This window comes from Pedobacter sp. JCM 36344 (assembly GCF_046546555.1).
Taxonomy (GTDB): domain Bacteria; phylum Bacteroidota; class Bacteroidia; order Sphingobacteriales; family Sphingobacteriaceae; genus Pedobacter.
The window spans coordinates 1-57,671 of the sequence record NZ_JBKHKK010000010.1 but is presented as its reverse complement, the minus strand read 5'-3'; the positions used below and the strand labels follow the sequence as shown (position 1 = coordinate 57,671).

The 57,671-nt window shown below is 40.3% G+C and carries 49 protein-coding genes, 2 tRNA genes and 1 pseudogene (1 of these 52 running past the window's edge); 30 read left to right on the top strand and 22 right to left on the bottom strand.

Annotated elements, in window-relative coordinates; genetic code table 11:
* The 6 genes from ACHFIZ_RS11225 to ACHFIZ_RS11200 form a co-directional block, all read right to left on the bottom strand.
* Nucleotides 1–394: the 5' end (the start) of a DUF2723 domain-containing protein gene (locus ACHFIZ_RS11225; RefSeq protein ID WP_410885829.1), read on the bottom strand. 2,606 nt of this gene lie to the left of the window's left edge; 394 of the gene's 3,000 nt are visible here — the first part of the coding sequence; the start codon lies at nucleotides 392–394; its stop codon lies beyond the left edge, outside the window.
* A 128-nt stretch (nucleotides 395–522) separates the two neighbouring features.
* The gene (locus tag ACHFIZ_RS11220) at nucleotides 523–1,701 is read right to left on the bottom strand and encodes a hypothetical protein (RefSeq protein ID WP_410885827.1); all 1,179 of its coding nucleotides are present in this window, start codon (nucleotides 1,699–1,701) and stop codon (nucleotides 523–525) included.
* Nucleotides 1,702–1,709: 8 nt separating this feature from the next.
* On the bottom strand, nucleotides 1,710–2,984 hold the full coding sequence (locus ACHFIZ_RS11215; protein WP_410885825.1) for an aspartate kinase: 1,275 nt from the start codon (nucleotides 2,982–2,984) through the stop codon (nucleotides 1,710–1,712).
* Entirely contained in the window at nucleotides 2,984–3,799 is an 816-nt protein-coding gene (locus tag ACHFIZ_RS11210; protein WP_410885823.1) for a DUF3298 domain-containing protein, read from the bottom strand. Before ACHFIZ_RS11210 ends, ACHFIZ_RS11215 begins: the two co-directional genes overlap by 1 nt.
* The gene (locus ACHFIZ_RS11205; RefSeq protein WP_410885821.1) at nucleotides 3,796–4,257 is read right to left on the bottom strand and encodes a GNAT family N-acetyltransferase; all 462 of its coding nucleotides are present in this window, start codon (nucleotides 4,255–4,257) and stop codon (nucleotides 3,796–3,798) included. The genes ACHFIZ_RS11210 and ACHFIZ_RS11205 overlap by 4 nt, the downstream gene beginning before the upstream one ends.
* A 1-nt stretch (nucleotide 4,258) precedes the next feature.
* A complete protein-coding gene (locus ACHFIZ_RS11200) occupies nucleotides 4,259–4,948 on the bottom strand; it encodes a YggS family pyridoxal phosphate-dependent enzyme (RefSeq protein ID WP_410885819.1) in 690 nt (229 codons plus the stop codon).
* 71 nt (nucleotides 4,949–5,019) lie between these two features.
* Here ACHFIZ_RS11200 and ACHFIZ_RS11195 point away from each other — a divergent pair, with 71 nt between their 5' ends.
* Genes ACHFIZ_RS11195 through ACHFIZ_RS11180 form a run of 4 tightly spaced genes read left to right on the top strand, consistent with a single transcriptional unit; the run spans nucleotide 5,020 to nucleotide 9,335 of the window.
* Complete coding sequence (locus ACHFIZ_RS11195; protein ID WP_410885817.1) at nucleotides 5,020–5,580, top strand: DUF4296 domain-containing protein; 561 nt, start codon at nucleotides 5,020–5,022, stop codon at nucleotides 5,578–5,580.
* 2 nt (nucleotides 5,581–5,582) lie between these two features.
* Nucleotides 5,583–7,958, top strand: a complete 2,376-nt coding sequence (locus ACHFIZ_RS11190) for an endonuclease MutS2 (protein ID WP_410885816.1) — start codon at nucleotides 5,583–5,585, stop codon at nucleotides 7,956–7,958.
* Between the two features lie 10 nt (nucleotides 7,959–7,968).
* Entirely contained in the window at nucleotides 7,969–8,670 is a 702-nt protein-coding gene (locus ACHFIZ_RS11185; RefSeq protein ID WP_410885814.1) for a CoA transferase subunit A, read from the top strand.
* 5 nt (nucleotides 8,671–8,675) lie between these two features.
* Complete coding sequence (locus ACHFIZ_RS11180) at nucleotides 8,676–9,335, top strand: 3-oxoacid CoA-transferase subunit B (protein WP_410885812.1); 660 nt, start codon at nucleotides 8,676–8,678, stop codon at nucleotides 9,333–9,335.
* Here ACHFIZ_RS11180 and ACHFIZ_RS11175 read toward each other — a convergent pair.
* Together ACHFIZ_RS11175 and ACHFIZ_RS11170 are read right to left on the bottom strand one after the other, a co-directional pair.
* Nucleotides 9,332–9,982 carry a uridine kinase gene (locus ACHFIZ_RS11175; RefSeq protein WP_410885810.1) on the bottom strand — a complete coding sequence of 217 codons (651 nt, stop codon included), beginning with the start codon at nucleotides 9,980–9,982 and terminating at the stop codon, nucleotides 9,332–9,334. The genes ACHFIZ_RS11180 and ACHFIZ_RS11175 overlap by 4 nt on opposite strands.
* A complete protein-coding gene (locus ACHFIZ_RS11170) occupies nucleotides 9,969–11,105 on the bottom strand; it encodes a LysM peptidoglycan-binding domain-containing protein (protein WP_410885808.1) in 1,137 nt (378 codons plus the stop codon). The genes ACHFIZ_RS11175 and ACHFIZ_RS11170 overlap by 14 nt, the downstream gene beginning before the upstream one ends.
* A gap of 255 nt (nucleotides 11,106–11,360) precedes the next feature.
* Between ACHFIZ_RS11170 and ACHFIZ_RS11165 the strand changes: the two genes are divergently transcribed.
* Together ACHFIZ_RS11165 and ACHFIZ_RS11160 are read left to right on the top strand one after the other, a co-directional pair.
* Nucleotides 11,361–11,840: a Dps family protein gene (locus tag ACHFIZ_RS11165; protein ID WP_410885806.1), complete on the top strand. Its 480-nt coding sequence runs from the start codon at nucleotides 11,361–11,363 to the stop codon at nucleotides 11,838–11,840.
* Between the two features lie 75 nt (nucleotides 11,841–11,915).
* On the top strand, nucleotides 11,916–13,748 hold the full coding sequence (locus ACHFIZ_RS11160; protein ID WP_410885805.1) for a UbiD family decarboxylase: 1,833 nt from the start codon (nucleotides 11,916–11,918) through the stop codon (nucleotides 13,746–13,748).
* Here the strand turns inward: ACHFIZ_RS11160 and ACHFIZ_RS11155 are convergent, their stop codons facing one another.
* Together ACHFIZ_RS11155 and ACHFIZ_RS11150 are read right to left on the bottom strand one after the other, a co-directional pair.
* Nucleotides 13,749–15,266 (bottom strand): OmpP1/FadL family transporter, encoded by a 1,518-nt coding sequence (locus tag ACHFIZ_RS11155; protein ID WP_410885803.1) that lies wholly within the window; start codon nucleotides 15,264–15,266, stop codon nucleotides 13,749–13,751.
* Between the two features lie 24 nt (nucleotides 15,267–15,290).
* Complete coding sequence (locus ACHFIZ_RS11150) at nucleotides 15,291–16,154, bottom strand: hypothetical protein (RefSeq protein ID WP_410885801.1); 864 nt, start codon at nucleotides 16,152–16,154, stop codon at nucleotides 15,291–15,293.
* 103 nt (nucleotides 16,155–16,257) lie between these two features.
* Here ACHFIZ_RS11150 and proS point away from each other — a divergent pair, with 103 nt between their 5' ends.
* Genes proS through ACHFIZ_RS11130 form a run of 4 tightly spaced genes read left to right on the top strand, consistent with a single transcriptional unit; the run spans nucleotide 16,258 to nucleotide 20,225 of the window.
* Nucleotides 16,258–17,730 carry a proline--tRNA ligase gene (gene proS, locus ACHFIZ_RS11145; RefSeq protein ID WP_410885799.1) on the top strand — a complete coding sequence of 491 codons (1,473 nt, stop codon included), beginning with the start codon at nucleotides 16,258–16,260 and terminating at the stop codon, nucleotides 17,728–17,730.
* 56 nt (nucleotides 17,731–17,786) lie between these two features.
* Nucleotides 17,787–18,926: a cystathionine gamma-synthase gene (locus ACHFIZ_RS11140; RefSeq protein ID WP_410885797.1), complete on the top strand. Its 1,140-nt coding sequence runs from the start codon at nucleotides 17,787–17,789 to the stop codon at nucleotides 18,924–18,926.
* 1 nt (nucleotide 18,927) lies between these two features.
* Entirely contained in the window at nucleotides 18,928–19,701 is a 774-nt protein-coding gene (locus ACHFIZ_RS11135) for a TIGR02757 family protein (protein WP_410885795.1), read from the top strand.
* A gap of 11 nt (nucleotides 19,702–19,712) precedes the next feature.
* On the top strand, nucleotides 19,713–20,225 hold the full coding sequence (locus ACHFIZ_RS11130; protein ID WP_410885793.1) for a DUF1905 domain-containing protein: 513 nt from the start codon (nucleotides 19,713–19,715) through the stop codon (nucleotides 20,223–20,225).
* Here the strand turns inward: ACHFIZ_RS11130 and ACHFIZ_RS11125 are convergent.
* The 7 genes from ACHFIZ_RS11125 to ACHFIZ_RS11095 all read right to left on the bottom strand — a co-directional run bounded on the left by ACHFIZ_RS11125 (nucleotide 20,222) and on the right by ACHFIZ_RS11095 (nucleotide 27,589).
* Nucleotides 20,222–20,962, bottom strand: coding sequence for a polyprenol monophosphomannose synthase (locus ACHFIZ_RS11125; protein ID WP_410885791.1), 741 nt, complete (start codon nucleotides 20,960–20,962; stop codon nucleotides 20,222–20,224). The genes ACHFIZ_RS11130 and ACHFIZ_RS11125 overlap by 4 nt on opposite strands.
* Before the next feature lie 32 nt (nucleotides 20,963–20,994).
* Entirely contained in the window at nucleotides 20,995–22,548 is a 1,554-nt protein-coding gene (locus ACHFIZ_RS11120; protein ID WP_410885789.1) for a peptide MFS transporter, read from the bottom strand.
* A gap of 9 nt (nucleotides 22,549–22,557) precedes the next feature.
* Nucleotides 22,558–24,327 carry a peptide MFS transporter gene (locus ACHFIZ_RS11115; RefSeq protein ID WP_410885787.1) on the bottom strand — a complete coding sequence of 590 codons (1,770 nt, stop codon included), beginning with the start codon at nucleotides 24,325–24,327 and terminating at the stop codon, nucleotides 22,558–22,560.
* A 76-nt stretch (nucleotides 24,328–24,403) separates the two neighbouring features.
* Nucleotides 24,404–25,225, bottom strand: a complete 822-nt coding sequence (locus ACHFIZ_RS11110) for a hypothetical protein (RefSeq protein ID WP_410885785.1) — start codon at nucleotides 25,223–25,225, stop codon at nucleotides 24,404–24,406.
* Between the two features lie 101 nt (nucleotides 25,226–25,326).
* The gene (locus ACHFIZ_RS11105) at nucleotides 25,327–26,505 is read right to left on the bottom strand and encodes an acetyl-CoA C-acyltransferase (protein WP_410885784.1); all 1,179 of its coding nucleotides are present in this window, start codon (nucleotides 26,503–26,505) and stop codon (nucleotides 25,327–25,329) included.
* 33 nt (nucleotides 26,506–26,538) lie between these two features.
* Nucleotides 26,539–26,715 (bottom strand): Arc family DNA binding domain-containing protein, encoded by a 177-nt coding sequence (locus ACHFIZ_RS11100; RefSeq protein ID WP_410885782.1) that lies wholly within the window; start codon nucleotides 26,713–26,715, stop codon nucleotides 26,539–26,541.
* A gap of 16 nt (nucleotides 26,716–26,731) precedes the next feature.
* A complete protein-coding gene (locus ACHFIZ_RS11095; protein ID WP_410885780.1) occupies nucleotides 26,732–27,589 on the bottom strand; it encodes an SPFH domain-containing protein in 858 nt (285 codons plus the stop codon).
* A gap of 205 nt (nucleotides 27,590–27,794) precedes the next feature.
* On the opposite strand from ACHFIZ_RS11095, the gene ACHFIZ_RS11090 reads away from it, so the two are divergent.
* The 4 genes from ACHFIZ_RS11090 (at nucleotide 27,795) to ACHFIZ_RS11075 (ending at nucleotide 34,769) form a co-directional block, all read left to right on the top strand.
* Nucleotides 27,795–29,801: an HD family phosphohydrolase gene (locus tag ACHFIZ_RS11090; protein ID WP_410886031.1), complete on the top strand. Its 2,007-nt coding sequence runs from the start codon at nucleotides 27,795–27,797 to the stop codon at nucleotides 29,799–29,801.
* 66 nt (nucleotides 29,802–29,867) lie between these two features.
* Nucleotides 29,868–29,954, top strand: a tRNA-Ser gene (locus ACHFIZ_RS11085).
* A 579-nt stretch (nucleotides 29,955–30,533) separates the two neighbouring features.
* Complete coding sequence (locus tag ACHFIZ_RS11080) at nucleotides 30,534–33,329, top strand: DUF1549 domain-containing protein (RefSeq protein ID WP_410885778.1); 2,796 nt, start codon at nucleotides 30,534–30,536, stop codon at nucleotides 33,327–33,329.
* Nucleotides 33,330–33,350: 21 nt separating this feature from the next.
* The gene (locus ACHFIZ_RS11075) at nucleotides 33,351–34,769 is read left to right on the top strand and encodes a DUF1501 domain-containing protein (protein ID WP_410885776.1); all 1,419 of its coding nucleotides are present in this window, start codon (nucleotides 33,351–33,353) and stop codon (nucleotides 34,767–34,769) included.
* Between the two features lie 121 nt (nucleotides 34,770–34,890).
* Here the strand turns inward: ACHFIZ_RS11075 and ACHFIZ_RS11070 are convergent, their stop codons facing one another.
* Genes ACHFIZ_RS11070 through ACHFIZ_RS11055 form a run of 4 tightly spaced genes read right to left on the bottom strand, consistent with a single transcriptional unit; the run spans nucleotide 34,891 to nucleotide 38,183 of the window.
* Nucleotides 34,891–35,184 (bottom strand): hypothetical protein, encoded by a 294-nt coding sequence (locus ACHFIZ_RS11070; protein WP_410885773.1) that lies wholly within the window; start codon nucleotides 35,182–35,184, stop codon nucleotides 34,891–34,893.
* Nucleotides 35,185–35,232: 48 nt separating this feature from the next.
* Nucleotides 35,233–36,105 (bottom strand): AraC family transcriptional regulator, encoded by an 873-nt coding sequence (locus ACHFIZ_RS11065; RefSeq protein WP_410885771.1) that lies wholly within the window; start codon nucleotides 36,103–36,105, stop codon nucleotides 35,233–35,235.
* 13 nt (nucleotides 36,106–36,118) lie between these two features.
* Nucleotides 36,119–37,132, bottom strand: a complete 1,014-nt coding sequence (locus tag ACHFIZ_RS11060) for a zinc-binding alcohol dehydrogenase family protein (protein WP_410885770.1) — start codon at nucleotides 37,130–37,132, stop codon at nucleotides 36,119–36,121.
* Nucleotides 37,113–38,183 (bottom strand): aldo/keto reductase, encoded by a 1,071-nt coding sequence (locus tag ACHFIZ_RS11055; RefSeq protein ID WP_410885768.1) that lies wholly within the window; start codon nucleotides 38,181–38,183, stop codon nucleotides 37,113–37,115. The genes ACHFIZ_RS11060 and ACHFIZ_RS11055 overlap by 20 nt, the downstream gene beginning before the upstream one ends.
* Nucleotides 38,184–38,374: 191 nt before the next feature.
* Here ACHFIZ_RS11055 and ACHFIZ_RS11050 point away from each other — a divergent pair.
* From ACHFIZ_RS11050 to ACHFIZ_RS10980, 15 genes and pseudogenes are all read left to right on the top strand, one after another.
* Nucleotides 38,375–39,463 (top strand): annotated as a pseudogene (locus ACHFIZ_RS11050) (alpha-L-fucosidase); the annotation flags it as partial.
* Nucleotides 39,458–39,838: an alpha-L-fucosidase C-terminal domain-containing protein gene (locus ACHFIZ_RS11045; RefSeq protein WP_410886029.1), complete on the top strand. Its 381-nt coding sequence runs from the start codon at nucleotides 39,458–39,460 to the stop codon at nucleotides 39,836–39,838. The pseudogene ACHFIZ_RS11050 and the gene ACHFIZ_RS11045, both read left to right, overlap by 6 nt.
* A 357-nt stretch (nucleotides 39,839–40,195) precedes the next feature.
* A complete protein-coding gene (locus ACHFIZ_RS11040; RefSeq protein WP_410885766.1) occupies nucleotides 40,196–41,038 on the top strand; it encodes an NAD(P)-dependent oxidoreductase in 843 nt (280 codons plus the stop codon).
* A gap of 47 nt (nucleotides 41,039–41,085) precedes the next feature.
* The gene (locus ACHFIZ_RS11035) at nucleotides 41,086–41,490 is read left to right on the top strand and encodes a hypothetical protein (RefSeq protein WP_410885764.1); all 405 of its coding nucleotides are present in this window, start codon (nucleotides 41,086–41,088) and stop codon (nucleotides 41,488–41,490) included.
* A 567-nt stretch (nucleotides 41,491–42,057) separates the two neighbouring features.
* Nucleotides 42,058–43,254 carry a glycoside hydrolase family 99-like domain-containing protein gene (locus ACHFIZ_RS11030; RefSeq protein WP_410885763.1) on the top strand — a complete coding sequence of 399 codons (1,197 nt, stop codon included), beginning with the start codon at nucleotides 42,058–42,060 and terminating at the stop codon, nucleotides 43,252–43,254.
* Between the two features lie 89 nt (nucleotides 43,255–43,343).
* A complete protein-coding gene (locus tag ACHFIZ_RS11025; RefSeq protein WP_410885761.1) occupies nucleotides 43,344–43,808 on the top strand; it encodes a hypothetical protein in 465 nt (154 codons plus the stop codon).
* A gap of 465 nt (nucleotides 43,809–44,273) precedes the next feature.
* Complete coding sequence (locus ACHFIZ_RS11020; RefSeq protein ID WP_410885759.1) at nucleotides 44,274–44,597, top strand: phage holin family protein; 324 nt, start codon at nucleotides 44,274–44,276, stop codon at nucleotides 44,595–44,597.
* A gap of 107 nt (nucleotides 44,598–44,704) precedes the next feature.
* Nucleotides 44,705–47,719, top strand: a complete 3,015-nt coding sequence (locus tag ACHFIZ_RS11015) for a SusC/RagA family TonB-linked outer membrane protein (RefSeq protein ID WP_410885757.1) — start codon at nucleotides 44,705–44,707, stop codon at nucleotides 47,717–47,719.
* A gap of 18 nt (nucleotides 47,720–47,737) precedes the next feature.
* On the top strand, nucleotides 47,738–49,411 hold the full coding sequence (locus tag ACHFIZ_RS11010; RefSeq protein WP_410885755.1) for a RagB/SusD family nutrient uptake outer membrane protein: 1,674 nt from the start codon (nucleotides 47,738–47,740) through the stop codon (nucleotides 49,409–49,411).
* 294 nt (nucleotides 49,412–49,705) lie between these two features.
* Nucleotides 49,706–49,779: transfer RNA gene (locus tag ACHFIZ_RS11005), tRNA-Pro, on the top strand.
* A gap of 284 nt (nucleotides 49,780–50,063) precedes the next feature.
* Entirely contained in the window at nucleotides 50,064–50,510 is a 447-nt protein-coding gene (locus ACHFIZ_RS11000; protein ID WP_410885753.1) for a DUF6934 family protein, read from the top strand.
* A gap of 34 nt (nucleotides 50,511–50,544) precedes the next feature.
* Entirely contained in the window at nucleotides 50,545–50,715 is a 171-nt protein-coding gene (locus tag ACHFIZ_RS10995; RefSeq protein ID WP_410885751.1) for a hypothetical protein, read from the top strand.
* A gap of 1,352 nt (nucleotides 50,716–52,067) precedes the next feature.
* Nucleotides 52,068–53,627: a hypothetical protein gene (locus ACHFIZ_RS10990; protein ID WP_410885749.1), complete on the top strand. Its 1,560-nt coding sequence runs from the start codon at nucleotides 52,068–52,070 to the stop codon at nucleotides 53,625–53,627.
* Between the two features lie 376 nt (nucleotides 53,628–54,003).
* Complete coding sequence (locus tag ACHFIZ_RS10985) at nucleotides 54,004–55,065, top strand: nucleoid-associated protein (RefSeq protein ID WP_410885748.1); 1,062 nt, start codon at nucleotides 54,004–54,006, stop codon at nucleotides 55,063–55,065.
* A gap of 3 nt (nucleotides 55,066–55,068) precedes the next feature.
* Nucleotides 55,069–56,646, top strand: a complete 1,578-nt coding sequence (locus ACHFIZ_RS10980; protein WP_410885746.1) for a hypothetical protein — start codon at nucleotides 55,069–55,071, stop codon at nucleotides 56,644–56,646.
* A gap of 64 nt (nucleotides 56,647–56,710) precedes the next feature.
* On the opposite strand, the gene ACHFIZ_RS10975 is transcribed toward ACHFIZ_RS10980, so the two are convergent.
* Nucleotides 56,711–57,163 (bottom strand): hypothetical protein, encoded by a 453-nt coding sequence (locus ACHFIZ_RS10975; RefSeq protein ID WP_410885745.1) that lies wholly within the window; start codon nucleotides 57,161–57,163, stop codon nucleotides 56,711–56,713.
* 317 nt (nucleotides 57,164–57,480) lie between these two features.
* Here ACHFIZ_RS10975 and ACHFIZ_RS10970 point away from each other — a divergent pair.
* Nucleotides 57,481–57,671: type I restriction-modification system subunit M N-terminal domain-containing protein (locus ACHFIZ_RS10970; RefSeq protein ID WP_410885744.1), on the top strand; the 191-nt coding region annotated here is incomplete at its 3' end.

The following is a 57,671-nucleotide window of genomic DNA, read 5'->3' as shown; positions in this document are numbered from 1 at the left end:
ATGTAAAAGCCAATGCTCCAATAACCCCCGCAGAAATAACCGAAAGGGTACTAGAGGTCGTTCCTTTGTACTGAATCACTTTTGAAGCGAGCATGGTAATTGACCAATAGAGGAAGGTCACCGTGGCAGCACTGAACAAAACTGAGCTAAAGTTCATCCAGTATGCGATTTTAGCTGTGTTGCCAATTGCCAGCATTGAAAACAATTTGCCGATCATTAAAAATAACGGTGCTCCAGGCTGGTGACCTACTTGAAGCTTGTAAGATGCTGCGATGAATTCGCCGCAATCCCAGAAGCTGACGGTTGGCTCCATGGTTAAAAAGTAGACCGACGCAGCAACTATAAATAGCACTAGACCGACAATGTTATTTAGTTTCTGGTAATTTTTTATCATGTTGAGTTTATTAGAGGTAACTCAAACATAACTAAAACATTGAAAATTAGGTTTTTGTGAAATGTTAAAGAATGTTAAAATAGAAATTTTAACATTTAATTTTTATGTAAACCCTTAGAGGAAAGTAGTTAATAGTGTTGAATAATGTCAGCTTCCAGTATGACGAAGCCTGACTGCTTAGTTTCTGTAAAGATCAGGAATCTTTTGTCATCTGATTTGATCTTGTATTTTTTTATCAGATTTTCAGGCGTATCGCGGTAGTTTCTTACAATCACATTCCCAAAAAGTTGTCTTTCCTTTTTAAGTTCTCCAGGCGAAATGATTCTATTGATTTGGAAAATACGACCAGGGAAGACTGGATTGATTACATCGGATGCATATAACTGGGTTTGTGAATGTAATTTTTTAAGACCATACCTTTTGGCAATCAGGTTGAAAGCGCCACTTTTCAATAACGCTGCATCAGGTTCATACAGAAATTTGTTTGGCTCAGAATCAAGAAGAATAAGCTCTTGTTCCTCATCTTTGTCGAATGAAAAAGTCTTGAGTTGATCATTTATCGTTACTGCGATAATCTTGACCGATGGATGATTACCTTTTTCTAAAATCCAAAGCAGCTCTTTCACTTCGTTACGAACACTCACAATATGGACTTCTGAAACATTCTTAAGCTCGTTAAGTCCCGCAGTAATATCCAGCATTGGCGCCGTTTTAACAATTACACGATTGGATTTCTCCAGGAGTAAATCTGCATTATCCACTACATTAGGACTGCAATCTCTTAGCATAAAAACTTTTCCTGTTGCACCACGTCTTACAGGATCTATATAGATCGTATCAAAATGAGTGTCGTTTTCTCTAAGAAATGTCAGTCCATCTATGTTTTCGAACTCTGTGTTTTTCTGACCTAATATTCCGGCATTATAGGCTGCTATCTGAAGTAATTCTTCATTGATCTCGCAATGCACGGTACTTTTCATCGTTTTAGAGAAATAGTAACTATCCACACCAAAGCCAGCTGTTACATCAATAAGTGTGTTTCCGACTGTCAGTTTAGCCTTATAGGCTGCCGTGACTTCTGATGAGGTCTGTTCTATTGACAGCACATTCGGAAAGTAGACAAGAGGAGTATTGAACCATGTAGGAAGTTTTCTCTGAGATTTTTTCTTAGCGGCTATCTGATTTGCAAGTTCTTTAGCATTAATACCACTAATGGAGCTTTTAGACAAAGCAATCTTATGCACATCATCATTGAGGTGTTTAGTAATAAAGTCTTGAGCCTCAGCTTTTAATATATGATAATTCAAAGTCTATATCAGTTTGAAAGAATCTTATCACGCATCACAATCTGACAGGTATTTCTACTTTTGACTTCCAGGATGATGTTTTTGTTTGCTGTCACCCGATCAATTGTTTGCTGGTTATAATATCTGATGGTCACTAATTCCATTCCAGTGTTATATTTCACTTTATAATCTTGAGAAAGATCCGCAATTAATGATTCCAGTTTCTGCGCATCGTGATCAAAACTAACGGAAAAACTTATGGCCGAATTAAGCATTGTGTTGATCTTTGCTTTGTGCTTATGAAAAAGATTAAAGATTTCACTAAGATTTTCTTCAATAATAAAGGAGAAATCTTTTGGAAATATAGAGATTAGTACCTGGTTAACTTTGAATATAAACGAAGGGATCGGAATATGATTCTTGATGGTAGTTATATTTGTACCCTCAGCATTGGGGTCTAGAAAAGACCTGACAAATAGTGGTATATTCTTGTTTTGCAAGGGTTTGATCGTCTTAGGATGGATGATGGTTGCCCCATAGTAAGCTAGCTCAATGGCATCGTGATAGGAGAGTTGAGGAATTCTTTCTGTTTGATCAAACCACTTTGGATCTGCATTCAAAACGCCTGAAACATCTTTCCAGATCGTCAGGCTTTCGGCATTGAGGCAAGCGCTAAAGATTGCGGCTGAGTAATCTGAGCCATCTCTGCCTAATGTTGTAGTAAAGTTTTCACTGGTACTTCCAATAAATCCCTGGGTTACTCCAATGCTATCCTCAATCAGGGGGATCAAACGCTTTTGAATCTCCAGCTCTGTTTTCTCCCAGTTAACTTTCCCTTCCTTATGGGTATTGTCTGTATGAATAAAATTGCGTGCATCAAGCCATTTAGCCTCCAATCCTGATGCTATCAAAAAAGCGCAAACGATCTTTGTAGATATGATTTCTCCTATTGATACGATCTGATCATAGATATAATCTGGCGCATCTGTTGCCTCTTCTTCCAACAGCCACTCTATTTCTACAAATGAATTGGCAACATCATTGTAAATTGGGTGGTTATTGTTTGAAAATAACTCATTAATGATGTTAAAATGAAATTCTTTAATTTCGTCGAAGATATCATGGGCGTTCGGTTGTCCGAACAAGTAAGCTTTGGTAAGCTCCTCGAGCTTGTCTGTTATTTTACCCATTGCAGAAATCACAACAAGCAGTTTTTTGTCCCTGGCATTTCCTACGATACCGGCTAAATTTCTCACTCCTTCGGCATCTTTCACAGATGCCCCGCCAAACTTATATACTTCCATTAGTTGTTAAGGCTGATTAACGATTTAGGCTTTGCGATATCTTTCAGCTCGCTAAACGGGATAAGCAATTTGGTGATGCCAAAGGCATAAGCTTTGATCTCATAAGGGTTATACAAAAAAAGTAAACCTTCGTCAGTAACTGTAAAATTGTCGTTTAATTTGAAGGTGTCATTCTCAAAAAAATAACTGTTCTTAAGACTTTGATCGGGTGTTAGCTTTTCATTTTTTCTGAAGATATTTTCGGCGATTGCGTTCAGCTTAGCATTTGATCCAGGTAATAATAAAGAATCAAGGATTATTTTCTGATGGGTTACAGGGTTGTAATTCTGGTAAGTAAATGAACTATTCGGGTGCGCACCTCCAGAAAAGTTAATGTAAGTAGTGTAAAAGGCAATATATTGCGGATTTTGTTTGATAACTTTTGTATTAATGGTTAGGAACCAAGTCTGTATGCGATCTGGATTCTCTTTTTGAAAACTATCAAAGTCTTTTATAAAGCCTTTTGCATAGCTGTCATACGAACTGTATGTTTTTTCAGCATCAACAGTTCCCGTAATTTTCTTTAGCACAAAATCATTCAATTTACTATCAGTGAAGACCGGGTACGATATCACCGCCTTCGCTGTATCTGTAACACGGGCATCGGCAGAAACAGGATTTGTACTGTATACCTTGACTGAATCGTATTTGAAACTGATAGAATCAGTTGATGGTTGTAAAGCGTTGGTAGCTGAATCAATAGTTTGGTCAGTTTTTTTCTCGCTCTGACAAGCGATAATTGTTGCAATAGCCAATGCCATTCCTAATCTCTTCATAATTCTGATATTTGTGCCTTAGAAAATGATGCGTTTAGCCAACCCTCCTCAATCTGTGCGGCATATTTGTTATAGAAATTTATTGCAGGTTCGTTCCAGTCCAGGACTTGCCATACCATCCCGTTGTAGTTTTTATCTTTTGCTTCCTGCATCACACGCTCAAACAAAAGCTTACCAACTCCTCTGCCCCGGTATTCTTTAGTTACTATGAAATCTTCGAGATAGAGCCTACAACCTTTCCAGGTAGAGTATCGGGTATAGTATAATGCGAATCCAACTATTTTTTCATCGGCTTCAACAACGAAGGCAGTCCATACCTTATCAGCTCCAAACCCTGCGTCAACAAATTCTTCCAGTGTAACGGTTACTTCCTCAGGCGCCTTCTCATAATCCGCAAGCTCTTGAATGAGCTCAAGCAAACGAGGACAATCGCTCTGTTCTGCAATCCTTAATTCCATTTTACTCTGCTTTATAATGCTTTATTATACGCTTACCGAATATATTACTCCCAATTCTAACCATCGTGCTCCCGGCCCCGACAGCTAATTTGTAATCACCAGACATACCCATGGAGATTTCTTTGAATGACTCCTCCTTCCTAAAGAAGCTGACTTTTATACCATCAAAGAGCACTTTTAACTCCATGAATTCATCTAAAGTTTGCTTTTCCAGAGCATTATTACTGGCGATACCCATCAAACCTACTATCCTAATATTTTGCATTTCTGAGTATTCCTGGGACCTCAACAATTCAATAGCCTCATCATATTCTAGTCCAAATTTTGTATCCTCATCGGCAACATAGATCTGCAAAAGACAGTCTATTATCCTTTTATTCTTTGTTGCCTGTTTGTTTATTTCAATTAGAAGCTTTAAGCTATCTACCGATTCGATCAGCCTGACAAAAGGGGCAATATATTTGATTTTGTTGGTTTGCAGATGCCCAATTAAGTGCCAATCAATATCTTTTGGTAATAGTGATTCCTTTTCCACCATTTCCTGAACAATGTTTTCACCAAATACACGCTGACCTGCATCATAAGCTTCCTGAATGGCACTCGCTTGATGATATTTCGATACCGCAATTAGCTTAACGCCACTTTCGTCGAGCTCTGTTTTATATTTCAATAAGTTATCTGCTATACTCATTTATCAGTATTTTTGGTAAAATTAACAACCTTCGCGAACTTTGGCTAAGAAATAATCAACTTTTAAATACAATGAAAGGCTTCAAATATATAGTTTTCTGCTTCCTATTAGGTGCTGCCTGTAAGCCAGGAATTCCAGGTGACATTATTCAGCCGGACGATATGGCTTTGGTATTGAATGATATACACATCGTTGACGGTTACATTACAACTGTCCGACCGGATTCCTCCAAAATTATTGCCGCGTCACTTTACAAGGGTATCTATAAAAAGTTTGGTGTCGATTCGGCGAAATTTTACAAAAGCATGGAATATTATTATAAAAATCCAACGGTTATGGATGGTATCTATAAAAGGGTTAATGCTGGATTATTAAAACAAAAATTGAAGCTCATCAAGATAGATTCACTAAGTACCGTTAAAGTTCAAGCACAAGCTAAGCGGAAAGCAAAAAGGGATTCCATTATGTCTGCCGACTCTGTTAAAAAGGTAATTTTAAAGAAGAAAACGGATTCAGTAAACAAGGTCAAATCAAAGAAACGAATTGACTCTTTAAAGAAATCAAAATTAATAATGAAGGTGAAGGCCATAAGCTCTAAGCGTGCATTGGCAATAAAGCCTGCAAAAGTATAAATATGCTATATCCGGAGAATTGTTTAGAGCGGTTGGGGTTTAATGAGGTTAGACAACATATCCATAAGCATTGCCTGAGCGTAATGGGACAACAAATGGTTGCCAAAATGCAGGTAATGAACAAGTTTGATCAAATAAATAAATTCTTACGTCAAACTTATGAGTTCAAAAGTATTCTTGTAAACCAGGAGACTTTGCAGATCAGTACTTTCTTTGACATCAAATCGCTAGCTAATAAAATAACGGTAGAAGGGACTTATCTTATAGAAGATGAACTTCATCAAATCTATGCATCACTGCAAACGGTATTCTCAGTTTTGCGTTTCTTTGAAGAACGCAAAGAAGTTTACCCAAGTTTGGAAGCCCTTTTTGAACACCTACCTGTAGAAAAAAATATCCTTAAAAAAATCGAGACCGTACTGGACCCTAAAGGCAAAATAAAACCTAATGCTTCGCCTACTTTACAGCAGATCATCGGGGATATTTCCAAAGCAGAACAAGATGTCCGGAAGAGAATGGATTCTATATATAAACAAGCCCTAAGCAATAACTGGGCTGCTGATGGAAGCTTGACGATTCGTGATGGTAGAATGTGTATTCCTGTATTGGCGGAAAATAAAAGAAAGCTTAAAGGATTTATTCATGATGAATCCGCAAGTGGACAAACGGTTTACATAGAACCTGAGGAGGTTTTTACTTTGAATAATAGGTTGCGTGACCTTGAATTTGATAAGAGAAGAGAAATCATCAAGATTTTAATAGCGTTAACTTCCGAGCTTAGGCCTTATACGCCTTTGTTATTGTCTTACCATGGCTTTTTGACTAAGTTGGATTTTGTAAGGGCTAAGGCTTTATTTGCAATTGATGTTGAAGCAGAAATGCCAGTCTTGATTAGGGAATCCAAGTTGAAGTTGATCAATGCTACTCATCCTCTTCTCTATTTATCATTCCGGGAGGACAAGAAAATAGTAGTACCACTCAACATCCATATTAACGATAATTTGAGAATTGTAGTTGTGTCCGGACCCAATGCAGGAGGAAAATCAGTCTGTATGAAAACAGTTGGTTTACTCCAAATTATGGTTCAATCCGGGTTGCTTATACCCGTTCATGAGTCAAGTGAAGTTGGTATTTTTGACCAGATCTTTGCTGATATTGGAGATGACCAGTCCATAGAGAGCGACTTAAGTACCTACAGCGCACACTTAATTAAAATGAAGTACTTTGTGGCACATTCGACTCCGAAATCACTCTTTTTAATAGATGAGTTTGGAACTGGAACTGATCCGCAGTTCGGCGGTCCTATGGCCGAAGCCGTTTTAGAAGTATTGAACAACAAAAAAGTAAGAGGAGTTATTACAACGCATTATTCAAATTTAAAGCTATTTGCAGGTAACACGCCTGGCTTGGAGAATGCCTCGATGTTGTTCGACAATGACAAGATGAAACCAATGTACATTTTAGAGATTGGTAATCCCGGAAGTTCATATGCATTCGAGATCGCCCAAAATATTGGCCTCCAACCTGAGGTATTAAAATTAGCTAGGGAAAAGACAGGAACAAATCAAAATAGAATAGATAGTTTGCTGGTAGATTTAGAGAGGGAGAAGAAGCAAATTTATGATACAAAACTGCACTTATCGAATCAGCAAAACAAAGTAAAAAATCTTGTTACCGAGAATGAAAAGTTAAAGGAGTTTTTGGATGAGAATAAGAAAGTTCTTATTAAGGCGGCAAAGTTAGAAGCTCAATCCATTATTAAGAATGCCAATAAATTGGTTGAGAATACTATTGCAGAAATTAAAGACAAGCAGGCTGATAAGACAGTGACCAAGCAACTAAGACAAAACCTACAAAAAGAACTCATCGATAATCAAGTGTGGGAAGAAAAAAAAGTAGTTGAGAAGATTAATCCCATTAATAGTCCAATTGAGGTTGGAGATTGGGTTCAATTGAATAGCAGTGAGACTACAGGTCAAGTCCTGGAGATTAATAGAGATAATCTGGTAATAGCCCTTGGCGATTTACGGTCTGTGTTAAAGAAGAATCGTGTATATAAAATTAGTAATAAGCAGGCAAAAAAAGTAGTTCAAAATAATTCTTATTCTGGAAGCATATCTGAGGCGATTTCGAGCTTTAATGCAGAGTTGGATTTAAGAGGAATGCGAGGCGATGATGCTTTGCATGAAGTTGAAAGATATCTCGATAAGTCAATTATGCTCGGCTTTCCCTTTATTAAATTGATTCATGGTAAGGGTGATGGTATTCTTCGCAAGTTGATACGTGAGTATTTGAAAAAATATCGTCAGGTGAATAGAGTTGAAGATGAGCATGCCGATAGAGGTGGAGATGGAATAACTTATGTGTATTTTAATTAAAAGAACAGCTATGATAAACAAAGTAGTTTCAAACGTGAAAGTTGCTATTCAAGATATAAAAGATGGAGATACCCTAATGCTGGGGGGATTTGGTTTGTGTGGAATACCTGAAAATTGTATTGCCGCACTGGTTGAAAAGGGTGTTATGAAATTAACATGTATTTCAAATAATGCCGGCGTTGACGATTTTGGAATTGGTTTAATGCTTCAAAAGCGTCAAGTTAAGAAAATGATTTCCTCTTATGTAGGTGAAAATGCTGAGTTTGAACGTCAGCTTTTAAGCGGGGAGTTAGAAGTGGATTTGATACCTCAGGGAACATTAGCAACTAGGTGTATGGCCGCCGGATACGGAATGCCCGCAATCTTTACTCCAGCAGGCGTAGGTACGGAAGTCGCTGAAGGAAAAGAGGTTAGAAATTTTGATGGTAAAGATTATTTGATGGAGTACGCTTTTAATGCAGACTTTGCTATTGTCAAAGCATGGAAAGGCGATACTGCAGGCAACCTTATCTACCGGTCTACAAGCCGAAACTTTAATCCCGTTATGGCTATGGCTGGAAAGGTAACTATTGCGGAGGTAGAAATATTAGTCGAAGTAGGTGAACTTGATCCAGATCATATTCATACTCCGGGAGTATATGTACATCGCATATTTCAAGGTTCCAATTACGAAAAACGAATAGAACAAAAAACATTAAGTAATAAATCCTAAAAGATATGCTGGATAAGAATGGAATAGCTAAACGTATAGCAAAAGAGATTAAAGATGGGTATTACGTAAATCTCGGAATTGGGATACCAACTTTAGTTGCTAACTACATACCATCCGGAATAAACATTGTATTGCAATCCGAAAACGGGCTTTTGGGTATGGGCCCTTTTCCTTATGATGGAGAGGAAGATGCCGACTTAATCAATGCTGGTAAACAAACCATTACTACTGTGCCTGGGTCATCAATATTTGATTCTGCCATGAGTTTTGGAATGATACGTAGTCAAAAAATAGACTTAACCATTCTTGGAGCAATGGAAGTATCTGAAAACGGAGATATTGCGAACTGGAAGATTCCTGGGAAGATGGTAAAGGGCATGGGAGGCGCCATGGACCTTGTTGCTTCGGCTAAAAATATTATTGTAGCTATGCAACACATTAATAAAGCGGGTGAAAGCAAACTACTTCCAAGCTGTACATTACCTCTTACCGGAGTCAGATGCATTAAAAAAGTTGTCACAGAACTAGCTGTATTAGATATCCTACCCGGTGGAGGCTTTAAGCTAATTGAACGTGCTCCAGGAGTGTCTGTTGATTTTATCAGAGCGTCGACCCTCGGAAAGCTTTTTTCAGAGAATTCAGTTCCAGAAATGAACCTCGACTAACCAATTTCATTTGCCCCAAGCCGTTCTTTAAAACCAACTGATATCTCATCTGTGATTTTAATAATGTCCTCTGGGGTATCAAAATTATTGATAATTACTTGGTGGCAATCATATTTATAAGGTAATAGGAACTCTTTGTATGCTGGAACTACATGATTGTCCCATTTGTAGATGACATCGTCTTCTGGATAACCCCGTTCCATTCCATCACGTCTAATTCTTCTGGCGAGAGCTACTGGTTCATCAGCTTCTATAAAAACCTTGTGATCTAAAAGGACAGCGATATCTTTAAAATGTAGAATAAAAAGACCTTCAACAATTATGATTGGAGCTGGATTTATCTCCAAAATCTTTACAACTGCTAGTGGGTTATTAAAATTGTACTCTTTCTTATAGACAACTTCTCCTTTTACTAGTTGTTTAATGTCATGTAAAAACTGTTCATCGTCTATCGTAGAAGGCAAATCAAAATTGTAAAGCTTATTCTCCTCCTGCGTCATTTCTCCGGCAGGAATATAATAATCATCCTGGGAAACCAAAGTCACCTCATCATTTTTGAAGTGATGAAGAAAACAGTTTAAAAAGAAGGTTTTTCCGGATCCACTTCCTCCCGCTATGCCGATAATGAAAGGCTTATTTTTGTTCATTTTCTTGTCCGCCGTATGTTAAATTGCAATAAAATCTTTTGTCTAAAGCTCCGAGAGCATCAGCAACAGCTTTTGTCATTACAATTATAATATCTTTTGTGGATTCGTTTTCAGTAAATTTACCAACAACCTTGGCGAAAGTTGTACGGTTGCTCATTGGATTAGTTATTTTCATTACAGTTCCAATTGGTGCGGAACGGTGCAGAACAAGCATTTTAGTCGGGTCGAGATCCTGATCAGCAATCCAGGTCGCAGTTCCCTTTTCATCAACTTGGTTTAAACCATATCGGCTAGGTGGATATCTTAGAGACGGGTCTTTTAAAGAATTTATACTGTCAATAGCCAGAGTTGAAACAGGAGGTATAAATGCAGGTTTAACGGCATATTGACCCTTGATGAGCAATTTCTGACCTACACGCAGGGAATTATCATTAAGATGATTTTTTGCTTTAAGCTGATCCATTGTCATTTTATAACTGGTAGCAATGGAGTACATGGTCTCATTTCCGGCAACGATATGCTCTATGAAATCATCTTTAGCCGCAAATTTTGGATCAGAAGTCACGGCTGGTTTACTCTGCTCGATAGGTTTTGGATAACTTGTGATAATGGTTGCCAAAGGCTTTTCAGGATTGGTAGCGATAATATTGGAAACTTCTTCTGCGGCATTTTTTGTAGGTATTTTCAAAATCTGTCCGATCTGAAGGTTTATAGACTTTAGATTATTAATTCGCTTAATCTCATCAACTGTTGTTCCAAATTTCTCGGCAAGCATATTAAGATTTTCCTTTTTAGCGACAGCGTGCTCGATCAAAGGCTCCTTAATAATTGGTAGGGGGGAAGAAGTAGATGCTGGAACTTTAACGGTTTGCGAAATACCAGACGATCTTAAAAATGGAATATTTGTAGGGACTTTGATAATAACTCCAATCTTAAGAAACTTGCTGTCATTGAAGCTCATTATATCTTTTGGGTTCGAGCCATATCTTCTTGCGACTGAATAATAAGTATCCTTGGCATCTATTTGATGAATGATAACTTTTTTTCCGTTGTTGTTTTCTACGCCAATAGAATCTCTTGTAATCTTTTTGATCAGATATGGACTGGCCTTTATTGAACTCATATTAATGATGATAGCAAAAGCTGATAGACTAAGATATTTATACATTAATGTTTAATAAAATTATCAATGGGCAATTATACGAATAATATAAATAACGCATGTTTGTTGGTGGCTGCAAACTGAATGCTCTTTTTAAACGAACTTTCCTTTTTACTATTGTTCCTTGCTGCTATAACATTTTTCAAACCAATAGTGATTCCTGTTGTTTACCTTATAATTTCGCTCGCTACGAGGGACAAAATAACACATATTATTATGGACGCAAAAGAAATAAGCTTAAGTGAAAAAGCTGTCAAGCCAGTTGTAGATTTACTAAATGAATATTTGGCGAACTACCACATTCATTATCAGAAGTTGAGAGGATGCCATTGGAACATCAAGGGTCAAAACTTCTTTACTCTACATATCAAGTTTGAAGAACTTTACACAAATGCTCAATTAACAATTGACGAGATTGCAGAACGTGTGCTAACTCTCGGAAAACCACCACATAGTCGCTTCGCTGACTATATTAAAGAAAGTGCGATCAAGGAAATTAATACTATCGGAATGAATGATCTCGCAATGGTAGATGCGTTACTAGAAGATATGGCTCAGCTAATTCAACTTGAACGCGATATTATGGAGGCTTCAGAAACTGCTGGCGACGACGGTACAAATGATATGGTGAACAAATTCATGCAGTTTAAAGAAAAAACTACGTGGATGTTAAGGTCATTCGCAGGCAAAAAATAATCTTAAATTCATATTTTTTCCATACGTCATGCTAGGTCGGCATGACGTTTTCTTTTTTAATACCTTTGATAAACCATGGGATATAAGAGCTTAGCCGAATGCGTTTCTGATCTCGAGAAACACGGCCATCTGATTAGAATTAAAGAAGAAGTAGATCCTTACCTAGAGATGGCCGCGATACATATGCGGGTATATGACCAGCAAGGTCCAGCAGTATTTTTTGAAAAGGTTAAAGGGAGCAAGTTTCCAGCAGTCTCCAATCTTTTCGGAACACTTGAACGGTCTAAATTTATGTTTAGAGATAGCCTTGAGCAAGTTGAACAATTAGTGAACTTACGTTCTGATCCAATTAAGGCCCTTAAAAATCCTTTTAAACTACCTAAAATTGCCTTTACAGCACTCACAGCATTACCTTTAAAACAAAGATTTAATAAGTCTTTATTCCAGAAGACTACAATTGATGCCATACCGAAGATAGTTAACTGGCCTATGGATGGCGGTCCATTCATCACTATGCCTCAGGTTTATACTGAAGATCCTGACAAGGCTGGAATACTGAGTGCTAATCTTGGGATGTATCGAATTCAACTCTCTGGAAATGATTATGAAATAAATAAGGAGATTGGATTGCATTATCAGATTCATAGGGGTATAGGTGTGCATCAATCAAAAGCGAATGCCAAAGGCCAACCTTTGAAAGTAAGTATTTTTGTTGGCGGTCCACCTTCTCATCCGCTTGCAGCGGTAATGCCATTACCTGAGGGTTTGTCTGAAATGACATTTGCAGGCGCTATAGGAAATAGAAGATTCAGGTACTTTTATGACGACGAAGGATTCTGTATTTCTGCTGACGCCGATTTCGTTATAACTGGAACAGTCTATCCAAATGAGACCAAGCCAGAAGGTCCATTTGGCGACCATTTAGGCTACTACAGCCTAACACACCCTTTTCCTTTAATGAAAGTGCACAACGTTTACCACCGCAAAGACGCAATTTGGTCTTTTACGGTTGTTGGTCGCCCACCTCAAGAAGATACCAGCTTTGGTGCTCTTATTCATGAGATTGCTGGCTCAACACTACCAAAAGAAATCCATGGATTGAAAGAAGTAAATGCAGTTGATGCGGCAGGCGTACACCCACTTTTGTTTGCAATAGGAAGTGAGCGCTACACACCATATCTTAAAGAACGTAAACCTCAGGAGATTTTAACCATCGCCAATCACATTCTAGGGAAGAATCAATTGAGCCTCGCAAAGTATCTTTTCATCGCTGCACAAGAGGATGATGCAAATCTGGATACTCATCACTTATCTGAGTTTCTGCAACATGTTTTGTGTAGAATGGATTTTAGAAAAGATCTGCACTTTCATACTCAAACCACTATGGATACCCTTGACTATAGTGCTGAAGGACTAAATAGCGGATCTAAAGTAGTTTTTGCGGCGGCAGGAGAGGTCAAGCGAAAGTTATTTACAGACCTTGGGTTCGTAGCAGAGCTACCTCCTGATTTTTCGGATCTAAGAATCGCTGTTCCCGGAATTGCAACAATTACAGCTAGTCCGTACCTGGATGCTAAAACAACGCAAACGCGAGTGTTAACCTTATCTCACGCACTTGAGAAACACGATTTATCTGGATTGACCATTATTGTGATTTGTGATGATTCTGAGTTTACATCGGCAACTATCAATAATTTAATTTGGATCACCTTTACCAGAAGTAATCCAGCTACAGACATTTACGGCGTGTCTGAGTCAACCATTAATAAACATTGGGGCTGTGATGGTCCTATCATAATAGACGCACGTAAAAAACCACATCATGCTCCTGAATTAATAAAAGATTTAAACGTCGAAAACAGAGTGGATAGAATATTGGCTAGGAATGGATTCCGTATAAATCATTAATTAAAATCTTACTCCAAATGTTAAAAATACGTTATTTCTGGTTGTCTTGATTTTAGCAACCGGTTCTGAGAAGTCATTTAACTCATAAGGCGCCAACTCTGTATTTGTTTGAAAACGCTGATAGGCGACGTCAAAATAATAATTGTCTATTCTATATCCTAATCCACCTGAGTAAATGTTGGTATCAAAATAACCACTGTCGTCACCTTTTATTGCACTACCATTTAATCCATAACCACCTCTCAAACTAAAAGCATTATCTAGCTTATACTCTATTCCTAAACGGTAATTGAAGGCCTCTTTATAGTTAGCTCTAACATTAGCGTTTTCTGTTCTGATTCTATTTGGATCACTGCTGTTTATGTCATTAGAAAACTGAATGGTTGAGTAATCAGTATAGTCAACATCAGCCGTAAGCAAAGCTTTTCCTGCAACTATATAGCTAGCTCCAAGGGAACCTTTTAGAGGCGTGCGAAGTTTATATCTAAATGAACTGTTTTCAGGATCACTAACATAATTTCCTGCTGCTGCACCAGTGGCTATTCGGGTATCAAGTGTAATGGTATAATTGTCCTCAATTAATAACCATGTTGGCGTCTGGAATGTAGCACCGACTCTGAAATTGCTTACTGGTCTAAAAATAATGCCCAACCTACCGTTTATTCCCGAACCTGTTGTTTCCTGATTTTGTCTCATGGATAAGCTGTAATTGGAGTTTTCAGTCACATTAAAACCTCCTTCACTATATTCACTGTCATTCACATATCGAATGTTTACGAGGCCTACACTTGCGCCAAGATAGATTTGATTTGATATGTTTAGTGCACCAGCAGCAGTTAGCTCAGAAGTTGATCCAGATCTGATTTCGCTTTTCCTCTGCATGTTATTTATGTCTGTTTCAGGAAAATAAATATTAGGAGAACCTGGAGCCGAAGGTTTCGCTGGCCCATAGCCGATTAAATAGCCATCATAAGCCATTCTTGCTAAAGAACCAGTACTCAAATTATCTGGCGCTTGTCCAGATGCATTTGCACGTTCCGCATAAAAGTCTGCGATAGAATTTGTTGGGTTAGTTCCCCCATAGCTAAAGTCGGCGCTAAAATCGTTGTTTCTGGCATATCCAAATCCGAATACAGAACTTATCAATCCCGTTTGTGTATCCTGACCCTTAGCTCTGTATGTAGGACTATACAATACCACTCCAAGGTTATTAAGATTTAAACTTTCCTTCGATGATGAGGTATTGGTATTCAAATAATTTGCAGAACCCTTCATGCTATCGAATTCGGGAGTTAGACTAAATTCAGATTTAGTAAAAAGGCCTAAACCTGCGGGATTCGATGTTATTGAACCCATATCTCCACCAACTCCAATTTGAGCACCTGCCATGCCTTTAAACCTGGCTGAACTTCCAAAATTGGTTTGTGAAAATCTAAGCGCGTCAGGTGCATAACTCTGCGCATATGTGGTTCCTGAAGCAACTACTATAGCTGCCAAGGAAAATAAAAGTTTTTTCATGTATGTCGATCGCTAATTTACAAACTATCCTCTACCCGCCCTGGTAGGTCTTGCGCCGCCGCCACTACTGCCACTACTACTTCCTGAAGATGACGAGCCACTGCCCCGTGAACTCTCTGACCTCGTTGGTGGAGAATATGTTGGTGCTGGTCTTGCAGGTGCTGACTCCGTTCTTGTAGGCCGTTGTGCAGGAGCATTAGAACGATCCGATCTGCTCGGTACTGTTGCAGCTCTATCGTTTGGATTATATCTCTCAGATCTACTTCTTTCCAATGTAGGGTTACCGTTAACATCCGATCTTCTAGTAGTTGACTTGGCCATGCCACGATTTGTCCCAACTCCATTTTCCCTTCCAACATACGGCCTTGCTTTGTAATCGGGAACATTAGTCGTTCTTCCAGTGTAATAACCGCCACCGTAATAACCGCCTCCTAGAAAACCTCCGCCATAGTAACCGCCGAGCCCGCCACCAAAATAGCTACCGTATCCCCAGTTGTTGAAGCCCCAATTGTTATATCCATAAAAGGGAGAATACAAGCTTCCCCAGCCAAATCCGCCGCCAAATCCTCCATAAAAGTCATTATAACCGTAAAAATATGGATCGTAGTAAGATCTCCAAGCTGAACCGTAAGAAAATCTGTTGATTCTGGAAGAGTAATCCATATCGTAGTAAGGATCACTTGTTCCATAGTAATCATCTTCCTGATATTCCTGTGTAGCCGGTTGAACGGTTCTAACGGGCGCCGGCACATAAACTTTTGCTTGTGCATTACTATTGTAAACATCATCGGTAACCGCTCCCTGCTGGGCAACCCTCGGTGTAGAACAAGAAGTTACAACTAACGCTGTGACGACAAGCATCCCGGTGAATAAATGATTTAGTTTCATATGTATATGGCTTTTGTGTGTTCCAATTTTTTTGTAGGTATAAATTTATAAATTTGCAACGTACAATACAAACGATTTAACACAAAAAACGTTCCAGACAGCTATGAGCAAAGGCATTACAAGTAAAAACGAAGACTATTCCCAGTGGTATAACGACATTGTTATAAAAGCTGACCTGGCAGAACATTCCTCAGTTAAAGGTTGCATGGTCATTAAACCTTATGGATATTCCATTTGGGAGAAAATACAGGCGGTTTTAGATCAAAAGTTCAAAGATACTGGGCATAGTAATGCTTATTTTCCATTATTCATTCCTAAGTCATTTTTCTCTAAGGAAGCTTCCCATGTGGAAGGATTTGCGACAGAATGTGCCGTAGTGACACATTATCGTCTCAAAAATGATGGAAATGGAAACATCATTGTAGATGAGACCGCGAAACTCGAGGAAGAACTAATCGTTCGTCCCACTTCTGAAACGATAATCTGGAACACTTATAAAGGTTGGATACAATCCTATAGAGATCTTCCACTCTTGATCAATCAATGGGCAAATGTGGTGAGATGGGAAATGCGTACCAGACTTTTTTTACGCACGACTGAATTCTTGTGGCAAGAAGGCCATACTGCTCATGCGACTGCTGAAGAAGCAATTTCAGAAACCAGACAGATGCTTGATGTATACGCAGATTTTGCGGAGAATTGGATGGCTGTTCCGGTTATAAAAGGAGTTAAGACCGCCAATGAACGTTTTGCTGGTGCGCTTGATACCTATTGTATTGAAGCTTTAATGCAGGATGGTAAAGCATTGCAAGCTGGAACCTCACACTTTCTAGGTCAAAATTTTGCCAAGGCATTTGATGTGAAATTCACGAATAAAGAAGGTAAAATAGAACACGTTTGGGCAACTTCATGGGGAGTGTCGACCCGATTAATGGGTGCTTTGATCATGGCACACAGTGACGATGCCGGGTTAGTATTACCACCAAAACTAGCTCCAATACAAGTAGTTATTGTTCCAATTTACAAAAGCGACGAAGATTTAAAGAACATATCGAACTTTGTCTTTGAACTAATATCGAAACTAAAAAAATTAGGGATCTCGGTGAAATATGATGATAGGGACACGCAACGACCTGGTTTCAAATTTGCCGAATATGAGCTTAAAGGAGTTCCTGTGCGACTTGCCATTGGATCACGCGATATGGAAAATGGAACCGTGGAATTGGCTAGAAGGGACACCAGAGAAAAGCAAACGGTACTACAGGAAGGTCTGGATACCTACATCGCTCAATTACTAGAGGACATCCAGTCAAATATATTCACTAAAGCATTAAACTTTAGAACAGATCATATCACAGAGGCAAACTCATATGATGAGTTCAAGGAGCTACTTGACGCCAAAGCAGGATTCATTTCTGCGCATTGGGATGGCAGTCCAGAAACAGAGCAGAAGATTAAAGAAGAAACGAAAGCAACAATCCGCTGCATTCCATTGAACAATAAGTTGGAAGACGGTGTTTGTATCTACAGTGGCAAGGCATCAACACAGCGTGTTCTCTTTGCCAGAGCTTATTGACAAGGAAACAAACCTATCTTTGCTATTTTATCACAGTCCCATAAACCTTTAAAAAAATGAAGTTCGCAACTAAAGCTATACATGCAGGTCAGGAACCTGATCCAACAACGGGAGCCGTTATGACCCCTATCTATCAGACTTCAACTTATGCCCAGAAGTCGCCAGGTGATCACAAAGGTTACGAATACTCCAGAGGTACAAACCCTACGCGTAAGGCACTCGAAGACTGCCTCGCTGCCCTTGAAAATGCCAAATACGGATTGGCATTTTCAAGTGGAATGGGTGCAACAGATGCTGTTCTCCGAATGCTCAAACCAGGTGATGAAGTCATTACTGGGAATGATCTTTATGGAGGTTCTTACCGAATTTTCACTAAGATCTATGAGAAGTATGGATTGAAATTTCATTTTTTAGACCTGTCTAAGCCCGATAATATTCTTCCATATATCAATGAAAATACGAAGTTGGTATGGATTGAAACACCAACCAATCCTACCATGAGGATAATCGATATTGAAGGGGTTGCGAAGATAACTAAAGGTAATGGTTTACTACTAGCTGTCGACAATACTTTCGCTTCTCCCTATTTGCAAAACCCTATGGATCAGGGTGCTGATATTGTAATGCACTCAGTAACCAAATATATTGGAGGGCACTCTGACGTGGTTATGGGGGCTTTACTTGTGAACGATGACCAACTATATAAAGATCTTTGGTTTATCTACAACGCTTGCGGCGCTACACCCGGCCCCCAGGATGCTTTTCTTGTGTTGAGAGGTATAAAAACACTTCATCTAAGAATGAAGGCTCATTGTGAAAACGGTGAGAAGGTAGCTCATTTCTTAAAAAGCCATCCTAAGATCGATAAGATTTATTGGCCTGGATTTGAGGATCATCCGAATCATGATGTCGCAAAAAAGCAAATGCGCGGTTTTGGTGGAATGGTCTCAATTACTATTAAAGATGCAGATTTACAAGAGACGTTTCGTGTGGCATCATCCTTTAAAGTATTTACTCTTGCCGAATCTTTAGGCGGTGTTGAATCTTTAATCAACCATCCAACAACCATGACACATGGATCGATTCCTAAAGAAGAGCGTGAGAAAGTTGGGGTGACAGATAATCTTTTGAGATTGAGCGTAGGAGTGGAAGACATCGATGATCTTTTGGCCGATCTTGAACAAGCTTTGAAGTAGATTGGAGTTCCTGGAACTAAAAAACTTCTTAGATGTAAAGGTTGAACAATACAATAAACCTTCTTTTATTAAGAACGATCCCATTTGTATACCCCACCAATTCTTTTTAAAACAAGACATAGAAATTGCCGCATTCTTTGCGGCAATTTTAGCATGGGGCCAGCGTAAAACGATTATCAATAAATGTAATGAACTGTTCAATCGAATGGATAATGCTCCTTATGATTTTATTTTAAACCATGATTCTGAAGATTTGAAGAGACTTCTCGGATTTAAACATAGAACGTTCAACGATACAGACCTACTATATTTTATAGCCTTCTTCAACCATCATTACCAACAGTCTGACACCCTTGAGTCGGCATTTCTTGTTCCAGAGCTAGGCGACAGACCGAGAATTGAACGTTCCCTAAATCATTTTAGAACCTATTTTTTTTCCCTACCGGATTTTCCAGGCCGAACGATTAAACACGTTTCTTCTCCAACGCAGAAATCCACCTGCAAACGGCTCAACATGTTTTTACGGTGGATGGTTAGAAAAGATAATAGGGGTGTCGATTTCGGTATCTGGAGCCACCTCAAGCCCGCTCAGCTTATTTGCCCCTGTGATGTGCATGTTGATAGGGTAGCAAGAAAATTAGGAATGATTCAAAGAAAACAAACGGATTGGCTAACGGCAGTCGAGCTTAGTGGTCAGTTATCATTACTAGACCCTGACGATCCGGTGAAATATGATTTTGCATTGTTCGGATTGGGAATCGAAGAGAAATTCTAGTAATTTCCGCCATGATTAAATTCAAGGCAGAAATCGAGCGGTTTGCAGAAATGGGCGAAAAGACTGGCTGGAGCTATATTTTTATTCCAGCCTCAATTGCTCAACAACTTAAAGAAGATTGTAAAAAGAGTTTTCGAGTAAAAGGTATGCTAGACAATGTCCAGATAGGGGGTGTTGCCACGGTACCTATGGGAGAGGGTGACTTTATTATCGCATTGAAAGCAAGCCTTAGAAAAAAGCTCAGAAAGGAAGCTGGAGCTGTTGTCGAGGTCCAACTCGAGGAGGATAAAGACTTTAAGATCGAAATGCCTCAAGAACTAGAGCTCTGTTTATCCGACGAGCCGGAACTTCTTAGAAGTTTTTTGAAACTACCCAAATCTCATCAAAACTGGTATATCAACTGGTTGAACGCTGCCAAAACCGAGCCCACAAGAACTAAAAGAATTGTTAAGATAGTCTCAGCTATGGACAAAGGCCAGACTTTCGGGGAAATGATGCGGGAAGACAAGACCGAAAAACTTTAATCTGTACCCGGCCGATCGTATTTTCTAAACCAGCTAGAAATCGTCATTTGTATAACTCCCAGGAAGGCTTCCCTAAAAATTCTTGTGCTCATTTTCGAAGTGCCTTCTGTCCTGTCCGTAAAAATAATTGGAACTTCAACAACTTTAAAACCATAATTGATAGCGGTAAACTTCATTTCAATTTGAAACGCATAACCTACAAATCTTATCTTATCCATTGGAATTGTAGAGAGCACCGTCCTACGGTAACATTTAAATCCTGCGGTTGCGTCTTGTATGGTGATGCCTGTTATGATTCTCACATACATAGAAGCAAAGTATGACATCAACACCCTACTCATAGGCCAATTGACAACATTTACACCCTTTACATACCTTGAACCGATTGCGATGTCAGCTCCAGAAAAACATTCTGTTCGAAGCCTAATCAAATCATCTGGATTGTGGGAAAAGTCAGCATCCATTTCAAAAATGTACTGGTATTGTGACCTTTCTAGCGCCCATTTAAATCCATGGATGTAAGCGGTCCCTAATCCAAGTTTTTCTGCTCGCTGTTCCAGATGCAAAGCCGGATATTCTTGTTGAAGCTGTATTACAATTTCAGCGGTGCCATCCGGGGAACCATCGTCTATAATGAGAATTTCAAAAAAGAAATCTAAAGAGAAAACCTTTCTAATAATCTTTTCAATATTTTCTTTTTCATTGTAGGTAGGGATGATTACTAAACTATCTGACACGTATATTGATTTAAAAGCATAAAGTTAAGGATTTACTTCACTTCTTGCATTAGCTTTTTCACAAGAGGCGATATAGCAATCAATATTACTCCCGCGACGATGGAATATATTGCAAGCTGCTTATATCCGTCTGTGTAAGTCATGAGCTTTTGCAAGGCGCTCTCATTCTCTCCAGCCTCAGAAAGGTTGGCGCCTAAAAGACCAGCAACATATTGGCCATATGCACTTGCTAAAAACCACATTCCCATCATTACGCCTTGCAGCTTTGGCGGCGACAATTTTGTCATAATCGATAAGCCAATAGGTGAAAGGCAAAGCTCTCCTATCGTGACAACAAAATAAGCAATTGTAAATACATCAAGAGAAGCGATACCTTCAGGAGTTGCAAAGTAACGCGTGGAATAGAATATAAAGTAAGCAGCGCCAAGAAACAGAAAGCCCAAACCAAATTTAATGATCGTGTTAGGCTCAATTTTCTTCTTTGCCATGCCAATCCAGATGAAGCTGATGACGAAGGCAAAAATGATAACGAACAAAGAATTTGCCGAGTTATTAACTCCGTTAGGATCTACCGTTATAACACCTAATATCTTATTGTCAAGGTTTCTAGCTGCGAATAATGCTAGGGAACCGCCACTTTGCTCATAGATGCCCCAAAAAACGATGGAGAATAAAATGAATACCAATGCGGCAACAAGTTTTTTGCGCTCTGCAATACTATATTTGGACATCTCGAAAAACAAATAAAACAGTGTTGCGGGTCCAATAGTGTACATAAACCAATCTGTGTATTGAGTTTTGGCAACCATGATCATGATCAACGGTACAACGGATAGGGTGCCAACATAAACAGCATAGTCATACCACTTCTTACTGATCGATTTGCGTTTTATTACTGCGGGTTCTGGCTGAACTCTTTCATCGATACCGACAAAAGTCTCGTCGACAACTTCTTCGTCGGTAGAAGGCGGCAAGCCAATCGGTCCCAAGGTCTTCTGTGTAAACAAGAAAGTAACTAAACTCATGGTCATCACAATCGCTGCTAATCCGAAGGCCAGATGCCAGGAATACTGTTTGCCGATTGCGATACAGGCATATCCACCTAATAGAGCACCAATGTTTATCCCGGCATAGAAGACTGAAAAACCTGCGTCACGACGAATGTCGTCCGAACGATAAAGTTTCCCTACCATAGTTGAAATATTGGGCTTAAAAAATCCTGTTCCAACTACCGTAAAGCTTAATCCTAGAAAGAAAAATTGCTTGGGATCGTATGCAAGAATCGTACTCCCAACGATCATTAAAATACCTCCCCAAAATAAGGATTTTCTGAAGCCAAGGATCTTATCAGCGAACAACCCTCCGATAAAAGTGAAGGCGTAAACAAATGCCTGCGTAGCCCCATATTGAAGGTTGGCATCTACGTCATTCATCATCAATTTGGTCACCATAAAATAGGTGAGCATTCCCCGCATGCCGTAGAAGCAGAAACGTTCCCACATCTCAGAGAAGAACAAGGACCAAAGTTGCTTAGGATATTTTCCTTTAAAGTCCTGGATTTGCTCCAGGGTAATATTTTCAGCCATGAATATAGCTTATTTTACGCCATGCATTAACTTCTTCATAATTGGTGACAACATCATTACCAATAAGCCTATTCCTATCGGAATTAATGTGAATATCAGAAAAAAGGTAGTCATTGAATATTTAGATGTAATCTCATCGATCTTCCCACCCATGGTTCCTGCTATTTTGTTACCGATAGCGATTGCCAGGTACCAAATGCCAAACATGATCGCTATCATCCTGCCGGGAACTAGTTTGCTTACATAGGAAAGGCCAACGGGTGATATAAATAATTCTCCCAAGGTATGGAACAGGTAAGCCAAAATCAACCAAATCATACTTACTGCTGCAACAGCTGCTCCTTGCGGAATGGAACTTGATCCGTACGCTAGCGCTCCAAACCCAATACCCAATAGAATCATACCGAAACCATTTTTCATAGTTGCAGAAGGATTGTACTTACTCTCCCAAAGTTTAGAAACAATAGGTGCAAGGCTGATAATAAACAAGGAGTTCAGGATTCCAAACCAAGTGGCTGGAACTTCTGATTTGACTTCATTATACTGATTAGATAGCATATAAATAACAATACCCCAAATTAAAACAAAGCCTGATGCTAAAATAAGATTACCTAGCGCATATTTTGCAAAGGTTTTCGCAAATAACTTAAATAGCACATAGGAGATGATTATCAGCGGAACTACGGTGATTAACGTATTGACAACATTGAAGATTATCTTAGAGTCTCCGGAAAGAACCCGCTGCGTGTAATCCTTCGCAAAAATGGTCATAGAACCACCTGCCTGCTCGAAAGATGCCCAAAAGAAAATGGTAATAAATGCCAGCACAATAACAGCAATCATCTTATCACGAAGGACAGGGGTATATTGTGATATCCTCTTAACCAGGATGAACAAAAATAGCGCTAAGGCGATCATGATCATGAAGTTACTACCATCAAGAGTTCCTACCTTAAAGTTAAACAGATTAGCGGAGGTTATTTTAGACACCGGATCGTTGATTATCCAGGCAAGTCCAATTACCGAAATCAAAGCGATCACAATTGAATCGAATGTCGAGAAAGGATTTCTGGATGATTCCTCTAAATTGTCGGAACCCTCTTCTACTTGATTCTTCAATGGCTTCAAGCCAATTTCGCCGAATATTCCCTGAGTGAAATAAAACTGTAGCATTCCTATAAACATGAAAATACCAGCAAGTCCGAAGCCCCAGCTCCATCCCCAATCCGGACTTTCACCTATATAACCACAGAGAAGCATCCCTAAAAATGCGCCGGAATTTACACCCATGTAAAATATAGTGTAAGCGCCATCTTTTTTATCTGAGTGCTTTTTATACATCTGCGACAATACAGAAGTCATATTTGGCTTAAAAAATCCATTACCAATTACGAGCAATCCTAAACCTAAATACATGAAAGCCTGGTGAAATTCCATAGCCATGGAGAGATGTCCAAGAGTCATTAGTAATGCACCAACCAGAACAGCCCAACGATATCCAATGATCCTATCTGCGATATAACCACCTAAAATAGGCGTTAAATATGCCAGGCCTGTGTAAGAACCGTAGATAGCAAGCGCTTGCTCTCTTGGCCATCCCCAACCGGGGTTAATGTCTGTTAAAGAAGAAGTTAAGAAAAGGACAAGTAATGCCCTCATTCCATAATACGAAAACCTTTCCCACATCTCTGTAAAGAATAAAACAAACAGCCCAGCCGGATGTCCTAATACCTTACTCTCAAAAAAGTCATTTGGGGTGTCCAAATTAGTTGTACTCATCTTAGTTTTTTAGTAATTACAGTTAGTTCAGTTAGTTTAAAGTGCAAGATAGTTACCTAGAGGCGAACTTTCAAACTTATAGCTTTTTTATAGCTTTTGTTTTTTTATCTTTCGGATCAACGTATAATTCATCCATATTATTTGGCTCATTCTTAAGTTTTACGTTTTCAACAAGTTTCAGCGTGCCATTTAAAATTTGATACGCATCAAAGCTGAGATCTGAGGCATAATATTGATAATTTCCAACCATATCTTCAGCGAATGGGGCGAGGTGATCAAAGGTGATCATATTTACAGTCTTATCGAATGTAAGAGTCATCGAATTTAGCTTATTGTACTCAAATACAATCCTATTTTTTGTTGCGCTACCCTTTGGGCCTTCGAATACTGGCTTACCAAAGACAGGCTGATTTTTCTCAAAGGACAGTATATCCAGCACCTTTTTTGTTGTTTTCGTATTATTGCCTTTCCAACCGACAAGAACATAGTAGGGTTGCCGACCACTCACAATCACAGGAACTATTTCATAATAACGAGCCCCGTACCAATTTTTATTGTCTACGATCACATTAGCATCAAAGATATTGTCGGTATTATCAATCAACGGATATAACTTGAGCCTACCATCCTTTGTTGCCATTTGTACCGTCCCAAAAAAGCGGTAACTACCATCGTCAAGAGGTATAAACCAAGAAATTATCCGAAATGAATTGTCTGGAGATTTGACGATGCTTAGCCTCTTCAAAGAATCAAAAGGATAGCTGAAAGAGGTGGGGGTTTTCAAAGAATTAACAAGCGTCTTGATAAAAGCGGCGTTCCTGGAGAAACGTGCACCAGTAGTTTGGGCAGTAAATACCTCATCACTAATTTTGACCAGTGAATCCTGAAACTTAGTCATAATCGCCCCATTGTTCAATTGAAAACTGTGTTGAGCAATTGATGGTATGCAAATACAACATAACCAAACAGCCGTTATTGCTCCGCTAAATCTACTTCTCATTATCCTAAGTTCTCAATTACAATGGCACTTGCGCCACCTCCACCATTACAAATACCGGCAACACCAATTTTCCCATTGTTTTGGGAAAGAATTGAAAGTAATGTGACTACAATTCTAGCACCAGAGGCTCCAAGTGGGTGGCCAAGCGATACAGCCCCACCGTTCATATTTACCTTCTCTTCATCTAAACCCATCTCTTTATTATTTGCTAATGAAACTACAGAAAAAGCTTCATTTATCTCGAAAAAGTCAACATCTGACAATTGCTTACCTGCTCTTTTTAATGCGAGTGGAATAGCTTTAGAAGGTGCTGTAGTAAACCATTCTGGAGCTTGCTGGGCATCTGCATACGCCAGTATTTTCGCTAAAGGTTTTAAGCCGAGTTCTGCCGCTTTGTATGCGCTCATTAACACTAGCGCCGCAGCGCCGTCATTTAATGCAGAAGCGTTCGCCGCAGTAACTGTCCCGTCTTTCTTGAAGACAGGTTTCAGGCCAGGTATTTTTTCAAACTTAACAGCAAAAGGCTCCTCGTCCTTATCAATGATTGTCACCTCACCTTTCCTGTCTTTACTTTCAACGGAAATGATCTCCTTAGCAAACCGACCTTCTTGCTGTGCGGACTGTGCTTTTTTATATGAGCTGATGGCAAAAGCATCTTGTTCTTCCCGACTAAAGCCACATTCCGAAGCGCACAATTCTGCGGCGGCTCCCATATGGTAATCGTTGTAAACGTCCCACAGGCCGTCTTTTAATAAACCGTCAGTTAACTGTCCATGACCCAATCGATAGCCATTGCGGGCCTTATCAAGGTAGTAGGGTACATTGCTCATGCTCTCCATTCCGCCTGCAACAATGATATCTGCTCCACCTGATGCAATGCTTTGGGCGGCCAGCATAATAGCTTTAATACCAGAGGCACAAACCTTATTAATCGTAGTCGCCGGAACATCGGGAAGGCCAGCAAACTTCGCGGCCTGTGTTGCAGGAGCTTGGCCAATGTTAGCCGACAGCACGTTTCCCATATAAACTTCATGAACATCTTCCGGCTTGATACCGGCGCGTTTAACTGCTTCTTTTATTGCGATGCCACCCAATTGGGTGGCTGAAAATCCAGACAATGACCCTCCGAAACTGCCGATGGGTGTTCTCACCGCCGACACTATTACCACTTCTCTCATGCTATCTATAAGTTAGTTGAAAGTAAAGTTAGGTCAATCTTCTGAATTTTTAATCTTGTTGCGTTTTCTTTTTGCTTTGAGTGCCTCATGGAGTAAGAATTCAATCTGCCCGTTTGTACTTCTAAATTCATCACCCGCCCATTTCTCAATTTCTTTCATTAACTCAGGTTTAACCCTCAGTACAAACGCTTTCTTATCTTTCTCAGACATTCGTTTTTACTCCATTTTAGTTGTAAAGGGTTCCCGTATTCACAACTGGTTGAACATTTCTGTCTCCGCAAAGAACCACTAATAAGTTACTTACCATTGCCGCTTTGCGTTCTTCATCAAGCTCGACAATATTTTTTTCCGACAAACGCTCGAGCGCCATTTCTACCATCCCAACTGCACCTTCTACGATAAGTTTTCTTGCGGCGATTACAGCAGTTGCCTGCTGACGCTGCAACATGGCGCTCGCAATTTCTTGTGCATAAGCGAGATGTGATATACGGGCCTCCACGACCTGAATGCCTGCTCTGGATAATCGCTCGCTCAATTCAGCTTCCAGTAACGTACTTACCTTCTCTGCGCCATCCTTCAACGTTATTGTGGCTTCTTCGTCTTCGAAGTTGTCATAAGGAAATATGTTTGCGAGGTGTCTAACTGCAGCTTCACTTTGAATGGTAACGTATTGTAAGTAATCTTCAACGGCAAACATGGCCTTAGCAGTCTCCTGGATCTGCCAAACAACAACTGCAGCAATTTCAATAGGATTTCCCAATTTATCGTTAACCTTGATCTGATGCCCATTTAGATTCCTTGCTTTTAAGGATACTTTCATTTTAACAGTTAAAGGATTCACCCAGAAAAATCCGTCTGTTTTTACAGTTCCTACGTACTTTCCGAAAAGGGTGAGTACTTTTGATTCATTTGGATTATTAATGATAAGACCAGGCAGGACCAGTACAAAGTTAAGGAACAATACTATTGAACCTAATATATAATGTTGGGTCGCTAATGCTGTTATTCCTCCAATCAAAAGGACAAGAAATAATGCGAATGTTAGGTAGCCAGATGGCGGAGTGATAATTTTTTCCTGATACATAGTGATATTATTTTAATATCATAAAATACGTTAAAAGAATCGAAATTTCCAAACGCTTCTCACCAAGCGGTGAAAGACTTCCTTCAGTTGATAAAAATTTATCTTATTTTTGATCTAATCAATCTAAATCACTTTGGCTAAAATCAAAAAGAATTCTCATAGAGTGCTTTACAGGAAGTATTCATCCAACATAAAATATGTGATGATGTTACTTTCGGTCTTTATAATTACCGCTTTTTTACCCAAACAACCCCGCTTTAGATACGAGTTTGAAAAAAGCGAAACTTGGAAAAATAAAGATCTGGTGTCTCCATTCAGTTTTGCCATCTTGAAAACTACAACCCAGATTGAGCAGGATAGGAAAGAAGCCTTAGCCAATATTTTACCGGTGTACACACTTAATACGGCCCTAATCCAAGGAGTTGAGGAAGCTTACTTAAGCGAATTCGATGTGAAATGGCGCGCGAGTGGCTTGCCAGATAACGGAAAGGATGCTTATAAAAGTTCCTCTATGAAGCTGCTCAAATCGATTTATACCAAAGGAATCATTGCGCTCGCCGTCAAACAACAAAAAGGAAATAAGAACTATGATTTTTCTCTGCTGCAAAATAATGTAAGCAAAATCCTTAATTCTGCAGATGTATTTACTGTGCAAACAGGCCTGGATTTTTATAAAAACACATTTACAGCTGTAAGCCTCAAAGTTAAAGACCTGGTTTTAACTCTAGCTGAAGATCATCTTCAGGCTAACATTATTTACGATGAAAATATGACATTAATGCTTCAGGAAAATGCGGTTAACAGTCTTTCCACTACAAGAGGGATGGTTCAAAAAGGAGAACTAATCATCGCGAAGAATAATGTAATTGATGATGAGATCTATCAGAAGCTTCAGTCTTTCAAAGAAATATATGAGGCACAAACCAAGACAATAGGAGATAGCAAGCTAGTTTATTTTGGGCAGATTCTTCTTGTCGGATTTATTGTGAGTTTACTAATGGTTTTTTTAAAGCTTTTCAGGAAGGATATTTTCGCAGACAACAGGCAACTAACGCTGATTTTGCTGGTAACCACTACCATGTTACTTTCCTTAACCTGGGCTATTAAGTTGAATTTGCCAAGCTTATATTACATACCTTTCTGCATTGTCCCTATCATCATAAGAATTCTGTTTGACACCCGACTTGCACTCTACCTGCATTTGTTGGTAATTCTGATCGCCGGTTTTTTTGTTCCAAATAGTTTTGAGTTTGTGTTTTATCAAACCACAGCAGGTATGGTTGCGATTTATAGCATCAGAAACCTGATCAAGAGAGAACAGTTGTTGCTCTCAGCATTATTCATCTTATCTGCATACTTTATATCATTTGTGGGTATTGCCTTATTGAGGGAAGGATCGATTGCAAATATCGAATGGGGCAACTTTGTACCGTTTGTTGTCAGCGTGTTACTTTCCCTGCTTGCCTATCCATTGATTTATGCATTTGAAAGAATGTTTGGAATTACTTCGGATATTGCGCTTATAGAGTTGACCAACACTAACAATAAGTTGCTCAGGGAACTTGCATTCAAAGCGCCTGGCACATTTCAGCATTCTTTACAAGTAGCAAATTTAGCGGAAGCCGCCATCTTTAAGATCGGCGGAAATTCACTACTCGTTAGGGCAGGAGCACTGTATCATGACATTGGGAAGATTGAAAACCCTCAATACTTTATAGAGAATCAAAATACGGCAGTTAGTCCGCATGATAAACTCCCTTACGAGCAAAGTGCTCAGATTATCATTAAGCACGTCCACAAAGGGATAGAAATTACCAGAAGGAATCAACTGCCGGAGAGCGTGATTGACTTCATCAGAACGCACCATGGAAATACAAGGGTTGATTACTTCTATCAATCGTTCCTTAAAAACTCACCTCAAAAGTTTGTTGATGAGAATATTTTCCGTTATCCTGGTCCAATTCCTTTCTCAAAAGAAACAGGCGTGTTAATGCTGGCAGATTCGATAGAAGCTGCCTCTAGAAGTCTGAAGAATCCGGATGCTCAAAGCATAAATGCGCTTGTTGAAAGGATCATTGATTACAAACTGGAGCAAGACCAGTTAGATAATTGCGATATTACATTAAAAGATATCGAAACTATAAAGCTGATATTCAAGACTATGCTTATGAGCATATATCATGTCCGCATAGATTATCAGCAAACGCTATAATTTTTTTTTGCAAACATAGATGAATTGCTATATTTGCAACCTCAAAAGGGATATTTTGAGAATTTCGGAGGGATGCCTGAGTGGCCGAAAGGAACAGTTTGCTAAACTGTCGTACTGGCAACGGTACCGAGGGTTCGAATCCCTCTTCCTCCGCTTGATAACATCTTAAAATGAATTAAAAGCCTGAATCAAATGATTACAGGCTTTTTTTGTTTTACAGAAATCACCAGTATGCGCATTAAAACCAATTGCCCGTTGTTTATGAGTACGACACGACCGCCAAATCAAAAACCACATGCTATTTGTCAAATTCTATTAATCTTTCCACAATAGTTAATCTAGCTTTGTCTTGTAGCTCTTTATTAATTTCATCGATACACTTGACAAGTATGCCTTAAAAGCTTATGGTTTTCTTAGAACCCACAGCTACATTGCAAATGGGTGCCAGTGTTATGCTCATAAAAGGTGCAACCATGCAAAAAGCTGCTTTCTCACATTTAAAAAATTATACTTATTTTGGTAAAATACATTAGTGGCATGTTTGCCGACGAATAAAGGTAGTTTTAAATCGGCTGAGTTAGCCATCCAGCTATTCGCTAACTCCTTAGTTACCAACAAATTGTTACGTGCCTGGTCATATGGTATAGATGAAACGGCTAAGCCAGCATATATTTATTCATAATGCGGAGAATGATGAATAAAAAATGAATAGATAAATAACCAAAGAATAGTATGATTGAAGAGCAAACCTACTGGTTTTTAGAATTTTTAGGTCATTTGCACCCATTAACCGTGCATTTTCCCGTAAGTGTAATCATAATAGCAGCCGTTTTGGAATTGTTTACATTGAAAAATTATGATTCAAAACTGCGTGTAGGAATAAATATATTGGTAATCATTGGAGTAGGCACAGCAGCTATTTCTGTGATCTTTGGATGGCTACTTTCGACAAACGGCGACTATGAAGGAAGTAAGCTAGACCTGCATAAATGGACAGGTCTGGCAACAGCAATATTGGCCTTATGCACTTCCTTATTACTGTATGTAATCACAAAAAAGAAGACCAAGTTTGCTATCTTGGCTTATCGATGCATGCTCTTTTTTACTGCCCTTAGTGTTACAGTTGCTGGTCATATTGGCGCTGAGCTAACTCACGGTGGTGATTTCATATCGTCGACCCTTCCATGGAACATTAAAAAGGGAAAGCCAATAGTCAAATTTGATTTAACCTCTTTAAAAAAGGATTCTTTACCACTGACAAAGGAGAACGAGATCGCGCTGCATGCAGAAGTACAAGCTATTTTTAGTAATAGTTGTTATAAATGTCATGGTCCTGATAAGAAAAAGGGAGGACTAAGATTGGATATTAAAGAGTTTGCGTTCAAAGGTGGCGAAGATGGACCGGTCATTATTCTGGGCAACCCTAATAGAAGTGAATTAATCAGGCGGATCACTCTTCCCTTAGATCATAAAAAGGCTATGCCTTCTGAAGGGAAAATGTTAAAAGATCAAGACATTGATATCGTCAAGCTTTGGATAAGTAAGGGAGCACCCTGGCCTGAAGATGGAGATGCGACAAGAATCGCAAAAGTACAATTAATAAAGTCAGAAGCCATTACGAAGTCGCCTGATACTAAGTCTGAAAATTTAACTTCTGAAGATCTCGAATTAAATACGGAGGTGAAAGCCATTCTCGCACATAATTGTTATAGCTGTCACGGTGCGGAGAAAATGAAGGCCGGGCTTAGGTTAGATAGCAAATTCATGGCGCTTAAAGGAGGGGAGGATGGACCTGTAATCGTACCTGGCAAGCCTGATCAAAGTGAATTATTCAGACGTATAACACTTCCGGTCGACCATAAAGATTTCATGCCTTCAGATGCAAAAAAGCTGAGTCAAAGAGATATTGGAATTGTTAAACTCTGGATTGTCAAAGGTGCCCCATGGCCGGATAGCGGTGGCAAAGGAGTCAAAGCACCTGAGTTCAGGGTTGCCCAGTTAGCTCCTAGAAATCCAAAATTACCATCTGGATCCGGTTCCAAAAAAGTCAATAATCCGGTAGATATTTGGGTAAACGATTACTTCAAAAAAAGGAAGATTACTTGGCCCGGGAAGGTAGATGATCGTATTTATTTGCGTAGAATTTATCTGGACATTATTGGGCTGCTGCCAACGCCTGATGATTTGGAAAGGTTTGCGAAAGACAACAGGCAAGACAAAAGAGCAATTTGGGTTAGGGAATTGCTAAACAGGCAAGATGACTATGCTTTACATTGGTTAACATTTTGGAATGATGCCTTAAGGAATGATTATACAGGTACAGGTTATATTACAGGAGGCAGATCAAATATTACAAATTGGTTGTACCAGGCTATAAGAACGAATAAGCCGTATGATCAGTTTGTTCGCGAGCTATTAAATCCGACTGACGATTCAAAAGGATTTATTCAGGGGATCGAATGGCGGGGCGTTGTGAATTCAAGTCAAACAACAGAAATGCAGGCTGCTCAAAACGTTTCTCAGGTATTTTTAGGGCTTAATCTTAAGTGTGCTTCCTGTCACAACAGTTTTATTAGCGATTGGAAACTTGATGACGCATATGCTTTTGCTAATGTTTTCTCAAAGTCCAGCTTGGAAATCAACCGTTGCGATAAACCCACAGGGCGTTTCGTAGATCCCAGAATGCTTTGGAAAGAATTGGGGACTATAAGTAGTAAGGCAAGTGTCGAAGAAAAGCGTAAACAACTGGCTCAGAATATGACTAAGCCTATAAATGGCAGGTTATACAGAACAATTGTAAATCGCATCTGGGCGCAAATGATGGGACGGGGGTTGGTTGAGCCAGTTGATGTGATGGACAACGAGCCCTGGGATCAGAACTTATTAGACTGGTTGGCTTATAATTTTACGAGTAAACAATTTGATACGAAAGAATTGATCTACATGATTGCGACTTCTGATACCTATCAACTGCGCTCCGTAGGATTCAAAGATGCCGCACTAATTGGTAGTCCTAAATATAAATTTACCGGAATGCTGCGCAAGCGGATGACAGCAGAGCAATTTACCGATGCCATAAGTAATGTTATATTTCCGGTTTTTATGGACAATGAGCTGCGGTATAATCCGTTCAAAAAATTGACTTATACTGATTTAGGAAAGAACACTGCTTTTGTACGGTCATCATTAGTTGCCAATAACAGCTACTTGACATCATTAGGCAGGCCGAATCGTGAGACAGTTGCTACCAGCAGGGATTCGCAGGCTAACTTGCTCCAGGCATTGGAATTCACAAATGGAACTAAGTTCAATGAGGCTATAAAACAAGGTGCCTTAAGGTGGCAAACCAAGTTTAAAAATAAGAAACAGGCTATTAATGAGTTTTATCTAAAAGCTTTGGGTAGAACTCCATCCGATAAAGAATTGAATCTGGCAGATAAAGCATTAGGTGATTTGCCCGATGCAGATGCGATTCAGGATCTGTTTTGGTCAATTGTACTACTGCCAGAATTTCAAATAATATATTAAGCAGGTGTTAAAAACGATGATATGAATTGGAATAGAAGAGATTTTCTGAAGAATACAAGCGCCGCTGCTATCGCAGCAATGGCTGCAGGGATACCTATTACCAAAGTTTTTGGGGCGAATAATTACAAGAATGCAAAGTCGACAGCAGATTCCGTCATCCTGCTATGGATGGCCGGAGGCATGCCACACACAGATACCTTTGACCCCAAAAAATTTACCCCCTTTTCTAAGGGAATGCAATCGAATAGTGTATTGAGCACTTTTAAATCAATACCAACCGCTCTTAACGGAATTCATTTTTCAGAAGGGCTGGAATCAATTGGGGGAATTATGGATAAAGGAACATTGATCAGATCCTATGTAGCAGCTGATATGGGGCATATTCTACATTCCAGGCATCAATATCATTGGCACACTTGCTATAAACCTCCGCAATCTGTCTCTGTTCCGCACATCGGGTCATGGATAGCAAAGGAACTGGGTCCATTGAATCCGGTGATTCCTTCCTTTATCAATATCGGGCAACGCTTCAACCTCGGCGAGGCGGAAGAATTAAAAGCCTATCACACTGCTGGCTTTCTTGGTAACGAGTTTGGCCCTTTTATTATACCTGACCCAACGGCCGGCTTAGAATCTGTACAACCGCCAGTGGGGATGTCTGCTGCCCGGTTTGAAAAAAGGAACCAATTATATAATCAGTTGATCGGCAACAGTCCAATGGGTGAATATGGCAGTGATTATCAGAAAGAATCATTGCGCCGTTCCATGGAACAAGCCTATATACTGTTAAAATCTCCGGAAGCCAAGGCCTTTGATTTAGCAAAGGAGAAGAAGGAGGTATACGATGTTTATAATACCGGCAAATTCGGCCTCGGGTGTTTAATGGCCAAAAGGCTTGTTGAACAAGGGGCGAGATTTGTTAGCGTGACCACAGAGTATGAGCCGTTTAAAGGATGGGATACCCATGACAATGGATATACACGTGGGGTAGCAATGAAAAAAATGATTGATGGGCCCATAGCGCAGCTCATTAAAGACCTGGAGCAAAGTGGCCGTTTGGATCGAACGTTGGTTATTTTGGCAAGCGAGTTTAGCAGGGATATGATGGTAGAAGGGCGCCCGGATGCAAAAGTGCAAGAGCAGGTAGATCAGCCTGATGTGATCGACGATTTAAAAAACTATGGCATGCACCGTCATTTTACGGACGGGGGTTCCATGTTGATGTTTGGTGGAGGAATAAAAAAGGGATCGGTTTACGGAAAGACTGCGGATCAAAGGCCATGTAAAACAATTGAAAATCCAATCGTGATAGATCAAGTTCACCAAACCATTTATCATGCGCTTGGCATCTCTCCAGATACGAACTATTTGGTAGAGAAACGGCCGTTTTATACTACTCCCGACGGTCTTGGCAAACCTGCATTAAAGTTGTTTTCCTAATTTTTTTTGACAAACTGGACACACGAAATTCAACTGCATCATATATTTGGTAGTTCATGCTGGTGGGGGTGTTTTCAAAAGCTTATGATTGAACCAATGATATTATGGGATATTTAAAGCGCTATTCCGCTATTTCAGTAAGAAATGCGATAAGATGCTGTTCCAATAATTCTGTATTGTAACTACTTTCTTCAGTGTGATCAGTTATTTCAATTTGCTCATCGCTAACGGTTAGCGTATAGGCATTGCCCTCAATCACTTCAGGAAACGTGATATTTATAATGTTAGCCACATGTGCAAATTCGACAGTAACATTGCTGCCTAGTAAATTATTTAGGTAGGATGGGAATTCCGTTTTCAACAGGTCAAATAACTCTTCAGGACTTAACGGTTGAACATTATTAATTTCGATCATAAGTTTTTCTCATATGAATCAATAATGATGCCTGAAAGAGAATCGTAATCAGTATCCCACAGCATGAATATTCATATAATCTTTCGGAGTCTTTCCTGTTATCGCTTTGAATTGTTTGTGAAAGCAGGAGAAATTATTGAAGCCGGATTCAAAGCAAATTTGCTTGATGTCCATTTGATTTTCAATCATTAACTTCCGTGCATAGCCTATTCTAACATCCGTCAGGAATTTAGAGAAGGTCTTTCCTGTCCTATTTTTGAAATATCTACAAAAGGAATTCGGTACAAGGTCTGCAACCGATGCAATTTCCTCCAATGCTATCTTATTTTTAAAGTTATTAAGTGCGAAATTGTAGATGTTGTTTAATTTTTCTTTTTCTGAATCTCTAAAGTCATATTGAAAGCCTATGGAAGATAGTGAAAGCAGATTCTTGAAACCTGCAATGGTGATTAGGCATTCTAGTAGTGCAACAATCTTTTCCATACCTTCCAACTGGTAAATTTGCTCCATCTTGGCAGTAATAACAATAGCATCATTTCCGGTGATCAGCAAGCCATTTCTTGCCCGCTCCAAAAGGGATTTGATGGGGGCAGCTTCTGGAAGGAACAGAAATTTTTCTCCAATGAAGTTGTCAAGAAAGTGTATTACCGTAGAATAGGCTGAATTTGAATCCTTAACATCTTGATATTTGGTGTCGTACCTCCAGTAATGCGGCAGGTCTTTGCCAACCAACATGATGTCACCCGGACAGAACGACTTAATATGATCGCCAATAAATTGTGTACCCGAACCCTTATGAAAGCAGATCAATTCCACTTCCTTATGGTAATGCCAAGTATTGTTAATATTGGGGATAATATCTTTCCTGATACTAAAGGAGTGATCTGCTTGATTTGGTATGGTTAAGTGCTTAGGCTTCATAGTTGCAAGTTCATCAGAATTCAATGACGGCTTTCACTACCTCGTTGCCAGGTGCCGTGAGTGACGTGAATTCGCCTTTAATGTCAGCAAAGTTAATCCTGTGCGTGATGTAATTCGCTGGTTGTACCTGTCCGCTTTTGATGCAATCCATTACATATTTAAAATCTTCGGGTAGGGCATTTCGGCTACTCATCAAGGTGCCTTCGCGTTTGTGAAACTCCGGATGGCTGATCACCAAAGCTTCCTTTTGAAGACCTATCAATACGAATTTAGCGCCATGAGCCATGTAGGACACGGCACTATTGATGGCTTTCAAGTTACCTGTGCAGTCGATAACTACTGTTGGCATATCTCCGGAAGTAATCTCCAAAAGCCTGGCGATAACGTCTTCCTCTACCGCATTTATTATGTGTTCTATTCCCAGCTTTTTCTTACAAAAAAGCAAGCGTTTCTGGTTCACATCAATGGCGATTACCCGGGCTCCGGCAATTTGCGCAAAGTTCATTGTTCCTAGCCCAATAGGACCGGCACCCATCACCAGCACAAATTCACCTTTTGCGATACCAGCTCTTGCAACGCCATGCGCGCCGATAGCCAATGGCTCAACCAAAACCAGCTGGTCTGCCGTCAATCCATTTCCCTTAATGATATATTTGTCGGGAACCATAAAGAACTCGGTCATTGCACCATCTATATGTACCCCGCAAACCTGCATATGCTGACAACAGTTCGTTTTTCCATAACGGCATGCGATGCAATTCCCGCAATATTGATAAGGACTTATTGTCACCAATTCCCCAATTTTAAATTGAGAATCTGGATTTATCTCAGATACCTCTGCGGCAATTTCATGCCCAAGAATCCTTGGGTATTGGAAAAAGGGTTGGCTGCCTTCGAAGGCATGGTAGTCGGTACCACAAATTCCTACCTGCCTGATCTTTAAAATGGTACAACCAGGTTTGAGTTTTGGTTTTTCCTGTTCCTCATAAGCGAATTCGCCAGGGGTTTTACAGATCAATACTTTCATGCTTTTTTCTTGCTAAAAGGTAAAGGGGTAAATCAATAAGGTGGGCATTTTGCATGGCCTCCCAGAATTCATACGGAACTTTTGCGGAAACCATATCCATATTGGTCTTAATTTTCTCAGGCTTAGTGGTATTTAACGCAACAGCGATTACTCCGGGCAGGTTAAATCCAAAATCGAAACATGCCTGCGCAGGTTCGATACCATATTTCCTGCACAATGCATAAAAGCGGTAACGCCAAAGATACAGATCGTGTCCTGTGGTGGTGTTGCTGTTGACTTTTTTATAGTTATAGAAGTCGCTCCCAATAAGAAAACCTCCATTAAAAACAGCGGAATTGATCACTGCAACCCCTGCAGACTGCAGTCGACTGATAAAATCTAGGAGCGATTTAGGGTGCGAGTGCACCGTTAAACTATTGGCGATCATCACCCAATCTAACTTCACATCGTTACTTATCCGTTCAATAACCCGCCAATCTTTTGAGCCTATTCCTACGGAATCAACTCTGCCTTGCGCTTTCAAGTCTAGCAATGCACTGTAGGCATTTAGGATATCGAGATAGCGGTTCTGTTTGTCAGCATCATCCAGAGCTGCATTCAGGTATTCATCGGGGTCATGCACCGAAACCATTCTGGCTTCGTATTTTCCTAGCAGTTGATTTCCCTGCTCGAAGCATGCTAAAATCCCATCATAACTAATGCGTTGTACCGCATCGTTTTTTAAATCAACCCAAACGCCAGTCTCAAAAGTAGGATCTTCGGTTAATAGTTCCGTTTGAAACCAGCCTAATTTGTTGCTGATGACCACGTTTCCAGGCTCCACATTTAAATCTTTCAGGCACTCGCCCAGAGTTTCCAGTGCAAGCCCAGCGCCGTATTTTCCTGCCGTGTCAAAAACAGTTTGCCCTATCGAATTAATGATACACTGGTTTACGATTTCTTTCTTCACATCGAACGCAACGGACTGATAAAGATTACCTAGGCTGCTGGTACCAAAAATTACTGGGGGTATTTTTAAACCTATAGTATTCGTATTTTTTTCTTCAGACATGAGGATAACAGATTATATTTAGCTATGTAAAGGAATGAAGATTCCAGAACAGTTACAGCCACTAATTTAACCTATTTGTAAGGAATATTATCCTCCGATGAATGTTAATATATCTTATAAAGTGGTTAATTGTTTTAATGTTCCCGTTGACAAATGTACGTTCTTTGAATAACCACTTATAGACTAAAATTATGAACAGACGAAAGCTATTAAAAGGACTTGCGACGGTATTACCGGCTATGGCTCTTTCCAAAACAATGGCCCGTACCAGTTATTTTTTAGACCCATCAGGGAATAAAGAGTTCGCCAGAGTTCCGTTCGCCCCAACCTGGGACTCCTTGAAAAAGTATGTTGTCCCGCAATGGTATAAAGATGCAAAATTTGGGATTTGGGCACACTGGGGCCCACAATGTCAGCCAGAAAGAGGTGATTGGTATGCCCGAGGAATGTACGAAGAGGGTTCAGACCAGTATAAATATCATATAGAGAAATACGGTCATCCTAGCAAATTTGGTTTTAAAGATGTAATCAATGAATTTAAGGCAGAGAAATGGGATCCTGACTATCTGGTAGGACTTTACAAAAAGGCGGGAGCGGAGTATTTCGTAGCCCTGGCTAACCACCATGATAATTTTGACCTTTACGATAGCAAATATCAAAATGAATGGAACTCCGTAAAGATGGGGCCTAAAAAGGACCTGGTCGGCGGTTGGGCGAAAGCTGCGAAGAAAAACAAATTGCCTTTTGGGGTCAGCGTTCATGCTGCCCGCGCATGGAGCTGGTTAGAAATTGCCCAGCTTTCAGATAAAAAAGGCCCTATGGCTGGTGTTCCATAAGACCTTATCGACAAATATGAACCTGACCTCGTCTATTTCGATGATACAGTATTGCCTTTATGGCCGTTAAGTGATGCAGGTTTGCGAATAGCCGCACATTTATACAACAAAAGTATCAAGAAGAACGGAAAGAATACTGCTGTGGTCAATGGTAAAATTTTGAATGAAGAGCAACGTAAATGTATGGTTTGGGACATTGAACGCGGACAAAGCAACGAAATAGAACCTTACACCTGGCAGACTGATACCTGTATCGGTAGCTGGCATTACGACCGCAGGATTTTTGATAATCACCATTACAAAACAGCAAAGACAGTGATTCATACCCTTGTTGATGTGGTCAGTAAAAACGGAAACCTATTGTTAAATGTTCCAGTTCGTGGCGACGGAACCATAGATTCGGACGAGCTGGCGGTGGTAATCGAGATCGGCGACTGGATGCAGATCAATAAGGAGTCTATTTATGCTACCAGACCATGGAAGATTTTTGGAGAGGGACCAGCGAAAGACAGTGCTGCCCCACTCAGTGCCCAGGGTTTTAATGAAGGTAAGGGAAAGCCATTTGAAGCACAAGACATCCGGTTCAATACTAAGGGTAAGATTTTATATGCTACAGCACTTGGTTGGCCTACCGATGGTAAGATCAATATAAAAAGCCTTGCTAAAGGAAGCGAATTATATCCAAATGCCGTTAAAAGCGTGAAACTATTGGGTGCGATGGGATCAGCGAAGTTTGTTCAAACTTCTGAAGGACTATCTATTACGGTTCCTGGCGAAAAAACAAAGTTGGGCTATGCGTTGGTATTTAAAATCAGTTAGATTTTAAAATGATAGATACGTTCGATGGCTATTGCACCCCTAAGAGGAATTACTGCAAAATATCAGTACAGCTTATCTAAAAGGTGAAGATTTTACAGCAACTATCCCGGCACAGGACGCAGCCGAAAATTCTCAAGGATTTTTGCCCTTTAGAAAACGCCTATTTCCAAATGTAGATGGGATTAAGTTTTATACGCATACAATGAGTTGTGGTGGTGCCAGACAAGATTCTGATCTTTTCAGCGGTGACTGCGGTAGTTCTAAAAGCTGGGGGAACTGTGTTTCTTCCTAAGTTTCCCGGAACAACGGCCAATCTTGATCGGCACCTTTTTTGCGACCTTATAAATAAAAAACATAATGAAAGCATTTCTAGGGATGGGGCTGTTGGGCTCAAATTTTGTAAAAGCCATGTTGAAACAAGGCGAACAGGTTCAAGTTTGGAACAGGACACATTCGAAAGCTATGGCACTCGAAGCAGATGGTGCTAAAGCATTTGAAAACGTAGAGGACGCTGTAAAGGGAGCGGGGGTGATACACCTTACACTTAAGGATGATGCCGCAGTAAACGAGGTGCTCGCTAATGCCAAACCAGGATTGCAAGCAGGTGCAATTATCATCGACCACAGTACCACCTCAGCAGAAGGAGCCATTGCACGTACTAAATCCTGGGAGGAAGCGGGCTTTCAATACGTTCATGCGCCAGTGTTCATGGGGCCAATAAATGCGCTGGAAAGTACCGGCAATATGCTCATTTCTGGCGATCAGGAACTCATTGCTAAGTTAACTCCCGAACTTTTTAAGATTACAGGTAAACTGGTTAATCTGGGAGAGGTAATAGGTAAAGCTGCCGGAATAAAGCTCATAGGAAATCTTTTCTTAATTTCTCTAACCGCGGGATTGGTAGACGCATTGTCGCTCGCAAAGGGATTGGACATTCCATTGACTGATGTCACTGATTTATTTAAGGATTGGAATCCAGCCACGAACCTTACAGGCAGACTAGAGAAAATGGTTGCGGGAAACTTTGATTCTCCTTCCTGGGAGTTATCGATGGCTAGAAAAGATGCCGGACTAATGATGGATGCCGCGAGCAATTCGGAGCAGCAATTAATAACAATTCCAGAGATTGCCAAGGTGATGGATGCCCAGATCGAAAAAGGCAATGGAAATAAAGATTGGATGGTGATCGCAACTAGCTAATGGTATGCGTTTTGCAGGCTGAGACATATCCACCTAACTCTACTTCTATGGAAATCTCTACATTAATGGTTCAAATTTGTCATTTAAAACCTGAGCTTGAAATACTTGCTTTGAGATATACCGCTGATCTGGAAGAGGGTGATGAACTGGTTCAGCAAACATTGATTGCTGCTTTGTATAAGGCGGTAGAGTTTCCAGAAGGATCACAGAGCTTAAAACAATGGTTATCCGGAATGATGAACAAGATCGCTGAGGATAAAGATCGGGTTCATATTAAAGTTCTGCACAATTACTTTGATGATAGCAACCTGGCGAATACAGATGTCGTTCAGGGATGTAAAAAAGCGTTAGAGAGAAGATTAAGACTTTATGAAGATGATCTGAATATTCATTTTTCTGCATTAAATACAGAGCACCAGGTCGGTAATTCAAAAGTAGCAGACAACGTTTAAGCCAAAAAAAGGTAATTAAGGATAGCTTTAACATAGTGTTTTTACGGCTTATGGTAATATTTTAGTTACTTTACTTAGTGTACAAAAAACACTAAGTAAAGTAACGTATATTTGTATCGTTAAGATTACCTAGTAATCTTAACAAAAGGTTTACAATTAATTGTGTGTTTCAATGATCTACAAAATGACAGTTGGTGTCTAGGATCATAAAATTTTGAAATCCAGTTCATGCTGGTTTATATTTGGTTAGAAAAGGGGATGTTTCGTGGATGCGACATCCCTTTTCATTTTCTCCCCTTTTTTATTTTGTTCTCAGATAAACATTCTGGAAGTTTGATTTAAAGACCAGATCTATACCTCCACCGTTTATCTTGCCCTTAATAGTTTCCGTATCTCTACCTGATACGAAAGCATTGATGGTTACATTAGATATACGGTTCGATATACTACCAAGGTTTTTTTGTTTTGCGTTAATATTAAGACCAGTAACGCTCACTACAAAATACTATTTTTACTAAGAAAACTTATATTTGGTAAGCTACCAAGAAACTAGCTGACCAAATTACTATGACCGGAACCAAATACTTTCAATTTCTTTTAATTGCAATTACGGTAATCGCAACCCAGAATACTTTCGCGCAGACTAAATCGACTAAAAAGCCATACGATATTGCTGCTTTTTTATATCCCGCCTATGCTAGTGATGATCCAAGACTAAGACCTTTCTGGCCAAAAGGAAATGGAGAGTGGGAAACAGTGCTCAACATGCAGGATCGTTTCCCAGGGCATTATTGGAACAGAAAGCCACTATGGGGACCGCTAAACGAGGCAGATCCAGCGGTAATGGGAATGCAGATTGATCAGGCGACGAAACATGGGGTAAACGTGTTCATTTTCGACTGGTACTGGTATGACGGTCGGCCGTTCATGGAAACCACGCTGGACAACGGTTTCTTAAAGGCCGACAATTCAAATAAAATGAAATTTTATCTCATGTGGGCGAATCATGATGTGGTGAATACCTGGGATACCCGCCTCAATAAATACAATGAGAACAATGTCATCTGGACCGGTAAAGTAAGCAGAGCAGAGTTTGAGAAAATTTGCAAGCGAAATATTGAGAAGTACTTTAAACTGCCTCAGTATTATAAAATAGATGGTAAACCAGTATTCATGATCTATGATATGCCGCAACTGATTTCAGGATTAGGGGGAGTAGAGGAGGCGGCGGATGCACTAAAATGGTTCAGTGCTGAAACAAAGAAAGCAGGCTTTCCCGGATTAGAATTGCAACTCACCATGTGGAGTATCAATCTAAACTACAGTGGCTTTGATGGCGGTAAGGCGCAAAATCCCGAGAATGCTTTCGTAAAAAAACTAGGATTCAATAGCGCAACACACTACCAGTTCGCGCATTTCACCAACGTAAACGAGGATTACCTTAAAATCTTGGAGAACGTGAAGAAGGAGTGGGCAAGAATAGATACCGCTTTCGACTTCAAATACTATCCGCACATTAGTGTAGGCTGGGACAATAGTCCGCGGACCGGTACCAGTGCGGTCGTACGCAACAACACCCCAGAGAATTTTGAGAAAGGCTTAAGAATGGCGAAAGAATTTGCTGATGCCCATCCAAAGCAAGTGCCTTTGATCACCATCAACAGCTGGAACGAGTGGACGGAAACGAGTTACCTTCAGCCGGATAACGTTTATGGTTATGGCTATTTAAACGCGATAAAAAAAGTGTTTGTTGATAACAAGTAAAGGGTGACCAGAATCAATACAAGAAGTGACAACAATCACATGTCCGTTATTCGTCTTTGATCATATTTGATGTATAAAGAACATGTATTATGAAAACGCTAATTGATTCAACATTGTCCTCGGAACTTCAGGAATTATATCTTGAAAACAAAGAATGGTTATCAGACATCTTATTTCTGGAAGATGAAATGTTCTTTCTAAACAGACTTTTTAAGCGGATATTAGCGGGAGAGGTCCAAAGAGAAAGTCTACCGCAAATAGCGAAGAACAGTGCGGCCTTAAATCTTATTCTGGAAAGACGTAAACTACTTAAGACTGTATTATTATCCCGTAAACGTCAAATTGAACAATTGTTAGCAGGTAGTGCGGTAACTATCGGACTAGAATTGATTGAAGAAGATGCTGCAATTTTAAGGGTGATCAAGTCATTATTGCTTGCTGAAAAAGTGCTTAAAGACGCACTCTTTGCACTGGTTAAAAGACAGAATCTTCTTAAGCAACGGGTCAACAATGCCGGCCCTCTCAAAAAGGCGCATCGCTATCCCATCTATTAGTCGCGTTTCATTGGTCAATGCGATCCATGCAATTAGCAACGAATAAAAACTATTTTTAATTCAGAAATACACGAAGCGACAGCAAGGAATTCTTACGTTTTGTGTAAAAGTCATTGATTTTGCTTTCGCATCTGCAAAATAAATTAAGTGGAGCATTTTGAATGTTGATAATTCCTTATGTACATTGCGTATCGGAAACAAGGCGGTACCGATCCCATTTGTGTTAGCATTGCGCGCTTTCAAATATGTGCTTTAGACAACTGTGAACGGCATAGCTGGTTTATTACTGGTTTACCCAGCTAGGTCTTTTGTTCGTGTCTGCTTCGTGTTAGCTATGTGTCTGCTTCGGGTACACCCGAAGGAAACACATAGCTAACACCTAGTTTAGAGCAATGTGAAAACCACTTGAGTAAACCCCTTATCAACTACAATATTTTACGAGAAACGCTTTAAAAGAACTTAATTATGAATTTTATTCTACAACTGTTACTTAATGCCGGGATCATCTTGGGGATGACCTACATTCTACCAACGGTGAAGATCAAAAACTTTACTACCGCGATCCTTGTGGCCCTGGTAATTGGAATCCTAAATGTGACTGTAGGCTTTCTATTGAGATTTCCATTGAATATTGTTACGCTTGGACTGCTTTCATTTGTGATCAGGTTGGTGGTAACTGCGCTGATGATTAAACTTGCGGATATTCTGTTCGCTGATTTCGAGATTAAAGGCTTTTTGCCCGCTGTAATTATTGCGGTTGTGATGGCAGTAGTGGGAAGCGTGATTTAACAAAACTTTCTTTCATAGTTAACACATCGGTGTCCTTCGTGTAACATGGTGTTAATATTCGTTTGCTTTTTTTGCGACGAATATTATTACCAAACAAATCACGAACTATGAGTAAAATCTACATTTATTATTTCAAGCATTGTCTGAAATTATTTTCCCTGGCGTTAATAGTTAGCTGTTGTGTTTTAAGTCCGCAATATACATTTGCAACAAACATTCCGTCGAAAATTGTTAAGCAAAAAACAATTACCGGCATTGTCTTAGATGCCGAAGATAAAAAGCCCTTGCCTGGAGCAGGTATATCGGTTAAAGGTGGTTCACAGGCGGTAGTCTCTGATCAAAATGGCGCTTTTACCATTACTGTTCCTGATGATAACGCAGTCCTTGTGTTTAAGTATATCGGCTATGTAAATCAAGAAATCTTGGTTGGCAGCAGGACCCGGATAGAAGTAAGTCTCGAGCCCAGCGCTTCCAGCTTATCTCAGGTAGTGGTAGTTGGCTACGGTTCTCAGAACAAAAGAGATGTAACCGGATCTGTAAAATCGTTAAAAAGTGACGACTTCAACCAAGGGATCATTAACACCCCACAGCAATTGTTGCAAGGAAAAGTGTCAGGTGTAAACGTAACCTCTGCTAGCGGCGAGCCTGGAGGCATTACCGGGATAAACGTTAGGGGGCCTGGTGGAGTAAGATCTGGCAGTTCACCACTATTTGTGGTAGACGGATTGCCGTTGGACAATTCAGGTACTGGCGGCGGTGACCCATTGAACTTTCTCAATCCACAAGACATCGAATCAATCGACGTGCTAAAAGACGCATCTGCAACCGCCATTTATGGTTCCAGAGGAGCAAATGGAGTAATCATTGTTACTACGAAAAAAGGTAAGGCAGGTGTTTCAACACTTGGTGCTGTTGTCAGCTATGGAGTTTCTGAACTGGCCAGAGCTTTACCGGTTTTAACGGCAGATGAGTTCCGTACGGAAGTACCGAAAGCAGGAGGTACTCTTGACGATAAAGGCGGTTCTACCGATTGGCAAAAAGAGATCACCCGAATTGCCAAAACTCAGAATTACAATCTAAACATGAGCGGCGGATCAGATAAACTGACTTATTTCTCTTCGCTAGGCATTCAAAAGCAACAAGGTATCATCAAGAGAAATGACCTCGACCGGTATTCAGGAAGATTCAATGCTACCCAGAAATACTTAGAAGATAGATTGGTGATCGACCTTAATCTAACTGCTGCCAATACAAAACAGCAGCGCCCGCCAATTACGAGTATCATAGGCGATGCGCTTGTGAATAACCCGACTTATCCTGCGAGGGATGAAAAGGGCAATCCGGCAGCTTATCAAAACATTGGAAACCCATTATTATCCTTTGATCTGGATAAAGAAATCACGACTACAAACCGCGTGTTAGGTAGCATTTCACCTTCCTTTAAGATCATTGAAGGATTGGTGTTCAAGATGAATGTAGGAGTTGATAATTCTACGGCTACAAGAGATGTAGAAAACTTGCCTAATGCAGTTCCTTTCCGCGATGGAAGGTTAGAAACTTTCTATAACATCAACAGAAATACGCTGATTGAAAACTATCTGACCTATAACTGGAGCAGCACGGTGCATAGTTTAACTGCATTGGCTGGTCACTCTTATCAGAAGATCTTTGTACAACAAAGAAGTAATAGCATCAACAGATTTGTAGTCGGCGGTAGCGATCCGATCTATAACCCAGGCGTTGGTCAGGATCTGACCTTAGGTAATAACCGTCCCGGGGGATTTGCGTTTATCAATGAGTTACAATCCTTCTTCGGAAGAGTAACCTATCAGTACAATAACAAATATTTGTTTACTGCTAATTTCAGGGCCGATGGATCTTCGAAGTTTGGAGCGAACAACAGATATGGTTACTTCCCATCATTCTCTGCGGGATGGAACATTGCGGAAGAAGATTTCATGAAGAACTCGATATTCAGCACGTTAAAACTAAGAGGAGGGTATGGAGTTACGGGTAACCAGGAAATCCCACCAAAAATTACACAGGCTTTGTTTAGATTGGATGCTTCTGCCAGTTATCCGCTTAACCCAACCGGAACATATCCGGCAGGAACAACCTATGCCCGTTTGCCGAACCCAGATATCCAATGGGAATCGTCGAAACAAACAGATATAGGTTTAGACTTCGGATTATTTCAAGGAGCACTTACAGGAACGGTAGATGCGTTCAATAAGGTGTCGGACAATATTCTACTGCAAGTGATTCCGGCAGATCCGGTTCAACCAGCACAAGAAGTATGGTCGAACGTAAAAGACATGACCATCACCAATAAGGGGATAGAATTCGAATTGGATTACAGACACACCGCAGAAAACGGCATCACGTATAATGTTGGTGGTAATTTAACCTATCTGAAGAACAAAGTGAAGAATTCACCCTATTCGGTGATCCCTTCGGGCTCGGTTTCGGGAGCAGGTATTACTTCCTCTACAATTAATGGATACATCAATGATCAACCGGTAGGAACGTTCTTTTTAAAGGAATTCACTGGTTTTGATGCGGCAGGAATGAGCACATACCGTGATTTAGATGGCGATGGATTGATCACTGATAAAGACAGGATCTCGGCAGGTACGGCGATACCAAATACCCTCTATGGATTTTATGGAAGTGTTGCTTTGAAAGGCTTTGATTTGAGTGTAAACTTTAATGGAGTAGCTGGTAACAAGATCTATGACTATACGCAGAATGTGAGTTTCTCTAAATTGAGATTGGCGAAAAACACGAATACCACATTTGAAGCTATTAAAGATGCGAATGAGTCGCTGAACAATGCAACTCCGGTGACGACAAGATACCTTAAAAATGGCGCTTTCTTGAGATTGAACAATGCTTCATTAGGCTATACTTTCAATACCAAAGATCTGGGAATCAACAAATGGTTTTCAAACATCCGTTTATCTGTGACTGGTCAGAATCTATTTGTTGTGACTGATTATACAGGTTACGATCCAGAGATAAATGCTGATAGAGCGATTAATGGAGTGTCTTCTTACGGAATTGACTTCTTAAGCTATCCGAAAGCAAGGACAGTAATATTCGGTTTAAATTTCTCATTGTAATACGATTAATTCATAAGTATGAAAAATAAAATATTTACGCTGCTATTGGCTTTTATATGCTTAACAGCAAGTTACAGTTGTTCAAAACTGGAAGAAAAGGTATTGGACGAAGCTTCAGTTGCCGGGCTTAATGACAAACAAAAAGCGGAAGGAATACTTGCGCCGGTGTATGCTAAATTGGAAGACGTCTTTACCCACACCAATTACTTCGCGTTACAGGAGATCTCGACAGATGAGGCGATCCTGCCTTTCCGCGGGGGAACAGATTGGGGAGATAACGGTATCTACCTACAATTGCATCAGCATGAAAATATCAGTTCCGATGCTAACGTTAGGAACACCTGGAATAATATCCTGATAGGATTATCAAGAAGTGTGACGGCTATTAATGCGCTTCCGACTAATCCAGATGCGAGTGCTAAACTTTTCGCGGCAGAAGCAAGAGGTATGAGAGCCTATTACAACATGCTATTGTTAGACCTTTATGGGTTGGCATTTGTGAAGGATGATGCTAGTGAAACGTCGAAGATCTTAAGAGGTAATGAGGCTACCGAGTATATCAAGTCTGAGTTACTAGCGGTAGAGCCTATTGTGGAGACGAATACTGGTCCGGGTAGAATAACCAAAGGAGCCGTATGGGGATTGCTTGCAAGACTATATATGAATGCAGCGGTATATAGAAATATCTATGCACCGACCATAACGTTTACTAACGATGATATGGATAAGGCGATAGAATATTGTAATAAGATCATTAGTTCTGGTCAGTACAATTTGTCTAACGATTACTTCTCGTTATTTAACGATAACAACCATACGAACAAAGAATTGATTTTCGCGGTAGATCAAAGGGCTGATTTGAACGGGCATAACCGTTTAGGATACTTCTCTTTATCGGGCGATCAATTTCCGATCCCTGCCTATCCAGGTGCAAATGGAACAGATGGTCCGGCTATTACTTCAGACTTCTACAGAACATGGGTAACTGCGAATGGAGCGGTAGATCCTGCTGATGCAGATCCACGTTTCTTTAAGCAAAACCTGGCTTCGGCAACTGGCTGTGTGGATGCTGCTGCATTTAACACTAACCGGGGGATCTTACGTGGACAACAATACGGTTTGATCAGACAGAACGGAGTCTTTTTGAAGTGTCCGGATGGAAAGATGCAAGTAGACAAGCTTTTCTATGTGACGCGTAGCAAGCCTACATTGCCAGTTGACTTCACGGAGACAGTAGATTATACAGTTGCTGGAAGTAACTACAATACAGGATATCGTGTTTCAAAATATGAGTTTAGTAAAACTTCAGTGAGTGGAAGGAATTTCGGAGAGCATGATATTATTATCTTGCGTTTAGCAGATATTTATTTGATGCGTGCAGAAGCGAAGCTAAGGAAAGGCGATGCAAGTGCTTTAGCAGACGTTAACTTCGTTAGAGCTGCTAGAACGGTGACAACTCCTGCGGCACCATTAACTTCTATCACATTAGATCTTTTATTTAGAGAAAGAGGATTTGAGTTTTATTGGGAGATGTTAAGACGTTCAGATATGATCCGTTTCGGAAAGTATGAAGGGGTTTGGACCGAGAAAAAGAACTCGGATGTGAGGAAGAGACTTTTCCCGATACCGCAGACTGCGATAGATGGAGGTTCGAACATACCGGGATATTTGGTGCAGAACCCAGGGTATTAAATAATCTTATTGCCTTGTCTAGCTCGGGATTCGTTCCTGGGCTGGGCATTGTCTTTTACGGAAGGATGGTATTTGTGAAAAAGTTTGTCTGAGGATCAGTCTGTTGCCTTTTAGCTGCAAAAATTCTTTAATTAGTGCTTGCAGAGTTGTTAAATATTCCTAGTTTTGCGCTCAGTATTAAAGGATGTCAGCAGGATTGCAAAAGATATTCCTTAATTAAAAAGTTAGCTTTTATTCAGTTAAAAATTAGCTTTGCGATCCCTTCGCAAGATGGAATTAAAGAAGATACCAGTTCGGGGTGTAGCGTAGCCCGGTATCGCGCCTGCTTTGGGAGCAGGAGGTCGTAGGTTCGAATCCTGCCACCCCGACTTAAGAGGACAAAGTGAATTCAGTTTCATTTTGTCCTTTTTCATTTCCTCGTAACTCACCGTCTTTATCCTAAGGGTTCAGAGATATCAAATCCATGAATATTGTTAAAATCGATAAGTTAATAGCCAACTCGCAAAATATTTTTTTGAGAAAATATATACTAAAGAGTTATTGTAAGTGAGGATAGACAACCATTAAAGCTGGACTACTCTAATTCATCTATGCATAAAAAGGGACAATTTAATTTTCCTAACTTGTTGCTCAAACACGACTGATTTTAAAAATGAATATAGAACAGTACCAATTTTACACCAATGATAACTTTCTAGATTTTGAGTTTGAAAGCGATGGGCCCAACGGTAGAATAAAGAAGGTGGTAAGGTTTAGTCCTAATAACTCAAATGGCATCACCTATTTTAATCTGGGTTTTGGTGACCTGAATATTGAGACAGGCCAGATTGATGACCTCTCAAAGTCAAATAATAATGACAGGGACAAAATTCTTGCGACAGTAGCTGCGACTGTCCTTGTTTTTACCGACCATTTTCCTGATGTCATGGTTTATGCACAGGGAAGCACGCCATCAAGAACGAGACTTTATCAAATGGGTATTACGACCAATTGGGAGGAAATAAATCCATTATTAGATGTTTATGGTTTTACCAAGGGAAAGTGGGAGTTATTTGAGAAAGACACCAGCTACGAAGCGTTTTTGGTAATTCGTAAATAAAATTTAAATTTGTATTATTATAAAGGAGGTAGTCATGGCAAACACAATCAATAAAGCATCTAAAAGTAAACTACAGGTTGATAATAATGTTAAAGACTATGGAAATCAGCCTTTTTTCATAAACAAAGCCAATCAGTCTAAAGCATTTTTGGATAAACATGGTTTTCCGAAAGATCTGCGGAAGAAAAAAGGAATCAATATTTAAAGCCTGCGAAGTTTAGTAACCGACAAAAGCCACCATTCGGATGGCTTTTGCAAAATTCCATAATCTGCAATTACTCCGGATGAAATGAGAAGGGGATCAGGGGTATGCACACTTGTTCAGCACTCAAGAAGATATAATCTATATTCCAACAATGATTAGGGGTTATCTACTGCGATACTCCTTGTCGCGCAGCGTTTCAATTGTTAAAGATGAAATTATTCGATAGAGGTACAAAAGCGAAAAGCTCTCAAAAAAATTACCTTAGCGGATATCAAACACAATTTTAATGGGAGTATGATCAGCAACTTCATTAGTGTAACTTCTCTTTGACTGTTTCCAACCCATAACATGCCGTTACCCCGCCAAAATTTGCTAAATTTAATGCCTGGGAGTATTTAATGGCAATCAAACCACTTGCGAAAGAAAAAGAAGTTTAGCATGCATCGGACCCTTTAAATTGATCATTTAATAAAGCTCCTGGACCATGAATATTGGGTTCCCAACGCAACAAAGTTGCGCTAGCGGATAGTGTATTATTTTCAAGGGTCTCATCAGCATTAGTGACACTGTATCCCTGCGTTAAATCGGTACCGGACATTTCAAAGTTAAATATTCAATATATTAGTCTGATAATTAGCAATTTAATTATAATCAGCTTCAAAGAAAATTTTTAATCCTTTTTATTTTACCCGGCCCGTTAGGAATCATAAATTAGAATCTTTGATAACATTTAATGTAGTCATATCTGTTTAGGCAGCACTAAAGCGGCCAATAACCTCAAATCATGAAGAAAAAGGTTCGAATATGTATAGCGGGGCGACTTGTTTTTCCAACTGACTAATATTTCGGCTATAATTATGGATCTACCGTGCCATAATTTTGCACTAAATGTTCTCCCATACTGAAAGAATATGGGATCATCGACCATATGCGGCCGTTTCGCCAGGGGAGGAGCAAGTAACGCAACCAGTTACAGACGTTGAAACCAAGCAATCAAAAAGTGTCGCCAAACTTATTGTTCCTATGTGTTGTCCCTGCTCATTTCCGGAAATGAGTTTTAAGAGAGGGATCCGAAATAATTAATTGTTTTCGGGAGTCTCCTTAATGGAAGTAAAAGCTTGTATGTAATAGGTAGTTAGGTGCAGTTTGTATTCCGATTCTTTCTTGAAAGCCTTATCTTAGAAGCTTATTATTGTTTACGCTTTTACATCCATTAAATGAGAGAGAATAAAATTTGCGGCCTGAATTTGTCTGAGGAAACAGTTGGTTATCTGAAGCGTGAGGGCATTGATGTTTATCCAGGTAGTCTTGGAAAACAGGTGCGCATGAAATATTCGCAGTATATACAAAGTTTGCGTGTTAACACGCAGGCCGATGTACCTAGGAATCTTCACGAGTATGGTAAGATCATTTTGGATTTGACAACTGATTCGGTGGTGGATTACAGGTCTGAAGATCACGGCAGACGGGATCTTAAATCTCACCGGGGGAATTATATTGAATGTCACAATCCTCAGGGTTTGTTTGACCCGACTGCCTTGATACTTGGCTTGCTGCAAGGGGATTTAGTCAATGCATTGCACCAGGGGGCAATGCTGGTGGTTTTTTGCAGCAAAAATGAAACAATTGAGTATCATTTCAGCGGTGAGAGTGATTCAAATTCCAAGCACAACACGTACTCATTTTTACCTGACTTTCCAAGGATCGACAATCGTCAGGGAGAGATTTTGAAGGCCGAGAAAGGGAAGAGCGAGATTTATAATCTGATGAGAAAGTATTCGGCGGGCGCGAAATATCACGTGACGTTTAGTTTGCCGCAGACTTATATCGATGGTAAACCAAAGCTCGAAAAAAATTATTTTCCGCTAATGTTCTCTCACGACGATGAAGTGGTTAGCTTTTGCATTCTGGACGGAAAGTCAGGAATCTTCTTTTTTCCGGATATTGAGGACAAAGGGGCTTTTTTGAAAGAATTTTTCTTACAGGCTGCTCCTGAGCTATTGCCGGCCCTTTTTCCGGATGAAGCAAAAGGAAAATGGCTGGAAGATAAGCGTTACAGTATGCCTAACCAAGAAAGATTGGAAACGGAGCGAAAGGAAATTGTAGCTGGGTTTGAGGCGAAACTTAATGAAAAAGATGCTGAGATTGAGCAGAACAGCCAGGATTTTAGTTTTTTGAAAGACCTGTTAACCGGGACGGATAAGGTACTTGTGGAGGCTGTGATCAAGTTTCTTCACTGGCTGGGCTTTGATTCTGCTATCGACGCTGATACGCTCGAATCAGAGTCGGGTGTACTGGAGGAGGACATTCAGATCGAGACCGAAAAAGGTTTGATCATCATTGAGGTGAAAGGTATTGGCGGGACCTCAACAGATTCGGAATGCGGCCAGATTGGAAAGGTGCGTTTTCGCAGGGCGAAACAACGCGGCACCTTTGACGTATTCCCACTATATATAGTGAACCATCAGCGTCATTTACCGGCTGCCGTGCGCAAGAATCCCCCCTTTAATGCCAATCAGATCAGTGATGCGGAAAACGATGACAGGGGTTTGCTGACGACCTGGCAACTGTTTAATCTGTTTGCGCTGGTGGAAAGGGGCATTATCACTAATGAAGCGGGCCGTGAATGTTTTTACCAGAAGGGTTACATTGATTTCATCCCCAAAACTAAAAAGCTGCTGGGAGTGCCTAAAGAGCATTTTAGAAACAACACGGTGGTCATCCTGGATTTAAAAGATGAGCCTAGGGTGAAAGCAGGTGATCAGCTAATTGTGGCGTGTGAGGACGAAGTTAAGCAAGTTAAAGTCCTGTCCGTTCAGTTTGATGATCAGGAGGTTTTGGAAAGTGCTGCCGGAGAGGTTGGTCTGATGTTGGATACCCCGGTTAGTAAGGGCTCGGTATCGTATGTTTAGGATGATCTGTTTGTCAGCGCTTCGCTTTTTAATATCTTTATGAAGTAGAAACTTATTTTGGCGATGGGCAGATCTGATGACATGTTATCTTTCTTAAAAGATAAGTTTTATTCCGGCCGTTTGTGTTGGCGGCGGCTTGGAAAAGATCGCCATAACCTTCGTTTTTTGTCTTCTTCTCGTTGTTTTGTCTAGCCTGTTTTCTGTTGGCTTCTTGCCGGTTGATTTTAAATGTGGTACCTGTCAGGTGCTAACTGTTCTCTTTCAACTGGTTTATACTGAGTGTCTTTAGGCTTGTCGACGCAAAAACTTACGAGTAAATATTTTTTTTGGATTTGCCTAGCGATTTGATACCTTGGCTGACCAAACTATAAAATCTATGGCCAAAGAAAGCGTTCTTACCCGGGCAGAAAAGGACTCTTTTCAGATCGAGAAATTCATTTTTCACATCATTTTCAGAGATGATTTCAAACCGGAGTACCTTGATGAGGTGACCTTAAACGATTCCCAGGAAGACTTTTTTAAGGCTCGTTTTGCAGAGATCTCTGAGGGTACGCAGTTCATCTTTCCGGAAAAGGCGACAGCGTCATTGTATATGCAATGTGCAGACATTGTAGCGGATGCGGATGCCAATTTTATTGAAACTTCCAAACGAATCACCCATGATTTTTTAAAGCTGCATAGCGGCACAACTACAGACGGGGTGTTCATTACCGCGCTGGTGAAGGTGAACGGGTCGCACAGCCTGATTTTTTTATTAAAGCTCGATCACATTAAGGTTTACCAGTATAAGGTGAGTAAAAGCAAGGCTTTGCTTAAGGAGATCAAGGATACTTTTTCCGAGGATAAGCGGGCCATCCAGAAGGCGGCGATCATTGATGTGTCTGATCATTACGTTTGGGACGTTTTGGCGAAGGACCGTTCCGCGGCAGGGTCCGAAAGCGGTGTGACCGATTATTTCAAAAAATTTCTGGATGTGTCTGAACTGGCGACACCGTCAAAGCTGACCGAGCTGGCGCTGAGGCTGGCCAGCAAATGGGCTAAGGAAAATGTGAGGGATTTGGATCCGGGTCAGGAGCCTTCTACGTACAAAAGCAGGGCGATCGCTTACCTTAATTCGGCGGATAAATTTGATTCTGAGGAATTCATCAAGGCTATTGTCTATGATGTGGATCCGGTGAGAAGAGCAGCTTTGCAGGATTCCCTGAAAGCGCTGATGGATGAGCTCGGTCTTACCGGTCAGGAGTTTCGTCCCAATCCGGGTTCGCTTAAAAAAGCGCAGACCAAGAATGTTCGGGAAACCGCGGAGCACGTGAAGATTGAGTGGGAAGGGGAAGCTGAGGAGTCCAATATCTTTATTCCAAACGCGCCTGATGAGGAAGGTTACTATAACATTACGATCAGGACCACAAGAATCACGAACTTAGACCGTTCAAAATAAACCATGACTACCTACCTTGACTTACTTGCGCTTCTGAAGGAGATGTCCGGACAGGCTTCGTTTGTCGAGGAGAACTGGGGGCACCTGAAGCTTTCGGGTGGTGCTTTTCCGGATCTGCTGGTCAGGTATAATGAGCTGAAGGGTAAGTTTGTGCCCCTGGGTTTTCACAATCTATTAAGTTTGACGCTAAACGGAACTGCAGTTGCGGCTGAGGACCTGGAACTGTATGAGCATAGCGTGGTGAGCAGCTGGACGCTTGATCTGAACAAGTTGCCTATGATCAGTAAAAAGGATGTGGATGGCTGGCACTACAATTTGTTTTTGAAGAAGCAGCATTTTCAGGATTGGTTGTCGGGCGGTAACCTGCTGACCAAAAAACACCCCTTTAATGTGCTGAAGTCTATCAGGGTGCTGATCGATGACCTTACCGGGGCTTTTGGCGGGGAAATGTTGCAGTTTCTGAGTCCGTCACAACTGGTGCTGCCAGCTTTAACGGTCAGGGAACAGGCAGTCCGTTCTGGGTTGAAGCTTCCCGGCAGCCAGGCTTTGCGGGAGTATACACATTTCATTACGATGGAGGAGATTGAGGTGAATCCTGCAGTATTTTTGGTATTTGGCCCGGGGCCGGTAAAGATGAAGGAAATTTTGATGTATAAAGCCTGTCAAGTCTTGTCGTTGTATTTGCTGAATGAGTACTATGAAAATGATAAGGTCGTGATTGACGGGATCAAGCGGGTGGTGCTGAAGCTGGACGATGGTTCGGCGAAGGTGACTGAGCAGTTTTATTTTGAGTTGCTTTCCCTTGTAAGTTGGGTGTATGAGGACAGGGTAAGTGTGCGGCGCAAGTTGTTCAACGAGCGGCTGAGCCTGGACAGGGATGAGCAGGATTGTTTGCTAGTGGCCTTGACCAAGAACATTACCGGGGCTTCGGCCCAGGCCAAAGAGCGATATAATTTTGTGATTACTGATCGTCAGGATGCGTATGTTAAGGAGCTGAAGGAACTGTTGAAGGATATCCGCACGCAATCAGAGTTGTATTCGGTGAAGATCAGGACTTTGCTTTCTAATTTTTTACGTGATTTACTGGCTGCGATTGTGCTGGTGGGTTTTACGCTATTCACAAAGTTTACTGATAATGAGAAGCTGGTGAACCAGGACCTGCTGAAGTATGTGTTTTATGGGCTGGCAGTATATTACCTGCTTTCAATTCTTATGCAGAGCATTGTTGATATAGTGGATATTTCGGTATCTAAAAAGGAGATCCTTTATTGGAAGAATGCGACTAAGGAGCAACTCCCCGAAAAGGAGTTTAAAGACCATATTGATAAATCACTAAAGGGTAGAAGGACTTCGCTGAGAATCATTTATCCGATTGTGGCATTGTGCTACCTGGGGATTGCTTTGGCTTGTTTAAAGTACACTTGGGTATTCAAGGATTTAATGAAGCGTGAGGCCGCAAAGAAGGCGGTGGTGGTTGGTGTTCCGATACCTGTTTTGGTTCCTGCTGTTGGTTCTATACCTGGCATTGATAGCCTTTCTGTGGCAGATTCTTTGAGAATGCCTGTTCCCGTACGGCGTTAAACAGGGCATTCAGTGAGGAGTTCGGACATATTCTGACTTGCCAATTTTCAATGATGCTGGCCAATCATGTAGTGTCAAAGTGGCCATTTAAAATATTAACGTCTAACTGGATTTTTTCCATATGGCGTGTCAGGTGGTCAGGATGAGATTGTGTCTGGTTTTTGCTTACAGGATCGGTGGCATGTATTGTTTTTTTTCCTTCTTTTCGATGTTTTAGTTTCTTATGAGTTCCAGTCAATTGTTCCGTCAGGACTGATGTTTTCTGTTTCGCTAACGTATAAGCATCGGCCAGGGTGATCTTTTCTGGATTGATGGCGTTTGTAGAGGCCTCGTCATACTTTGAACTTCTAATACGGAATTCGATTACTTTCTTCAAGCGTAGCCGTACGTTAAAATCCACTGAGCCTGCAAACCCCAAGAAATACAAGGAGTGACCCAGGTAACGCAAGTATTTAAAGTATTTAATTTTGTCCTTAACTTTTTTCATAAATTTTGCTGCGTTCGAACCTTGTGACATACTGGTTGACTTCGAATACGATAATCACAATTACTAGAATCTTGCTTTAGTTTATTAATATTTAGTTTTAAAAAATTGTATAACTACTTAAAACAACTGATCGAAATGAGCACTCTCAACTAAAGGTCTTTACTATGTACGCAATATGTGTCGTTCGAAATAGGTGTAAGAAAGTTTATTGTTAGTTTTTTTATGGATTTAGATTTTATCTTTGAGACGTGAATATTGCTATTAACTATGAGTTATAGACAGCAATTCTTGCGTTTATCTTGTTTAAATATGAGAGTCAAAATTCTCATAAAAAGGATAAGTAGCACATGATATTTCAAAATGATATGAAAAACTTTAAGGATACTGCCACTTTTATCTGGTCAATTGCCGACTTGTTGCGTGGCGATTATAAGCAAAGCGACTATGGGAAAGTGATTTTACCTCTGACCGTCTTACGTCGACTCGATTGCGTTTTACATGCTACCAAAGTTGATGTGCTCAAAAAGCACGAACAAGC

Excerpts from the sequence above, each read along its gene's own strand:
- ACHFIZ_RS11215 (WP_410885825.1), bottom strand. The coding sequence starts at position 2,984 with ATGGAAGTATATAAGTTTGGCGGGGCATCTGTGAAAGATGCCGAAGGA.
- ACHFIZ_RS11210 (WP_410885823.1), bottom strand. The coding sequence starts at position 3,799 with ATGAAGAGATTAGGAATGGCATTGGCTATTGCAACAATTATCGCTTGT.
- ACHFIZ_RS11205 (WP_410885821.1), bottom strand. The coding sequence starts at position 4,257 with ATGGAATTAAGGATTGCAGAACAGAGCGATTGTCCTCGTTTGCTTGAG.
- ACHFIZ_RS11200 (WP_410885819.1), bottom strand. The coding sequence starts at position 4,948 with ATGAGTATAGCAGATAACTTATTGAAATATAAAACAGAGCTCGACGAA.
- ACHFIZ_RS11195 (WP_410885817.1), top strand. The coding sequence starts at position 5,020 with ATGAAAGGCTTCAAATATATAGTTTTCTGCTTCCTATTAGGTGCTGCC.
- ACHFIZ_RS11190 (WP_410885816.1), top strand. The coding sequence starts at position 5,583 with ATGCTATATCCGGAGAATTGTTTAGAGCGGTTGGGGTTTAATGAGGTT.
- ACHFIZ_RS11185 (WP_410885814.1), top strand. The coding sequence starts at position 7,969 with ATGATAAACAAAGTAGTTTCAAACGTGAAAGTTGCTATTCAAGATATA.
- ACHFIZ_RS11180 (WP_410885812.1), top strand. The coding sequence starts at position 8,676 with ATGCTGGATAAGAATGGAATAGCTAAACGTATAGCAAAAGAGATTAAA.
- ACHFIZ_RS11175 (WP_410885810.1), bottom strand. The coding sequence starts at position 9,982 with ATGAACAAAAATAAGCCTTTCATTATCGGCATAGCGGGAGGAAGTGGA.
- ACHFIZ_RS11170 (WP_410885808.1), bottom strand. The coding sequence starts at position 11,105 with ATGAGTTCAATAAAGGCCAGTCCATATCTGATCAAAAAGATTACAAGA.
- ACHFIZ_RS11165 (WP_410885806.1), top strand. The coding sequence starts at position 11,361 with ATGGACGCAAAAGAAATAAGCTTAAGTGAAAAAGCTGTCAAGCCAGTT.
- ACHFIZ_RS11160 (WP_410885805.1), top strand. The coding sequence starts at position 11,916 with ATGGGATATAAGAGCTTAGCCGAATGCGTTTCTGATCTCGAGAAACAC.
- ACHFIZ_RS11155 (WP_410885803.1), bottom strand. The coding sequence starts at position 15,266 with ATGAAAAAACTTTTATTTTCCTTGGCAGCTATAGTAGTTGCTTCAGGA.
- ACHFIZ_RS11150 (WP_410885801.1), bottom strand. The coding sequence starts at position 16,154 with ATGAAACTAAATCATTTATTCACCGGGATGCTTGTCGTCACAGCGTTA.
- proS (WP_410885799.1), top strand. The coding sequence starts at position 16,258 with ATGAGCAAAGGCATTACAAGTAAAAACGAAGACTATTCCCAGTGGTAT.
- ACHFIZ_RS11140 (WP_410885797.1), top strand. The coding sequence starts at position 17,787 with ATGAAGTTCGCAACTAAAGCTATACATGCAGGTCAGGAACCTGATCCA.
- ACHFIZ_RS11130 (WP_410885793.1), top strand. The coding sequence starts at position 19,713 with ATGATTAAATTCAAGGCAGAAATCGAGCGGTTTGCAGAAATGGGCGAA.
- ACHFIZ_RS11120 (WP_410885789.1), bottom strand. The coding sequence starts at position 22,548 with ATGGCTGAAAATATTACCCTGGAGCAAATCCAGGACTTTAAAGGAAAA.
- ACHFIZ_RS11115 (WP_410885787.1), bottom strand. The coding sequence starts at position 24,327 with ATGAGTACAACTAATTTGGACACCCCAAATGACTTTTTTGAGAGTAAG.
- ACHFIZ_RS11110 (WP_410885785.1), bottom strand. The coding sequence starts at position 25,225 with ATGACTAAGTTTCAGGATTCACTGGTCAAAATTAGTGATGAGGTATTT.
- ACHFIZ_RS11105 (WP_410885784.1), bottom strand. The coding sequence starts at position 26,505 with ATGAGAGAAGTGGTAATAGTGTCGGCGGTGAGAACACCCATCGGCAGT.
- ACHFIZ_RS11100 (WP_410885782.1), bottom strand. The coding sequence starts at position 26,715 with ATGTCTGAGAAAGATAAGAAAGCGTTTGTACTGAGGGTTAAACCTGAG.
- ACHFIZ_RS11095 (WP_410885780.1), bottom strand. The coding sequence starts at position 27,589 with ATGTATCAGGAAAAAATTATCACTCCGCCATCTGGCTACCTAACATTC.
- ACHFIZ_RS11090 (WP_410886031.1), top strand. The coding sequence starts at position 27,795 with ATGTTACTTTCGGTCTTTATAATTACCGCTTTTTTACCCAAACAACCC.
- ACHFIZ_RS11080 (WP_410885778.1), top strand. The coding sequence starts at position 30,534 with ATGATTGAAGAGCAAACCTACTGGTTTTTAGAATTTTTAGGTCATTTG.
- ACHFIZ_RS11075 (WP_410885776.1), top strand. The coding sequence starts at position 33,351 with ATGAATTGGAATAGAAGAGATTTTCTGAAGAATACAAGCGCCGCTGCT.
- ACHFIZ_RS11070 (WP_410885773.1), bottom strand. The coding sequence starts at position 35,184 with ATGATCGAAATTAATAATGTTCAACCGTTAAGTCCTGAAGAGTTATTT.
- ACHFIZ_RS11065 (WP_410885771.1), bottom strand. The coding sequence starts at position 36,105 with ATGAAGCCTAAGCACTTAACCATACCAAATCAAGCAGATCACTCCTTT.
- ACHFIZ_RS11060 (WP_410885770.1), bottom strand. The coding sequence starts at position 37,132 with ATGAAAGTATTGATCTGTAAAACCCCTGGCGAATTCGCTTATGAGGAA.
- ACHFIZ_RS11055 (WP_410885768.1), bottom strand. The coding sequence starts at position 38,183 with ATGTCTGAAGAAAAAAATACGAATACTATAGGTTTAAAAATACCCCCA.
- ACHFIZ_RS11045 (WP_410886029.1), top strand. The coding sequence starts at position 39,458 with ATGCAGATCAATAAGGAGTCTATTTATGCTACCAGACCATGGAAGATT.
- ACHFIZ_RS11040 (WP_410885766.1), top strand. The coding sequence starts at position 40,196 with ATGAAAGCATTTCTAGGGATGGGGCTGTTGGGCTCAAATTTTGTAAAA.
- ACHFIZ_RS11035 (WP_410885764.1), top strand. The coding sequence starts at position 41,086 with ATGGAAATCTCTACATTAATGGTTCAAATTTGTCATTTAAAACCTGAG.
- ACHFIZ_RS11030 (WP_410885763.1), top strand. The coding sequence starts at position 42,058 with ATGACCGGAACCAAATACTTTCAATTTCTTTTAATTGCAATTACGGTA.
- ACHFIZ_RS11025 (WP_410885761.1), top strand. The coding sequence starts at position 43,344 with ATGAAAACGCTAATTGATTCAACATTGTCCTCGGAACTTCAGGAATTA.
- ACHFIZ_RS11020 (WP_410885759.1), top strand. The coding sequence starts at position 44,274 with ATGAATTTTATTCTACAACTGTTACTTAATGCCGGGATCATCTTGGGG.
- ACHFIZ_RS11015 (WP_410885757.1), top strand. The coding sequence starts at position 44,705 with ATGAGTAAAATCTACATTTATTATTTCAAGCATTGTCTGAAATTATTT.
- ACHFIZ_RS11010 (WP_410885755.1), top strand. The coding sequence starts at position 47,738 with ATGAAAAATAAAATATTTACGCTGCTATTGGCTTTTATATGCTTAACA.
- ACHFIZ_RS11000 (WP_410885753.1), top strand. The coding sequence starts at position 50,064 with ATGAATATAGAACAGTACCAATTTTACACCAATGATAACTTTCTAGAT.
- ACHFIZ_RS10995 (WP_410885751.1), top strand. The coding sequence starts at position 50,545 with ATGGCAAACACAATCAATAAAGCATCTAAAAGTAAACTACAGGTTGAT.
- ACHFIZ_RS10985 (WP_410885748.1), top strand. The coding sequence starts at position 54,004 with ATGGCCAAAGAAAGCGTTCTTACCCGGGCAGAAAAGGACTCTTTTCAG.
- ACHFIZ_RS10980 (WP_410885746.1), top strand. The coding sequence starts at position 55,069 with ATGACTACCTACCTTGACTTACTTGCGCTTCTGAAGGAGATGTCCGGA.
- ACHFIZ_RS10975 (WP_410885745.1), bottom strand. The coding sequence starts at position 57,163 with ATGTCACAAGGTTCGAACGCAGCAAAATTTATGAAAAAAGTTAAGGAC.